Annotated in this window: 53 protein-coding genes and 1 pseudogene (2 of these 54 only partly in view); 20 read left to right on the top strand and 34 right to left on the bottom strand. The window is 71.2% G+C overall.

The features are described from left to right. The 10 genes from AB9M23_RS09910 to AB9M23_RS09865 all read left to right on the top strand — a co-directional run. Positions 1–226, top strand: the 3' end of a protein-coding gene (locus AB9M23_RS09910; RefSeq protein ID WP_372424369.1) for a cytochrome P450. The gene continues 1,253 nt to the left of window position 1, outside the view; only the last 226 of its 1,479 coding nucleotides appear in the window; its start codon lies beyond the left edge, outside the window; the stop codon is at positions 224–226. Further along, on the top strand, positions 223–1,188 hold the full coding sequence (locus tag AB9M23_RS09905; protein ID WP_372424368.1) for a 2OG-Fe(II) oxygenase family protein: 966 nt from the start codon (positions 223–225) through the stop codon (positions 1,186–1,188). The genes AB9M23_RS09910 and AB9M23_RS09905 overlap by 4 nt, the downstream gene beginning before the upstream one ends. Positions 1,189–1,190: 2 nt before the next feature. After that, positions 1,191–2,078 (top strand): 2OG-Fe(II) oxygenase family protein, encoded by an 888-nt coding sequence (locus tag AB9M23_RS09900; protein WP_372424367.1) that lies wholly within the window; start codon positions 1,191–1,193, stop codon positions 2,076–2,078. A 52-nt stretch (positions 2,079–2,130) separates the two neighbouring features. Then, positions 2,131–3,072 carry a 2OG-Fe(II) oxygenase family protein gene (locus tag AB9M23_RS09895; RefSeq protein ID WP_372424366.1) on the top strand — a complete coding sequence of 314 codons (942 nt, stop codon included), beginning with the start codon at positions 2,131–2,133 and terminating at the stop codon, positions 3,070–3,072. Positions 3,073–3,086: 14 nt separating this feature from the next. Next, positions 3,087–3,989 (top strand): 2OG-Fe(II) oxygenase family protein, encoded by a 903-nt coding sequence (locus tag AB9M23_RS09890; RefSeq protein ID WP_372424365.1) that lies wholly within the window; start codon positions 3,087–3,089, stop codon positions 3,987–3,989. 40 nt (positions 3,990–4,029) lie between these two features. Then, positions 4,030–4,617: an AAA family ATPase gene (locus AB9M23_RS09885; protein WP_372424364.1), complete on the top strand. Its 588-nt coding sequence runs from the start codon at positions 4,030–4,032 to the stop codon at positions 4,615–4,617. Further along, positions 4,611–5,606 (top strand): ABC transporter ATP-binding protein, encoded by a 996-nt coding sequence (locus AB9M23_RS09880; RefSeq protein ID WP_372424363.1) that lies wholly within the window; start codon positions 4,611–4,613, stop codon positions 5,604–5,606. Before AB9M23_RS09885 ends, AB9M23_RS09880 begins: the two co-directional genes overlap by 7 nt. Beyond that, positions 5,603–6,400: an ABC-2 family transporter protein gene (locus AB9M23_RS09875; protein ID WP_372424362.1), complete on the top strand. Its 798-nt coding sequence runs from the start codon at positions 5,603–5,605 to the stop codon at positions 6,398–6,400. Before AB9M23_RS09880 ends, AB9M23_RS09875 begins: the two co-directional genes overlap by 4 nt. A 1-nt stretch (position 6,401) precedes the next feature. Then, positions 6,402–7,202, top strand: a complete 801-nt coding sequence (locus AB9M23_RS09870; RefSeq protein WP_372424361.1) for an ABC transporter permease — start codon at positions 6,402–6,404, stop codon at positions 7,200–7,202. Between the two features lie 183 nt (positions 7,203–7,385). Beyond that, positions 7,386–8,309 (top strand): LysR family transcriptional regulator, encoded by a 924-nt coding sequence (locus AB9M23_RS09865; protein WP_372424360.1) that lies wholly within the window; start codon positions 7,386–7,388, stop codon positions 8,307–8,309. On the opposite strand, the gene AB9M23_RS09860 is transcribed toward AB9M23_RS09865, so the two are convergent. From AB9M23_RS09860 to AB9M23_RS09835, 6 genes are all read right to left on the bottom strand, one after another. After that, positions 8,303–9,934, bottom strand: a complete 1,632-nt coding sequence (locus AB9M23_RS09860; RefSeq protein ID WP_372424359.1) for an amidase — start codon at positions 9,932–9,934, stop codon at positions 8,303–8,305. The two genes, AB9M23_RS09865 and AB9M23_RS09860, sit on opposite strands and share 7 nt — an antisense overlap. Continuing rightward, positions 9,931–10,977, bottom strand: a complete 1,047-nt coding sequence (locus tag AB9M23_RS09855; RefSeq protein ID WP_372424358.1) for an ABC transporter ATP-binding protein — start codon at positions 10,975–10,977, stop codon at positions 9,931–9,933. Before AB9M23_RS09855 ends, AB9M23_RS09860 begins: the two co-directional genes overlap by 4 nt. Then, positions 10,974–12,020, bottom strand: coding sequence for an ABC transporter ATP-binding protein (locus AB9M23_RS09850; RefSeq protein ID WP_372424494.1), 1,047 nt, complete (start codon positions 12,018–12,020; stop codon positions 10,974–10,976). The genes AB9M23_RS09855 and AB9M23_RS09850 overlap by 4 nt, the downstream gene beginning before the upstream one ends. A 67-nt stretch (positions 12,021–12,087) precedes the next feature. Next, positions 12,088–12,975 (bottom strand): ABC transporter permease, encoded by an 888-nt coding sequence (locus AB9M23_RS09845; RefSeq protein WP_372424357.1) that lies wholly within the window; start codon positions 12,973–12,975, stop codon positions 12,088–12,090. 3 nt (positions 12,976–12,978) lie between these two features. Continuing rightward, on the bottom strand, positions 12,979–13,935 hold the full coding sequence (locus AB9M23_RS09840; RefSeq protein ID WP_372424356.1) for an ABC transporter permease: 957 nt from the start codon (positions 13,933–13,935) through the stop codon (positions 12,979–12,981). Positions 13,936–13,939: 4 nt separating this feature from the next. Next, the gene (locus AB9M23_RS09835) at positions 13,940–15,550 is read right to left on the bottom strand and encodes an ABC transporter substrate-binding protein (RefSeq protein ID WP_372424355.1); all 1,611 of its coding nucleotides are present in this window, start codon (positions 15,548–15,550) and stop codon (positions 13,940–13,942) included. A 412-nt stretch (positions 15,551–15,962) separates the two neighbouring features. Between AB9M23_RS09835 and AB9M23_RS09830 the strand changes: the two genes are divergently transcribed. Then, the gene (locus AB9M23_RS09830; protein ID WP_372424354.1) at positions 15,963–16,781 is read left to right on the top strand and encodes an alpha/beta fold hydrolase; all 819 of its coding nucleotides are present in this window, start codon (positions 15,963–15,965) and stop codon (positions 16,779–16,781) included. 10 nt (positions 16,782–16,791) lie between these two features. Here the strand turns inward: AB9M23_RS09830 and AB9M23_RS09825 are convergent, their stop codons facing one another. From AB9M23_RS09825 to AB9M23_RS09760, 14 genes are all read right to left on the bottom strand, one after another. After that, entirely contained in the window at positions 16,792–18,027 is a 1,236-nt protein-coding gene (locus tag AB9M23_RS09825) for an MFS transporter (protein ID WP_372424353.1), read from the bottom strand. Between the two features lie 98 nt (positions 18,028–18,125). Continuing rightward, positions 18,126–18,638 carry a hypothetical protein gene (locus tag AB9M23_RS09820; RefSeq protein ID WP_372424352.1) on the bottom strand — a complete coding sequence of 171 codons (513 nt, stop codon included), beginning with the start codon at positions 18,636–18,638 and terminating at the stop codon, positions 18,126–18,128. Continuing rightward, the gene (locus AB9M23_RS09815; RefSeq protein WP_372424351.1) at positions 18,635–19,210 is read right to left on the bottom strand and encodes a permease; all 576 of its coding nucleotides are present in this window, start codon (positions 19,208–19,210) and stop codon (positions 18,635–18,637) included. The genes AB9M23_RS09820 and AB9M23_RS09815 overlap by 4 nt, the downstream gene beginning before the upstream one ends. 181 nt (positions 19,211–19,391) lie before the next feature. Next, positions 19,392–19,754: a DUF5368 domain-containing protein gene (locus AB9M23_RS09810; protein WP_372424350.1), complete on the bottom strand. Its 363-nt coding sequence runs from the start codon at positions 19,752–19,754 to the stop codon at positions 19,392–19,394. 10 nt (positions 19,755–19,764) lie between these two features. Beyond that, entirely contained in the window at positions 19,765–21,060 is a 1,296-nt protein-coding gene (locus AB9M23_RS09805) for an NAD(P)/FAD-dependent oxidoreductase (RefSeq protein WP_372424349.1), read from the bottom strand. An 18-nt stretch (positions 21,061–21,078) separates the two neighbouring features. Next, positions 21,079–21,522: a DsrE family protein gene (locus tag AB9M23_RS09800; RefSeq protein WP_372424348.1), complete on the bottom strand. Its 444-nt coding sequence runs from the start codon at positions 21,520–21,522 to the stop codon at positions 21,079–21,081. Positions 21,523–22,001: 479 nt separating this feature from the next. Further along, positions 22,002–23,087: an alcohol dehydrogenase catalytic domain-containing protein gene (locus tag AB9M23_RS09795; protein WP_372424347.1), complete on the bottom strand. Its 1,086-nt coding sequence runs from the start codon at positions 23,085–23,087 to the stop codon at positions 22,002–22,004. Continuing rightward, positions 23,087–24,172 carry an ROK family protein gene (locus tag AB9M23_RS09790; protein ID WP_372424493.1) on the bottom strand — a complete coding sequence of 362 codons (1,086 nt, stop codon included), beginning with the start codon at positions 24,170–24,172 and terminating at the stop codon, positions 23,087–23,089. The genes AB9M23_RS09795 and AB9M23_RS09790 overlap by 1 nt, the downstream gene beginning before the upstream one ends. Positions 24,173–24,174: 2 nt before the next feature. Next, entirely contained in the window at positions 24,175–24,888 is a 714-nt protein-coding gene (locus AB9M23_RS09785; protein ID WP_372424346.1) for a ribulose-phosphate 3-epimerase, read from the bottom strand. Beyond that, a complete protein-coding gene (locus tag AB9M23_RS09780) occupies positions 24,885–26,000 on the bottom strand; it encodes a hypothetical protein (RefSeq protein ID WP_372424345.1) in 1,116 nt (371 codons plus the stop codon). The genes AB9M23_RS09785 and AB9M23_RS09780 overlap by 4 nt, the downstream gene beginning before the upstream one ends. Then, positions 25,984–27,105 (bottom strand): DegT/DnrJ/EryC1/StrS family aminotransferase, encoded by a 1,122-nt coding sequence (locus AB9M23_RS09775; RefSeq protein WP_372424344.1) that lies wholly within the window; start codon positions 27,103–27,105, stop codon positions 25,984–25,986. The genes AB9M23_RS09780 and AB9M23_RS09775 overlap by 17 nt, the downstream gene beginning before the upstream one ends. Further along, positions 27,102–27,758, bottom strand: a complete 657-nt coding sequence (locus AB9M23_RS09770) for a 6-phosphogluconolactonase (protein ID WP_372424343.1) — start codon at positions 27,756–27,758, stop codon at positions 27,102–27,104. The genes AB9M23_RS09775 and AB9M23_RS09770 overlap by 4 nt, the downstream gene beginning before the upstream one ends. A 26-nt stretch (positions 27,759–27,784) precedes the next feature. After that, positions 27,785–29,002 carry an MFS transporter gene (locus AB9M23_RS09765; RefSeq protein WP_372424342.1) on the bottom strand — a complete coding sequence of 406 codons (1,218 nt, stop codon included), beginning with the start codon at positions 29,000–29,002 and terminating at the stop codon, positions 27,785–27,787. Between the two features lie 33 nt (positions 29,003–29,035). Further along, positions 29,036–30,172: a 3-dehydroquinate synthase family protein gene (locus tag AB9M23_RS09760; RefSeq protein ID WP_372424341.1), complete on the bottom strand. Its 1,137-nt coding sequence runs from the start codon at positions 30,170–30,172 to the stop codon at positions 29,036–29,038. Positions 30,173–30,527: 355 nt separating this feature from the next. Between AB9M23_RS09760 and AB9M23_RS09755 the strand changes: the two are divergent. Beyond that, positions 30,528–30,698, top strand: a pseudogene (locus AB9M23_RS09755) (transposase); the annotation flags it as partial. Between the two features lie 179 nt (positions 30,699–30,877). On the opposite strand, the gene AB9M23_RS09750 reads toward AB9M23_RS09755, so the two are convergent. From AB9M23_RS09750 to AB9M23_RS09720, 7 genes are read right to left on the bottom strand one after another with little or no spacing between them, the layout of a single operon-like run. Then, on the bottom strand, positions 30,878–32,116 hold the full coding sequence (locus tag AB9M23_RS09750) for an MFS transporter (protein ID WP_372424340.1): 1,239 nt from the start codon (positions 32,114–32,116) through the stop codon (positions 30,878–30,880). 41 nt (positions 32,117–32,157) lie between these two features. Beyond that, on the bottom strand, positions 32,158–32,403 hold the full coding sequence (locus AB9M23_RS09745; protein ID WP_372424339.1) for a hypothetical protein: 246 nt from the start codon (positions 32,401–32,403) through the stop codon (positions 32,158–32,160). After that, positions 32,400–33,566, bottom strand: coding sequence for an NAD/NADP octopine/nopaline dehydrogenase family protein (locus AB9M23_RS09740; RefSeq protein WP_372424338.1), 1,167 nt, complete (start codon positions 33,564–33,566; stop codon positions 32,400–32,402). Before AB9M23_RS09740 ends, AB9M23_RS09745 begins: the two co-directional genes overlap by 4 nt. Then, entirely contained in the window at positions 33,500–34,354 is an 855-nt protein-coding gene (gene epsC, locus AB9M23_RS09735) for a serine O-acetyltransferase EpsC (protein WP_372424337.1), read from the bottom strand. Before epsC ends, AB9M23_RS09740 begins: the two co-directional genes overlap by 67 nt. 13 nt (positions 34,355–34,367) lie before the next feature. Further along, on the bottom strand, positions 34,368–35,645 hold the full coding sequence (gene ectB, locus AB9M23_RS09730; protein WP_372424336.1) for a diaminobutyrate--2-oxoglutarate transaminase: 1,278 nt from the start codon (positions 35,643–35,645) through the stop codon (positions 34,368–34,370). A 26-nt stretch (positions 35,646–35,671) separates the two neighbouring features. After that, positions 35,672–37,021 (bottom strand): alanine racemase, encoded by a 1,350-nt coding sequence (locus tag AB9M23_RS09725; RefSeq protein ID WP_372424335.1) that lies wholly within the window; start codon positions 37,019–37,021, stop codon positions 35,672–35,674. Positions 37,022–37,049: 28 nt separating this feature from the next. Then, positions 37,050–38,099, bottom strand: a complete 1,050-nt coding sequence (locus AB9M23_RS09720) for a pyridoxal-phosphate dependent enzyme (protein ID WP_372424334.1) — start codon at positions 38,097–38,099, stop codon at positions 37,050–37,052. A gap of 162 nt (positions 38,100–38,261) precedes the next feature. Here AB9M23_RS09720 and AB9M23_RS09715 point away from each other — a divergent pair, with 162 nt between their 5' ends. The 4 genes from AB9M23_RS09715 to aepY all read left to right on the top strand — a co-directional run bounded on the left by AB9M23_RS09715 (position 38,262) and on the right by aepY (position 43,315). Then, positions 38,262–39,251 (top strand): LysR substrate-binding domain-containing protein, encoded by a 990-nt coding sequence (locus AB9M23_RS09715; RefSeq protein WP_372424333.1) that lies wholly within the window; start codon positions 38,262–38,264, stop codon positions 39,249–39,251. Between the two features lie 95 nt (positions 39,252–39,346). Next, a complete protein-coding gene (aroA, locus tag AB9M23_RS09710; protein ID WP_372424332.1) occupies positions 39,347–40,642 on the top strand; it encodes a 3-phosphoshikimate 1-carboxyvinyltransferase in 1,296 nt (431 codons plus the stop codon). A 22-nt stretch (positions 40,643–40,664) separates the two neighbouring features. Then, the gene (locus tag AB9M23_RS09705) at positions 40,665–42,122 is read left to right on the top strand and encodes an alkaline phosphatase family protein (protein ID WP_372424331.1); all 1,458 of its coding nucleotides are present in this window, start codon (positions 40,665–40,667) and stop codon (positions 42,120–42,122) included. Positions 42,123–42,148: 26 nt separating this feature from the next. Continuing rightward, a complete protein-coding gene (gene aepY, locus AB9M23_RS09700; protein ID WP_372424330.1) occupies positions 42,149–43,315 on the top strand; it encodes a phosphonopyruvate decarboxylase in 1,167 nt (388 codons plus the stop codon). Here the strand turns inward: aepY and AB9M23_RS09695 are convergent. Beyond that, complete coding sequence (locus AB9M23_RS09695) at positions 43,305–43,691, bottom strand: ArsR/SmtB family transcription factor (RefSeq protein WP_372424329.1); 387 nt, start codon at positions 43,689–43,691, stop codon at positions 43,305–43,307. The genes aepY and AB9M23_RS09695 overlap by 11 nt on opposite strands. 570 nt (positions 43,692–44,261) lie before the next feature. Here AB9M23_RS09695 and AB9M23_RS09690 point away from each other — a divergent pair. Further along, positions 44,262–45,812 (top strand): amidase, encoded by a 1,551-nt coding sequence (locus tag AB9M23_RS09690; protein ID WP_372424328.1) that lies wholly within the window; start codon positions 44,262–44,264, stop codon positions 45,810–45,812. A 282-nt stretch (positions 45,813–46,094) separates the two neighbouring features. Here the strand turns inward: AB9M23_RS09690 and AB9M23_RS09685 are convergent, their stop codons facing one another. From AB9M23_RS09685 to AB9M23_RS09660, 6 genes are all read right to left on the bottom strand, one after another. Continuing rightward, positions 46,095–47,405, bottom strand: a complete 1,311-nt coding sequence (locus tag AB9M23_RS09685; RefSeq protein ID WP_372424327.1) for a TRAP transporter large permease — start codon at positions 47,403–47,405, stop codon at positions 46,095–46,097. Further along, positions 47,402–47,908: a TRAP transporter small permease gene (locus AB9M23_RS09680; RefSeq protein ID WP_372424326.1), complete on the bottom strand. Its 507-nt coding sequence runs from the start codon at positions 47,906–47,908 to the stop codon at positions 47,402–47,404. The genes AB9M23_RS09685 and AB9M23_RS09680 overlap by 4 nt, the downstream gene beginning before the upstream one ends. Positions 47,909–47,978: 70 nt before the next feature. Then, complete coding sequence (dctP, locus tag AB9M23_RS09675; protein ID WP_372424325.1) at positions 47,979–48,998, bottom strand: TRAP transporter substrate-binding protein DctP; 1,020 nt, start codon at positions 48,996–48,998, stop codon at positions 47,979–47,981. Between the two features lie 91 nt (positions 48,999–49,089). Next, positions 49,090–49,689, bottom strand: a complete 600-nt coding sequence (gene leuD, locus AB9M23_RS09670) for a 3-isopropylmalate dehydratase small subunit (protein WP_372424324.1) — start codon at positions 49,687–49,689, stop codon at positions 49,090–49,092. Then, positions 49,686–51,101 carry a 3-isopropylmalate dehydratase large subunit gene (gene leuC / locus AB9M23_RS09665; protein WP_372424323.1) on the bottom strand — a complete coding sequence of 472 codons (1,416 nt, stop codon included), beginning with the start codon at positions 51,099–51,101 and terminating at the stop codon, positions 49,686–49,688. Before leuC ends, leuD begins: the two co-directional genes overlap by 4 nt. Further along, complete coding sequence (locus tag AB9M23_RS09660) at positions 51,098–51,901, bottom strand: GntR family transcriptional regulator (protein ID WP_372424322.1); 804 nt, start codon at positions 51,899–51,901, stop codon at positions 51,098–51,100. The genes leuC and AB9M23_RS09660 overlap by 4 nt, the downstream gene beginning before the upstream one ends. Before the next feature lie 148 nt (positions 51,902–52,049). On the opposite strand from AB9M23_RS09660, the gene AB9M23_RS09655 reads away from it, so the two are divergent. The 3 genes in view from AB9M23_RS09655 to AB9M23_RS09645 are tightly spaced (each overlapping or abutting the next) and all read left to right on the top strand, a layout consistent with a single transcriptional unit that may run on beyond the window. Continuing rightward, positions 52,050–52,634 carry a tautomerase family protein gene (locus tag AB9M23_RS09655; RefSeq protein WP_372424321.1) on the top strand — a complete coding sequence of 195 codons (585 nt, stop codon included), beginning with the start codon at positions 52,050–52,052 and terminating at the stop codon, positions 52,632–52,634. After that, entirely contained in the window at positions 52,631–54,331 is a 1,701-nt protein-coding gene (locus AB9M23_RS09650) for a hydantoinase B/oxoprolinase family protein (protein ID WP_372424320.1), read from the top strand. Before AB9M23_RS09655 ends, AB9M23_RS09650 begins: the two co-directional genes overlap by 4 nt. Next, a protein-coding gene (locus AB9M23_RS09645) for a hydantoinase/oxoprolinase family protein (protein WP_372424319.1) crosses the window boundary here: on the top strand, positions 54,328–56,299 show its 5' portion. Its footprint extends 95 nt past the window's final position; the window shows 1,972 of its 2,067 coding nt (coding positions 1–1,972); it begins with the start codon at positions 54,328–54,330; its stop codon lies beyond the right edge, outside the window. The genes AB9M23_RS09650 and AB9M23_RS09645 overlap by 4 nt, the downstream gene beginning before the upstream one ends.

Genomic DNA, 56,299 nt, shown 5'->3' with positions numbered 1-56,299 from the left:
ACGCGTCTTCTCCGTCGCCGTGCAGGCGCTCGTGCTGCGCGAGATGTTCGGGAGCTACCGCGTCACGCTCTCGGGCGCGGACACGCGCCTGGCGGGGCGTTCGGCGATGCCCCGGCCGCGGTCCGCCGGAACGCTCCTCCTCTCGGCCCGCACGGCGACGGACGCGCGCGCGACCTCGACGAGCGCGGTCTTCGACGATCGCTCACATCAGGGAGATACGGCATGAGCACGACGCTTGGGATGGAGCCGCTCACGGACCCGGCGACGGTCCGGCTGGAGCATGCGACGCTCGACGGGGAGACCCTCGTCTTCGAGCATCCGGGAGGGCTCGAGCGCGCCCTGCGGATGGGCTTCCTTCTCGTCCGTGCGCCGGACGATCTGGCGCTCGAGCCCGCGCTCACGCTCGCACGCCACTTCAACGAGCCGCGCGGCCGATTCCGGGACGGGCGCGACGCCTATCGCGGCTTCCGGGAAGCCGGGCCGTTCTGCTTCGATCGGAGCGAGTACCAGGTGGAGCAGCTCATCATCGGCCGCGAAGAGCGCGAGCGCCTCCTGCCTCCGGACGCCCTGGCCGTGACCACGCGCATGAGCGAGATGGCGGTCTCCATCCTGCGTGGACTGCTGCGCTGGTACGGCATCGACGAGGCACTCTGGGACCAGGTCAGCGGCGGGTGCGCCTCCGGACGCGGAACGCACTGGTTCGTCGCCAACCGCTACGACCCCGAAGCGAGCGGCCTGGGCTGCGCGCCCCACACCGACACCGGCTTCGTGACCGTGCTCTACGCCGACCGTCCGGGGCTCGAGGTGGGCATCGACGGCCACTGGACGCCGCTGGAGTGCCGCCCGCGCAGCTTCGTGGTCAATTTCGGGGTCGCGCTGGAGACGCTCTCGCGGCACATGTCCACGCCCGCGTGCGCCGCTCTGCACCGGGTGGCGACCACCACGCCGACCCTCGACGGACCCCCGCGGGTCTCGATCGCCGCCTTCGCCAGCGCGCCGACGCACGGCGTGCTCTACGAGATCGCCCCCGACGGATCGGCCGCGGCCGTCCACGACGTCGACACCCTGCTTCAGGCGCACGATGCCGGAACCTGGAAGACCGGGCGCGGACCGGACCAGGCGCGCAGCGCCGAGAGCGCCCGGGAAACGACGCGCACCGCCCTCGAGACCTCCAGACTGGGAGCATGACCATGATCGCAGAGCTACCCCGAACCCGCATCGTCGATGGTGCCCTCCAGATTCCCGAGGGGCCGGCCTTCGACATCCTGTGCGACTACGGCGTCTTCTATCTGGAAACGCCCCGCGACCTCGACCTCGCCGCGGGCATCCGCTTCGCGCAGGCCTTCTACATGGAACGGGACGGTGGCCCGGACGACGCGTTCCGCGGCTTCCGCGATCGCGACTACGGGTGCTCGATGCTCGGCTATTCGGACACGGGAGCCGACCAGTCGGAACTGCTACAGATCGAATCGTGGCTCTGGAGCGAGCTGCTCCCGCCGGAGGTCGCCGCCATGCTGCGGGGCTTCGATGCGATCGGCCGCAGCGTCGTGCGCGGCGTGATGCGGCGCGTCGGGGTGGATCCCGCCGACATCGACCGCATCACGGGCGGGATGGATCGAGATGCGGCTCTCCAGTATTGCATCTTCAATCATTATCGGTCTAGGGTGGCGCAGCCCCACGGGCTGACGCCCCACAAGGACAGCGGCTTCGTCACGGTCCTCCATTCGTCCGAGGGCGGGCTCGAGACGTTGCGCGGGGACGACTGGGTCCGTGTCGACCCGCAGCCGGGCCACCTCACCGTCGTGCTCGGCCACTCGCTCGAGATCCTGACGGAGAAGCTCCCCCGTCCGGTCGCGGCCAGCCATCACCGTGTGAGGGCCACCGGGCCGCGCGCGAGCACGCGCCACGAGCGCTACAGCTTCGGCAGCTACGTCGGCCCGCGCTGGGATCAGGACCTCCTCCAATACGACGACGCCGGTCGGCTGACCGTCTTCCAGTCGTTCCTGGCCTTCCAGAAGGCCAAGGCGGCGGAGATGAACTACGAATTCCACCCGAAGGTCGAGGCATCCCACACCTGAGCGTGCGCCCGCCGCACCTCCTGGCCCACCCGCTCACCGATGGAGACGAACGATGACGATTGCGTCCCCCACGGCCCGTGCGCCGGTCACGCTGCCGCCCATGCCGAGCGAACGCGAGGCGGCGGCGGTGCACGAGCCCATCCGCATGGCGCGCGCCGCGCTCGACGGCGAGCGCCTGGTCTTCTCCGAGCCGCACGGGTTCGCCCGCGCGATCTCCGAGGGCTTCTTCCTGCTCGCCGTGCCGGAGGGTTTCGATCCCGGACCGGGCGACCGTTTCGCGCGACACTTCTTCGAGGAGCCCCGCGGCGACGCAAACGACGTCTACCGCGGCTATCGCTCCGTGGCGGTTCCGGGCGACTATCAGGGCTATTTCGACCGCCCGCACGATCAATGGGAGAACTTCTACATCGAGCGGGGCAATTGGAACGTCCTGCCGCCGGACGTCGCGCGCATGGGCGCGGCCATGAGCGCGATCGGCATCCGTGTCCTGCGCGCCGTCCTGAGCGAACTCGCCATTCCCCAGGATTGTTGGCCCGCGGTGACGGGCGGGCTGAGCGACTTCGCCGGTCATCAGATGCTGGCCTTCAATCATTTCCGCTCCGACCGTCCGGTGCGTGGTTCGAAATTCCATCGCGATTCGGGCTGGGTCACCGTCCTGCGGTCCACGGACCGCGGCCTCCTCGCCTACATCGACGGGCGCCTGCGCGCCGTCGACCCGCAGCCGGGCTTCCTCATCGTCAACTTCGGCAGCTCGATCGAGGTGTTCACCGAGCGCTCGCCGCAGCCGGTGCGGGCCAACGTGCACGGCGTCGTGCGCACGGAGCGCGACGAGGACGCCGAGGACCGCGTGTCGTTCGTGACCTTCCTGGACAGCGCGCTCGACGGCACCATCCATCGTTGGGAGGATGGCCGGCCCGTTCCTCTCCAGAGCGTCGTCGACTTCGCCGTCCAGGAGGTGCAGCGCACCTACGACGGCGACGATGCGACTTTGTGAGGGAGCGAGCGGCGATGAGCACGAACGCTCCCTACCAATGGGCGCACGCGCGCCTCGAGGGCGCCGAGCTGGTCTTCCGCGGGACCGGCGACCTCGACCGCGCGCTGACCGACGGCTTCTTCTTCGTGGACGCCCCGCCCGACCTCGATACGGCGGCGGGCGACCTGTTCGCGCAGCGCTTCTTCCTGGAGCCGGACGGCGGGGCCGAGGACGCCTATCGTGGCTTCTCGCGCTTCACCGCCGACCGGCTCGGCGAGCACGAGGGCTATTTCCGTCGCGCGGACGATCAGGTCGAGCAGTTCTTCCTCGAGCGTCGCTGGTGGGACGACGTCTACCCGCCGGCGCTCGCGCGCCAGGCCCGGGCGATGCAGGACTTCGCCCTCGCCGTCCTGCGATCGGTGCTGGCCCGCCTGGCGATACCGCCGGAGCTCTGGGACGAGGCCTGCGGGCGCTGCCTCTCGGGGCGAGGCACCTATCATCTGACCTTCAACCACTTCCGACCGGAGGTCCGAGCGCGTGGGCTCAACGTGCACAAGGATTCGGGCTGGGTGACCGTGCTTCGATCGCTGGAGCCCGGGCTCGAGGCCCATTCGGGCGGCGAATGGCGCCCGGTCGACCCACGCCCCGGGTCCTTCATCGTGAATTTCGGATGCGCCATGGAGATACTGACCCGCGATACGGAGATCTCCGTCGCCGCGGTCGCCCACCGCGTGCGCGAGCAAACCGCGCGCCCCGCCTCGGGGCGCGACCGCTTCTCCTACGCGCTGTTCGTCGACAGCAGCCTCGACGAGAGCATCTGCCCGGGATTGTTCCGCTACGAGCCGGGGCGAGGACTGGTGTTGCAGTCCCGCTTCTCGGAGTTCCTCGAGCGGATCCTGCACGACACCTACCAGCCCGACACCGAAGGATTGTACTGACGCGATCCCGAGGGACGCGTCCCGCAGCACGAGGCCACTCATGATCATCGAACGAGACGACTTCTTCGTCCTGACCGGTGGACCCGGCGCAGGCAAGACCACCCTGATCGAGGCGCTGCGGGGACGTGGCCTCGCATGCGTGCCGGAGGCGGGCCGACGGATCATCCAGACGCAGCGGCGGGTCGGCGGTCGTGCCCTGCCGTCGGCGGACCCCTCTCGCTTCGCGGAGATGGAGCTCGGTATCGGACTCGTCTCCTTCTGCGAGGCGGACGCGTCCCGCACGACGATCTTCGACCGCGGCCTCGTCGATCCCATCGGGTACCTCACGGTCTGTGGCCTCGAGGTGCCCGCGCATTTCCACGAGGCGGCACGCACCTACCGGTACAACACGACGGTGTTCATCGCTCCGCCCTGGGAGGAGATCTACGCGCGCGACGCGGAACGCCAGCAGAGCTTCGACCTGGCCGGGGCGACCCACGACGCGATGGTGCGCGTCTACGGGCAAGCCGGATATCGGCTGGTGCCGCTTCCGCTGGCCGGCGTCGAGGAGCGCGCGGCCTTCGTGCTCGACGCGATCGGCGCGGCGCTGCGGCGTACGGAACGAGATCGGGCGAGGCGTGTATGCTGAACGCGCGCGATCTCGTGAAGGAGTTCCGTGTCGCGCGACGCGAGCCGGGGCTGGCCGGTGCTCTGCGCGGACTCCTCCGGCCGCGCGAGACGACGCTGCGCGCCGTCGACGGCGTGAGCCTCGCGCTGTCGGGGAGCGAGATCGTCGGCCTGCTCGGCCCCAACGGCGCGGGCAAGTCGACCACCCTCAAGATGCTCACGGGAGTGCTCGATCCGACGTCGGGACGTGTCGATTTCGAGGGACGTTCCCCGCGTGCCGACCGCCGCTGGTTCACCCGACGCATCGGTGCGGTCTTCGGGCAGCGTACGCAGCTCTGGTGGGAACTGCCGCTGCGGGATTCGCTCGCGGCCGCGAAGGCGCTCTACGAGATTCCGGACGCGACCTTCGCGCGGACGCGCGCGGCGCTCGTCGCGGAACTGGAGATCGGGTCCTTTCTCCATGTGCCGGTGCGCCAGCTGAGCCTGGGGCAGAAGATGCGGGCGGAGCTGTGCGCGGCGATGCTCCACCGGCCGCGGCTGCTCTTCCTCGACGAGCCGACGCTGGGGCTCGACCTCGAAGCGCGCGCCGCGTTCCATCGCGTCCTGCGCACGGCGAGCCGGGGTTGGGGCACCGGCGTGCTGCTGACGACGCACGACGTCGCCGACATCGACGCTCTCTGCGAGCGCATCGTCGTGATTTGCGGCGGGCGCGTCGCCTATTCGGGGTCGGTCGGCGCGGCGAAGGCGAGTCACGCGCGGCGCACGCGGCTCGTGTGCACGGTGCGGCGAAGCGCCGACACGCCCCCGCCGCGGACCGCTCCCCCCGGCATCGAGATGGTGCGCGAGGGCGTACGCGTCGTGCTCACGATAGACCGCGCGCGCGCGACTCGGGAGGACGCGCTGGCCTGGCTCGGCGCGGGTTGCGAGATCCTGGCGGAGGCGCCGGGGGAGGTGTCCACCGGTGATCTCCTGCTCGATCTCTACGGCGCGGCGCGGGCGGTGGCGGCGTGAGGAGCCTTCTCGCGCTCCTCCGGATCGAGGCGGCGGCGTCCCTCGCCGACCGCAGGCTCGCGGTTCTCGGGGCGATGCACAAGCTGCTCCTCGCGGGGGCGCAGGTCCTGCTCTGGTCGTCCCTCGTCGGGCCCGAAGGAACGACGATCGACGGCGGCCACCTGTCGCATGCGGACGTGGTCACGTACGTCCTCCTGGCGACGGCCCTCGCGAGCCTCGCCGAGTTTCCGGTGGTGGACACGATCAACGATCGGGTGGCGCGTGGGCAGGCGGCCGTCGACGTGCTGCGCCCCCCGGGGTTCCCGATGCTGGTCCTCGCCGGTGAGCTCGCCCGGTTCGTGGTCGGGCTCGTCACGCAGGCTCTGCCCGCGCTCGTCGTCCTGGGCGCGGTGCTCGGGTTCGTCACGCCCGGCCCCGACCGCGTCGCGGCGGCGCTCCTCCTCGTCGTAGGCGGCTGGCTGCTCGCGACGCTCGTCGGCTGGTGCATCGCCATCGCCGCGTTGCGGCTCCTGGACACGACGCAGGTGAAGTACGCCTTCCAAGGCGTGACGGCCCTGTTCTCCGGGGCGCTCGTGCCGCTGTGGTTCTTCCCGGAACCGCTGCGAGCCATCGCGGAAGCGCTGCCGTTCCACCTTCTCTTCCACGCACCGCTCTCGGTCTGGCTGGGGCTCGCCGGGTGGGCGGAGATCGTGCGATTCTTCGCCGTGCTTGCGCTCTGGCTGTGCGTCCTCGTCCCGGTGGCGGTGGCCGCCTGGCATTGGTCGCGCGCCGAGATGGTCGTGCACGGGGGCTGACATGGGCGGCCTGCGTTTCCTCCTCGCTCAGACCGGCCTCGCCCTGCAGGCCAGGATGCACGACCGCTTCAACTTCGTCATCGAGCAGGTGAGCAATGTCGTGTTCTATCTCTGCGCCACCGTCGCCCTGGCGATCATCGTCATGCGGTTCGGGCGGATCGGCGGCTTCGGGCTCGCGGAAATGATGCTCGTCTACGGCTTGAATCTCGTGAGCTACTTCATCGCCGGGACCTATCTCTGGGGTGTCGCCCGGACGCTCGAGGGCTCCATCCGCTCGGGCGCGTTCGACCTCGTCCTGCTGAAGCCGGTGGGTCCGCTCGTCTTCCTCATGGCGCGCAGCTTCGAGCCGTCGATGCCGGTCAAGGCGGCGGGCGCCTTCGCGCTCTGCCTCTACGCCCTGACGCTGCACGACATCGGCGCGAGCCCGGCGACCTCGATCTGGCTCCTCGCGACGATCGTCGGCGGGACTCTGATCCAAGGCGGCATCATGCTCGCCTTCTCGAGCATCGGCTTCTGGGTCTCGGGCTCGCGGGACCTCGTAGAGCTGCTGATCTACGGCGTGCGCCGCACGGTCGACGTGCCGATCTCGATCTATCCCGCGCCCGTCCAGCTCGTCCTGACGGTGGTCGTCCCGTACGCGTTCGTGAACTACTATCCGGTGCTCGGCCTCGCCGGCTCGACGGAGAGCGCCGGCATGGCGGCTCTCGCGGCGAGCGCCCTCGCGGTGGGGCTCCCGTGCGCGGCCGCGGGCTCCGCGCTCTGGCGCCTCGGCCTGCGGCGCTACCGAGCGGCCGGGGGCTAGGTCACCCTTACGGAGTCTCCACGTCGCCCCGGCGACGCGTGCGGCCGGGAGCCGGGCCGCGGCCTGCCCCTCTCCGCCCCGCGCTCCCGGCACGCGGCTTGCATGGCGAGCTTCCTCTCTTCGTGGAGCACGAGCATGGGGATCGATTGCGCCCAGGCGGGCAAGAGGAACCTTGATCTGCGCTTGCTTCATCAATACGTCGCCATCTGCCGCCAGCCGACCCTCGCGGCGGCGGCGGCGGCGCTCGGCGTGAGCAAGCCGGCGGTGTCGCAGATCATCACCCGGCTGGAGGGCGAGCTCGGCGTCGCCCTCTTCGAGCGCGGCCGCACGGGCATGCGGCTCCTGCCCGCGGGACGGCGGCTCCTGGACCTCGCGCAGACGATGCTCGCCGACGAGCGGGACACGCTCGCGGAGATGCGCCGTTTCCGCGAGCACGCGATCCCCCGGCTTCGCATCTACGTCATGGAGAGCGTGTCGCCGCTCGTCATCACCGCCCTCTACGCGGCGCTCGCCGACAAGGTCGGAGCGATCTCGGTCGAATCCGGGCGCGGCGAGACGTGCGTGCCCGAGTTCCTGCGAGGGGAGATCGATCTCCTCGTCTCCACGGAGCTGTTCGCGGACATGCCGGGCACCGTCGACGTGCACCCTCTGTGCAGCCAGGACCTCTGCCTCGCCGCGCCGCCGTCGGGCGCGGCGCATGCGCTGAGCGAGCTCGCCGCGACGCTTCCCCTGGTGCGTGCGCCGGACAATACGCGCATGCACGCGGCGATCGCGACCTATCTCGCCGTCGAGGGCGTCTCGCCGCTCCGCGAGTTCAGCTGCCGATCGCTCTCGGCGACGCTCGAGATCGTCTGCGCCGGGCGCGGCTGGGCGCTGCTTCCGCCGCTCGTCGTGGCGGCGCTGCGCGACCGCCTGGACCTCGTCTCGATCCGGACTCTGCCGGGTCGGCCGCCGGTGCAGACGGTGGCGCTCGCGGCCGACCGCGATCGCTACCTCGAGGTCCCCAGGCTGGTCGCCGACGCCTGCCGCCGGGCTCTGCGCGAGCATAACGAGCGCCTCCGGGCGGCCCGAGCGGATGCGGCGCTCGCCGCCGTTCGCGTCTACTGACGCCGCAGCGGCGCGCGGAACGTGGCGATCGCGCCCTCGAACCGCGTCGCCGGACGCGGCACGGCGGCGCCCGCGGCGGCGCTGCGCCGCAGGCCGCGCGCCCAGGCGGGCGCGTCGACGGCGTCCAGCGGCAGACCGTGGAGCCCCGCGAACCCCGCGGCGAGCGCCTCGTCGTCGGCGCTCGGCGGCTCCGGGTCGAGGACGATGGGCGGATAGAGCGCGGGATCGCCGCCGGCCGCGATCGTCGGTCGACGTCGGGTCCGCGCCACCGCGACCTCGTAGGCCTGGGCGATCCGGAGCACGAGCGCCTCGCCGAAGTAGGGACCCACGATCTGCGCGCTCGTCGGGAGCCCCGCCGCGTCGAACCCCGTCGGCAACGCGTGTGCCGGGTGACCGGAGAGGCTGAACACCGCGGTGGTGGAGCCCGCCATGTAGGCGCGCACGGACGGCGCGTCCCGGTAGCTCGGCGCCGTGCCGAACGTGGACGGGAGGACGAGCGCGTCGCAGGTCTCGAAGAGCGCGTCGATGCCGCGGGCGAGCTCCGCCCGGCGCCGCAGGGCGGCGACGTAGTCGACCGCCCGGATCGTCATGCCCATCGTCAGAGCCTCTCGCACCTCGCGGCCGATCGTGGCCGCGCCGGCGTGGAAGTCGGCCTCGTGGGCGCAGGCCCGCTCCGAGCCGCTGATGAGGACCGTCGCTTCGCGATAGCTGTGCAGGGGCTCGGGCAGTGCGGCGTCGACGACGCGCGCACCGGCGTCGGCGAGCGCGGACACGAGCTCCTCGAGCCCGGCGGCGACGGCGGGCGCGAGGACGGCGCCGGGGATCTCCCGCACGACGCCGATCCGCAGGCCCGCGACGCCCTCGGACAGGGCTCCGTCGTAGTCCGGCGTGGGGATGTCCATGGTCGCCGGGTCGCGTGCGTCCGCGCCGACGAGCGCCTGCAGCACCAGGGCGCAGTCCCGCGCCGAGCGGGCGAGGGGGCCGATCACGTCCAGCGACCAGCTGTTGGGCAGGACGCCGTGCCGGCTCACGAGGCCATAGGTCGGCTTGAGGCCGTGCAGCCCGCAGGCGGCGGCGGGGACCCGGATCGAGCCGCCGGTGTCCGAGCCGAGCGCATAGGTGGCGAGGCCCGCCGCGACCGCCGCCGCGGAGCCGGTGGAGGAGCCCCCGGGGAAGTGGTCGGGTGCCCACGGATTGCGGGCGTGCGGCCGTGCGGAATCGTGGAACTGGACGCCGAGCCCGGTGCCGTATTCCCAGGTGTTCAGCTTGCCCGTCAGAACGCCGCCGGCGGCGCGCAGGCGCGCGACGGCCGCCGCGTCGAAGCCCGTCACGTGGTCCGCGAGGAGGCGCGCGTTGGCGGTCGTCGGGAGGTCCGCGGTGGCGTAGTTGTCCTTCACGGCGAAGGGGATGCCGGCGAGCGGCGCCGCGCCGGCCCGCTTGGACGACGCCCGCGCCGCCTCTCGGGCGCCGTCGCCGTCGACGTGGAGATAGGCGCCGATCAGGGGATCCACCGCCTCGATCCGCGCGAGCGTCGCCTCGACCAGGTCCACCGGCGTGAGCCGGCCGTCGGCGAAGGCCCGGCGGGCCTCGGCGACACCGAGATAGCAGATGTCCTCTTCGGTCATGACGTGACCTCCTGCGCGTGATCGGGGATCGGTTCCAGCTCGCCGCTGCGCACGCAGCGGACGAGGTGCGTGGGGGACAGCGGCGCGAGCCCGGGCGTGGCGACCGCGCAGCGCTCGAGCGCGTGCCCGCAGCGCGGGGCGAAGCTGCAGCCGGGCGGCAGCGCCGAGAGGTCGGGCGGGCTTCCCTTGATGGGCTCGAGCCGGGTTCCGACGAGCTCCGAGGTCACCACCGAGCGCAGGAGCCCGCGGGCGTAGGGGTGGCCGGGGCGGCCGAGCACCTCCTCCGTCGTGCCGTGCTCGACGATGCGTCCCGCGTACATGACGGCGACCTCGTCGGCGATCTCGCAGGCGACGCCGACGTCGTGGGTGACGAACAGCGTCGCCATGCCGAGCTCGCGCTGGAGTTCGCGCAGCAGGAGCAGGACCTGGATCTGCACCGTGGCGTCGAGCGCCGTCGTCGGCTCGTCGGCGATGAGCACCTTCGGCCGGCAGGACAGGGCGAGTGCGATCATCGCGCGCTGCCGCAGCCCGCCCGACAGCTCGTGCGGATAGGCCTGCAGCCGACGCGCGGCGGAGGGCACCTGCACCAGCTCGAGCAGATCCAGCGCCCTGCGCCGCGCGTCCGCCCAGCTCGCACCGTCGTGGGCGCGCACGGTCTCGGCGATCTGATGCCCGATCGTGAAGGTCGGGTCGAGCGCGGTGGCGGGTTCCTGGAAGATCATCGAGACGAGCGAACCGCGGATGTCCGTCAGCGCGCGCTCGGGGAGCGTGAGCACGTCGACGCCGTCGATCACGACACGTCCTTCGATCGTCGCGCTTCGGGGCACGAGCCGCATCAGCGCGCGCATGGTCATGCTCTTGCCCGAACCCGATTCCCCGAGCACGCACAGCACCCGCCCCGCGTGGAGGGAGAAATCGATGCCGTGCAGGATCGTGACGGGACCGTCCGCGCCGCGCACGACGACGCGCAGGTCGGAGACCTGCACGAGGGGCTGGTCGCCGGCCTGGACGCCGGCGTGGAGGTGGGGAGAGGCTTCGCTCACGGCGCGGCTCCGGCGAGGGCGGTCGGGGCCGCCGGCCCGCCGGCGAGGCGGTGCCCCGAGCCCGGATCGGCGGCATGGCAGGCGACGGGGTGCGGTCCCGCGCCGAGCACGGGCTCGACGCGCGCGCAGACCTCGTCGGCGATGGCGCAGCGGGTGCGGAAGCGGCAGCCGCTGGGCGGGTCGATCGGGCTCGGCGGATCGCCCGACAAGGGCGCGCGCTCGCGTCGCCGCTTCGGGTCCATGCTCGGCCGCGACGCCAGCAGCGCCTGCGTGTAAGGGTGGCGCGGCGTCTCGTAGATGTCCCGCACCGGCCCGATCTCGACGACCTTGCCGAGATACATCACCAGCACCCGGTCACTGACGTAGCGCACCACGTTGAGATCGTGCGAGATGAACACGTAGGTCAGCGCCAGCCGCTCGCGCAGGTCCTGGAGGAGATTGAGGATCTGCGCCTCGATCGACTTGTCGAGCGCGGAGACGGACTCGTCGAGGATCAGGAGGCGCGGGGACATGGCGAGCGCGCGTGCGATGTTGACCCGCTGGCGTTGCCCGCCCGAGAGCTCGTGCGGATAGCGGCCCGCGAAGCCGAGCGGCGCCAGCCCGACGAGGCCGAGCGTCTCGTGCGCGAGCTCGCGCGCCGTGGCGCGGCCGGCGCCCGCCGCCCTCGGGCCGAAGGCGATCGTCTGCTCGAGCGTCAGGCGCGGGTTGAGCGAGGCGTGGCTGTCCTGGAACACCATCTGCGCGGCGCGCTGGAGCTCGCGCACGCTCATGCCGCCGCGCGTGCCGACCTCGAGCCCGTCGAAGACCAGCGTGCCCGCGTCCTGGCGCGCCAGCTGCATGAGCAGGCGTGCCATCGTGGACTTGCCGCAGCCGGATTCGCCGACCACGCCGAGCGTCTCGCCCTTGGCGACGGCGAACCCGACGCCGTCGACGGCGCGCACCACCGCGCGCGCCCCCGACGCGGCGCGGCCCTGGAGCGCGAAGTGCTTGACGAGCCCCTCGACGATGAGGAGCGGTTGGCGCGGCCCGCCGACGTCCGGCATCGGCGCGAGCAGCGCCTCCTCGGCGGGCGTGCGGCTACGCGCGGAGAGCGTTCTCTGGAGCACGGGCTCACTCCTTCACGTTCAACGCGTGCCGCAACCCGTCCGTCATGGTGTTGAAGCACAGCGAGGTGAGGAAGATCATCGCCCCGGGGATCACGGCGTTGAGCGGCGCGACGTACACGCTCTGGCGCAGGCTCGAGAGCATGAGCCCCCATTCCGCGTCGGGCGGGCTGACGCCGAGCCCGAGGAAGCTCAGGCCGGAGGCGATGACGATGGAGATGCTGATCAGGCTCGAGGCGTAGACCAGGATCGGGCCGGCCACGTTCTTGAGCACGTGGCCCGTGACGATCCGGGTCGCCGACGCGCCGGTCGCCGCGGCCGCCTCGACATAGGGCTGCGTGCGCACCTGGAGCGCGACGCTCTCCGCCACCCGCGCGATGGGCGGGATGAAGACGAGGGTGAGGGCGAGGAGGCCGTTCATCAGGCCGCCGCCGAGAGCCCCCGAGATCGCCACCGCGAGGAGCACCGACGGGAAGGCGTAGAACACGTCCATGGTGCGCATGATCGCCGAGTTCACCCAGCCCCCGGCATAGCCCGCGAGGATGCCGAGGAAGCCGCCGACCAGCGTCGCCACGACGACCGGCGTGAAGCCCATGAACAGGGTCAGGCGCCCGCCCCAGATCACGCGGCTCAAGAGGTCGCGGCCGAGCTCGTCGGTGCCGAGCGGGTGCCCGGGCGTGCCCGGCGGGCGCAGCCGGTTCACGATGCTCGTCTGGTTCGGATCGGCGGGAGCGATCCACGGCGCGAGCAGCGCCGCGACCGCGATCGCGACGAGGACGGCGCCCGCGACGAGGGTGATCGGGTCGCGCGCGAGCCGCCGCCCCATGTCGCCGAGGAGGCCGCGGGAGACGGTGGGCGCGCCGGCCGCCGCGAGGGTCTTCTGGTCGTGGATCATGTCTCAACCGCTCCCGCGCCGGGCGCTGTTCATGCGCGGGTCGAGCGCCATCTGGAGGAGATCGACCGCGAGGTTGGTGAGGACGAAGAAGAGGGCGAGCACGAGCACCGTCCCCTGCATCAGGGGCAGGTCGCGCAGGAAGATCGCCGAGTTGAGCAGGTAGCCCGAGCCGGGCCACGCGAAGATCGTCTCGACGAGGATCGAGCCGCCGAGCAGGTTGGCGAATTGCAGGCCCATGATGGCCAGGAGCGCCGGAGCCGCGTTCTTGGCGACGTGCGCGACGATCCAGGACGGCGGCAGGCCCTTGGCCTCGAGCGCCTGCACGTATTCCTGCTGGAGCACCTCGGAGACCGCCGAGCGCACCGAGCGCGCGATCACGCCCGCCGGGACGGTCGCGAGCGTGATCGTCGGCAGGAGCATGTGGGGCCACTGCCCGGCGATGCCGGCGTCGGGGTCGCCCATCCCGGTCGCGGGGAGGAGCCCGAGCTCGACCGAGAAGACGATGACGAGGACGATGCCGAGCCAGTATTGCGGCACCGACATCCCCGAGATCCCCACCGCGCTGATCGCGCGGTCGGAAAGGCGGCCGGCCCGGTAGGCCGCGAGCGTGCCGAGCAGCACGCCCGCGACGCAGGCGAGCACGATGGCGCCGAACGCGAGGCGAAGCGTGTTCGCCACCGCGGGAAGCACCTCCTCGATCACGGGCCGGCGCGTGGAGAGCGCGAGCCCGAGATCGCCTGTGGCCACGTTGCCGAGCCAGGTCAGGTACTGGATCGGCAGGGGGCGGTCGAAGCCGTAGGCGGCCCGGATCTGCGCGGCGATCTCCGGCGGGGTGTCGTCCGGGATCAGCGCGCCGGCCGGATCTCCCGGTGCGAGGTGCACCAGGAGAAAGCAGATCAGCGAGACGCCGATGACGATCGGCACCGCGTAGGCGAGCCGCTGGAGGACGAAGCGCAGCATCGGCTCAGGCCTCGACCGAGACCGAGGTCAGGTCGATGTACCAGTTCTGCGGCGCCACGAACCCCTTCACGTTCGCCGCGAGCGCTCGCGGGTTCATGTCGTGGACGACCATGATCCACACCGACTGGTCGACGAGATACGCGTGCAGGCGTGCGAGCGCGGCATCGCGCTCCGCCGGTTCGAAAGCCATCTGCGCCGCCTTGCCGAGCGCGTCCGCCTCGGGATCGGAATACAGGCCCCAATTGTTGCCGTTGGGAGGTGCCCGCTCGCTCATGAAGGCGCTCATGAAACCGAAATCCGGGTCCTGGAATGACCAGGAGTTGTTGAGACCGAACGTGCCCTCGTTCGCGGCGCCGTCGGCGCGCGCCGCGCGTCGGGCCCGCAGGGCCTCCCAGTCGACGACCTCCACCTCGACGTCGAACCAGACCTGCTCGAGATTCTCCTGGCAGATCTCGGACATCGGCATCGGCTGCATCTGACCCGATCCCGCCTGCGAGGTCAGCAGCTTGATGCGGCACCGGTTCTCCGGCCCGTAGCCCGCCTCCGCCATCAGCCGCTTCGCCTCCTCGGGGTCGTAGCGCACGTCGAAGCTCGGGCTGCCGAACCAGGGGCTCGTATCGGCGACGAGGCCCTTCGCCGGGCGCGCGACGCCGCCGAGGAACTGCGCGATGCCCTCGCGGTCGATGGCGAGGTTGGCCGCGCGGCGCACGTCGAGGTCCCGGAAGGGCGAGGTCTCGTGGAAGCTCAGCCAGTAGGGCCAGACGTGCGGGTAGACGTTCATGACGATCCGGGCACCGGACTGCTCGATGCGCGGGATCGTGTCCGGCGGCGGTGCCTCGACCCAGTCGACCTGGCCGGACAGGAGCGCGGCGACGCGGGTCGTCGGGTCGGGCATGGCGAACAGCGTGAGCCGGTCGACCTTGGGCACGCGGTTCGGGTCCCAGTAGTCCGCGTTCTTGACGAGCTCGGCGCGCTCGCGCGGGACGAGCTCGACGAGCTGGAACGGCCCCGTGCCCGACGGCTGCGCTGCGAACTTCGCCCAGTCTCCGCCGAGCGCCTCCCAATGCGCCCGCGACGAGATGCCGATCCGGTCGACCTTGTAGAAGAACATCGAGTCCGGCGCCTTGGTGGTGATCGCGACCGTGAAGTCGTCGATCTTCTCGTAGCCGGCGACCGTCGCGAGCGCGCTGCCCGCCTGGTTCGCCTGGGCCTGGTCGAACTGCGGCGCGTCGCGGTTCATCAGCTTCTCGAGGTTCCAGATCACGTCGTCGGCGCCGAAGGCGGCGCCGTCGTGGAAGCTGACGCCGCGGCGCAGGCGGAAGGTCCAGACCGTGCCGCTCTCGTCGACCTCGTAGCTCTCCGCGAGCGAGGGAACCATCTCGGCGGTCGTCTCGCCCTGCGAGAGGTCCCAGCGCAGGAGACCGTCGTAGATCGTGTTGGTTATGAAGCGGATGCCCTCGGCGCCCTGCGTGGCCATGCCGGTCGTCTGCGGGATGTCGCTCAGCGTCATCGCGAGCCGCAGGACCGTCTCGCCCTGCGCCCGGGCGGGCGCCGGCCGAACGCCGGCGAGGACGCCGGCGGCAACGCCGGTCTTGAGGAAGGTGCGTCTGTCCATATCGGATCTCCCCGCTCGTTCGCCGCGCCGCCCAGCCGGGCGACGCCTCGAACCGCGGCCGCAAGCCGCGTGCCACATGCTGACGCAGAGGGAGGTCAGAAGAATCCGACGGCTCGGTCACCATGGCCGCGTGAGTGGCTGACAACGGACTTGCAGCACGGTGCACAAAGCGTCACGACGAGGTTAAGCGAGTGCTTAACCCGGCCGAACACCACGCTTCCACAGTCTCGGCGTTCCACCACGCCGTGCGAGTAGCCGAGCATGCCGCACCGAAGGCTTATGCGGGCAGCGCCGAATACGTCCGCCTTTGGCCGATCTCGACGGCTGCTGGCATGTGCCTTGCTGCATCGGTCGCCGTCGGCGGCGCTCTCCGGCGCGGTGTGCGCCCGGCCGGCGAACAGGGGAGATCCAGATGGCTCGCAACGTGAACGGACCGCTCTACTACGAGCGCATGGGGCGATCGGGCCCCGTCATCGCCTTCGTGCACCCGAACCCGATGGACCAGTCCTGCTGGATCTTCCAGACGACGCACCTCTCGACCTGGTTCCGCTGCATCGCGATCGACATTCCCGGCTACGGACGCTCGCCGACGGCCGAGCGCGGCCTCACCATGGACGACATGGCGCAGGCGTGCTGGGAGGCGATCGACGACGCGTTCCCGGGAGAGGAGGACGCGATCCTCGTCGGCTGCTCGGTCGGCTCCTCGATCGTGCCCTACATGCACCACCTGGAGCCCGAGCGGACGAAGGCGCTCGTGGTCTGCGGCACGGGCTACAATCCCGGCAAGGAGTTCGCCGCTCGGCGGATCAAGCAATACTCCAAGTATGGCATCGACTTCCGCTGGGACTACACGTTCCAGGACTTCAGCCCGGCCTTCCGCCAGACGCCCATGGCGCACTATTTCGCCAACCTCTTCGCCGAGCGCAACGCCTTCGCCGACGTGACGACGATCCTGCATCAGTTCGAGGCCCTGGCGCAGCCGGATGCGGAGGACCACCACGAGCGGATCGCCTGCCCCATGATCGTCCTCACCGGGAGCGAGGACAACTCGCATCAGCGCGCCTTCGATCTGCAGGATCGGGTGCCGGGATGCGAACTGCGCGTCCTCCACGGTGCCGGTCACGCCTGCCAAATCGAGCAGCCCTGGCTGTTCAACCGCTTCATGATCGAGTTCCTGATGCGCCACGGCCTGTTCCCGGACGGCCCGCGGCCGCTTTCCCCCGCCTTCTGAGGCGCCCGGCTCAGGCCTTCGGCGCCGGCTCCGGCCGAGCGCCGAAGGCGAAGAGGGCGGCGGCGGCACCCATCAGGATCGCGTTGATCCACACCGCGCCCTCGTTGCCGAGCGTCGTCGCGTCGTAGACGAGGCCCACGAAGAGCGGCGCGACGACGAAGCCGGCGTCCCCGACGACCCTCTGGACGCCCATCGCCGGCCCCTGCAGGCCCCGCGGCATCCGGTCCGCCAGCGCGGCGGCGACGGACGGCCCGCTGAAGGCTCCCGCGATCCCCATCAGCACCATCGCCGCCCAGAACACCCAGACGTGCCCGGCGAAGGCGATCATGACGAGCGAGACGGCGGTCGCGACGGTCGACCAGATCGTCACCGGGCGCGAACCCACGCGATCGATCACCGCCCCGACCATCGGCAGCATCACGAAGTTGGAGGCGGCGATCAGCGTCAGCGCGCCGCCGATCACCGCCACCGGCATCGCGAAGGTGTCGGCGGCGATGAGGGGGATCGTCACCCATTGCGAGGCGGTGCGGGTGAAGAAGACCCCGAAGTTGATCAGGCTGAGGTACAGGAACGTCGGTTCCGTGAGGAGGCCCCGCAGGCTCGGGGCCGGCGCGGCGACCCGGTTTCCGGTCGCCTCGGGCGCGCTGCCCGCGGGCTCGGCCGCCGGCTCCTCGAAGGCGACGAGCGCCACGACGAGCGCGGCGAGCGCCACCACGCCGAAGGCCCAGAACGGGGCGGCGAAACCCATCCAGGCCACCAGCAGGCCGCCGATGCCCGGTCCGATCCCCGCGCCGAAGAGCAGGCCGCCCTGGTAGAGCGCCATGATCCGGCCGCGTTCGCCGACCCGCGAGATCTGCACCAGCACGGTCGCGGAAACCGTCATGTAGACGCCCGAGCCCACCCCCTGGACGAAGCGCCAGAACAGCAGCGGCTCGAACGTCTCGGCGAGCGCCGCGCCGAAGGCGCCGACGGCGATGATCGCGGGGCCCAGGCACAGGAACGGCCGTCGTCCGAACCGCTCGGAGGCGATGCCCGCCGGGATGTTCGCGACGAGGCGTCCCACGCCGAAGAGCGTGATCATCATCCCGACGAGGGTTCCGCTGACGTTGAACTGCTGCGCGTAGAGCGACATCATCGGGACGACCATGCCGTTGCCGGCCATGACGAGGACGATGAGCACGAGGATCGGCCCGATCTGCGCGCGGCGCAGGGGCGATCGGGGCGTCTCGGGGGCGACCTGGAGCAAAGGGGGGTCTCGCTTAACGAGCGGAGGGACGGGCCCTTCCCTTGCGCAATGGCCGTGCCAGCCGCGCGATGGCCGTGCCGTCCCGCCGCGGTCGCCCCTCAGCGCGCGATCGAGACGCCCGTCAGCGTAATGGCCGCGCCGGCCAGGACTCCCGCGAGCGCCGGCAGCGCGACCGACGCGAGCAGCCTGATCGCCGTGAACCGCCAGCCCATGATCGGCAGCTCGAACGCCATCAGCCTGTGGAACGCGAAGACCGACCACGCCGTGAGGAGCGCCACCATCTGCGGCGCGCCCGCGCCGGCGGTCCAGAACACCAGCGCCAGCGGGAAGGTCACCGTGGGCCCTCCGGGCAGGAAGCAGCCGACGAGGGACGCGAGGAGAATGCCGCGCAGGCCCGTCTCAGCCCCGAGGCTTCCGGCGACGAGCGCCTGCGGGACGAGGAGCCCGAGGAAACCCGCCGCCACGAGCGCGACCGGGAGCCGCAGGGCCAGCGCCGAGCCCTGCTCCACGACGAACCGGGTGGCGGGCCGGACGCTGCCGGGACGCGTCCAGCCGGTCACGAGCGCCGTGAGCGCGGCCAGGGAGAGGAGGGCGAGGACGCCGGCGATCACGACGGTGTCCTCGGCAGGGCGATCGCGGGATGGCGCCCGATCCCGCGGGCGATGAGGCCGGCGAGGATCGGAAGCGGCAGGCTGGCGAGGAAGCGCAGGGCGGCGAGGTCGGGCCCGAGAAACGGCAGCTCGAACACGAGCACGCGATGGACGCCCACCAGCGACCAGGCGGTGACGTAGGCGACGAGCGCCCCGATGTCGGCGCCGGCTACGTAGAGGGCGTAGACCAGCGGAAAGGACGTGAACGGTCCGCCGGGCGTGACGAGACCGAGCCCGCACGCCAGCGCGAGGCCGCGCATGCCGGATTCGCCGCCGAGCCGCCGCGCCACCTTCTCCCTGGGCACCAACTGCTGCACGAAGCCGCCGATCACCAGCCCGGCCAGGACCTGGGGCGCGAGATACGCCAGGAGCGCGAGGGACGAGCCCATCGTCTCCAGCACGACGTCGGGGCCGTCGCGCAGCCACACGGCGATGCCGGCGGCGACGGCGATCGCGACGAAGACGAGGGTGATCCGGTCGACGCGGGGTTTCCTCCCGCCGCTCGCATCTCTCGCGGCGTTCTTTTCGGTCACGATGGGGCGCTCCGTGTTAAGCCGCACACCGGCGGCTGCTTCGACGAGAGCGTATGGAGCAAGTCACGGGCCAGAGCGCCGCGAGGGAGGGCGCCCACCGGTTCGCGCGCGCGGCGCAACGCCTCCTCCGCGATCCGGCATCGTCGAGCGTCACGCGCGCGCGACGACGTCTCGCGTGGGATTACTTCGAGGTCGCGGTGCGTCGAGTTCCGATCAGCGCCTCCGCGGTGTAGACCAGGATCGCGATCCCGATCGCGCCCATGGCGGCGACGCCGAGGAGGACGACGACGTCGATCGGCCCGCCGATGTCGGCGAGGCGCGAATTCGTCACGGCCATCACGAGCCAGACCGCCGCCACGGCGCCGATCGGCATCGCGAGCTGGGCGAGGAGGAACTTCCTCCAGCTCACCGAGCGGTCGCGCACGAGGACGTAGACATAGGCCGCCGTGACGACGAGCGCCGCCAAGACCAGCGCCCAGAACGGGCCGCGTCCGAAGATCTCCTCGAAGACGGCGATCAGGGTCTCGAGCGTGAGTTCCTTCATGGTCCTCTCCTCAGGCTTCGCCGCGCAGCATGGCGTTGTAGGTCGCCTTCAAGGCGATCTCCTTCATCAGCCAGCTGATCCAGAGCTCTTCCAGGGGCGCGATCAGCCCGGGGAAGCTCGGCACGAGATTGTTGCGGTAGTCGAACTCGACGAGCATCGCCCGCCCGATCCGGGTGATCAGCGGGCAGGAGGTGTAGCCGTCGTAGGCCTGCGTGCCCTCGCGGCCTTCGATCGCGGAAACGAGGTGGTCCTCGACGACCGGCACCTGCCACTTCACGCTCGCCGCCGTCTTGCCCTTGGGCACGCCGGCGACGTCGCCGAGCGCGAAGATCTCGGGGAAGCGCAGGTGGCGCAGGGTCTTCTGGTCGACCTCGACCCAGCCCTGATCGGTCCACTTGTCGGCCCAGGAGAGACCGGAGCGGCGCACGAAGTCCGGCGCGCGCTGGGGCGGGACGACGTGGAGATAGTCGTAGTCGAGCACGACGTCGCCGTTCGGCGTCGTGAAGGTGGCGCGCTTGGCACCCGCGTCGACGGTGCGCAGGACGTGGGAATAGACCGTCTCGATGCCGCGGTCCTGGAAGAGCATGCGCACCTTCTCCGAGACGATCGGCACGCCGAACAGCGTGTCGTTCTGCGCGGCGTAGACGATCTCGCTGCGCCCGCGATTGCCCGCGCGCCGCGCCAGATCGTCCACGAGGAAGGTGTGCTTCAGGGGCGCGCCGGCGCACTTCATCTCGGTGGCGGGGCGCGTGAACAGGCCCCGACCACCCGATCGCGTGAAGCGCTCGACCGCGGCCCAGGTCTTCGCCGCGTAGTCCGGCCCGGCATAGAGCGCGCCGATGCCGTTCTCGCCGACCATCTCGAGGCTGAAGCCCTCGATGGCGTCGTGGTCGAGGACGAGGCCCGGCGCCACGACGAGCCAATCGTAGGCGAGCGTCTCGCCGCCGCGGGTCGTCACCGTCTTCGCCTGCGCATCCACCGCCTCGACGGCGTCGGACATCCACTCGACCCCCGACGGCAGCCAGTGCGCGGTCTGCGACACGACGTAGCTCGCCGGCTTCAGGCCCGCGGCGACGAGGGAGAGGCCGGGCTGGTAGACGTGCTCCCGGCGCGGGTCGACGAGGGTGATGCGCGCACCGTCGAGCCGCTCGACGAGGCGGTTGGCGAGCGCCGTCCCCGCAGCGCCGGCGCCGATGATCACGATGCGGGCGGCGGTCGCGACCCGCGCGGCGCGGGCGGGTGCGGTCCCGAGAGCGGCGGCGCCCGCGCCGAGGCCGGCGAGGGCGAGGAATTGGCGGCGATCCATGGCGTGTCTCCCGACGGCTCAGAAGGACCAGACGACGGCGTCGGGCCGCAGCATGAGCGCCGCCTGCTCCGGCGGGCTCGCGACGCCGACACCCTCGACGAGTGCGTCGGGGCCGAGCTGCGCGCCGGGAAGGTAGATCGCGCAGACCCGCACCGCGGCGCCCGCATCCATGGCCGCACGCATCAGCCCCTGCGGGCTCGCACCGCGCGGCGGCTGCCCGGCCGTCGCGCTCTCGGGCGCGTCGACGCGCGCGATGTCGCCCGCGGGCCCGCAGAGCAGGACGTCGACCGCATGGCCCTGCTGCAGGGCCTGCGTCGTGAGGACCATCGCCATCAGCTGCGTCTGCGGGTTCTCCGCCGTCACGACGGTGACGAGCGGGGCCTTCGCGTCCTGAGCCAGCGCCGGAATCGCGAGTCCGAGTGCGGTGGCGGCGAGGAGGCCCTTCATGGCGTTCGCGATCATGACTTCTCTCCTTTGTGTTCGAATATATGAACGTTCTGATATACGAGATTCGAAGGCGACGTGATCCGGATCTCTGCGCATGGGATCGAAAGGCGCATGCGCCCCGAATTCGCGAGCCGCCGAGCAGGGCGAGCCCCGCGCCTCGTCGGTCGGGGAGCGACGCCGAGGCGGTGCGAGAGGCGACGCGCCTCGTCGCCGGCATGCGCGACGCGCCGGCGTTCGCAGTGGCGCTCGTCGTGGCGGGGGCGCTCGGCACTGGGCTCGTCACGGTCGTCGTGGCACTCGCCGCCGGTGTGCGCGTCGCCGTGGACGGGCGTGGTCGCTGCAGGACAACGTCTTCATCGAGCGCCATTGGAGGTCGCCGAAGCACGAGTGCACGCACCAACCGGCGATCGAGAGAGGCTCTGGCTGCGCTGTGCGAGCATCTCGACAACCGGCGCCGGCTCCGCGTCGCCCAGGTCCGGCACAGGCGCACGCGACTATCGAGCGAACGAAATGACCGCTTTCGCCACGCGGCGTCCGTCGACCCGCGTCGCGCGATCGCGGGCGAGCGCTTCGACGAGGTCTGCCGCTTCCTCGAACGGGACGACGTGCGACACGAGCTGGCGAAAGCGCGGGCGGCGCTCCTCGATCAGCCTCATGGCGGTCGCGAGATGACCCGTCGAGGCTCCGCGCTGGCCGACGGCGACATAGACCCCGTTCGGTCCCCGGCCCGGAAGCCGATGCCCCTCGGGTGGCGAGCCGCGGCAATTGCGCCAGCGCACCTGCGCGAGATCGTCGAAGCTCGTGAGCGCGCATGCCCGCATCGACCCGGGCTTCACGGCGGAGACGAGATCCAGGACGCCTCCGGGCTCCAGCGTCTGCAGCGCGAGCCCGATCGCCTCACGGCAGCTGCCGCGTGAGACGGCGACAGCGGCGGCCGCGAAGCGCTGGTCCGCGCCCGCGATCGCAGCGCGCGGCGCGATTCGCAATCCGGGCAGGTTCGAGAACCGCTCGGCGAGCTCCTCGGCATGAGAGACGTCGCCGGCCGCCACCGTGACCGAATGGTCGCTTTCGATCAGCACCAGCGCCAAGGTCAGCGCGATCGCGCCCGATCCCACGATCAGGACGTCGCGTACGGGTGTCCGGTCCAGGTGCATCAGGGCGGCGGCGTAGACGGCGGCGGCCACGGGCTCGGCGAGGGCGTGCTCCGGGCCGATCTCGTCCGAGGACCAGGGGACGACGTGCCCGTCGTCCAGCTCTCGCCTGGTCACGATCCTCTGCGTCGTCCAGACACCGGGAATGGAATGGCCGAAATTCCTGGTCGGGTCGGCACCGGAGACCGGGTTGACCGCGACGTGGCGCCCGCGCAGGCCGGTGTCGGCGGTCTCGACGACGCGAGCGACGACCTCGTGCCCCAGCACGCTCGGCACGTCGTCGCGCATCCGGCGGACGATGTCGAGATCGGTTCCGCAAACGCCCGCGAACACCGGCGCTACGCGCATCGCGCCCGGCGGCAGCGGCATGACCGGATCGGACGCATAAGCTATTCGATTGCGGTGCGACAGGACCATCGAGCGGCGCATCAGATGGCCTCCAACGGAACGAGGTTGGCCGGCGCGGCGCGCAGGGCGACGAGGCCCGCGCCGACGAGGCCGAGATCGGTTGCGTCGACGACGTCGATCAGGTCGTGAAAGAAGCCGGGCTTGCGGCTGGAGATCTGGTACGCGCCGTACCGATCGAGCTCTGTCACCAGCGCGTCCTTCCAGCGCGCCTTTCCCAACCCCGCCGTCACGCCACCGCCGAAGTGAATCTTCGTCACGGCGGGATTGCAGGCGATCATCGAGAGCACACAGGTCGCCAGGGGACGCAGGCACGTCGACAGGACGTCGCGCGCGAAGGGTGCGTCGCGCTCCAGTGCCCGCGTGAAGGCCTCGACCGGATCCGCGCCCGGGACGATCCCGAGCGCGGCCGCGACGACGGGGTACTCGTTGGCGATGTGCGCGAGCACGGTCGCGATGCCCCGTCCGGAAGACACGGAGTTCAGGTGCTGCGCGCCGCCGCAGTCGCAGACCGTCGGCAGCACGCGGCCGAGGAACTCCGCCATGACCGGCAGGTGCCCGATCTCGCCCTGGAGGCCAGAAATTTCGTCCACGACGATGCCCCCGGCGCGATGGGACCAGATCCGGGCGGCGATGCCGGTGGAGACCGTGATGTAGCACACGTCGTGGGTCGGCGGCTCGGCCGCACCCAGGACGAGTGCCAGGAGAGCGGCGCTGACGTCGTTCACGACGTGCCAGACGAGGTCCGGCGCGCGCTGCCGCAGTTTTGTCGGAAGGTCGAACGGTGTCGCATCGTCGCCCCAGAGTGGGCCGGAATTCCAGATGACGCCCGTGTGTTGGTGCAGCGCGGCTCCCATGGAGATCCCGACGCGCGCGAGCCCCGGCTCGGTGGCGGCGCGCGCGCGGGCCTCGGCGACGAGATGATCGACCAGCCGTTCCTTCAATTCGGCCGGCGTCGCGCCTGGATGATTGCGCCGGCTGATCGCGGGCACGGCGCGACGGTCCCGGATGCATCGTTGCGGGCCGACGAGGGCGGAGCGGAACCAGGTCCCGCCGATGTCCAAGGCGAGGACGGGCCCGGAGGCGGGCCGGGGAAGCCCAGTGGGCACGATCACGGCCGCGCCTCCGCCGCGCGCGCGCGCAGCGCCGCGATGTTGCCTGCGACGTCGCCATCGGCGAAGACGGCGGAGGCGGCGACGAGCCAATCGGCTCCGTGCCCCGCGATCGTCCCGGCCGTCTCTCTCTTCACCCCGCCGTCGGCGCAGATCCGAACCGCACGACGGGAGCGGGCGACCATCTCCCGCAGTCGCGCCAGCTTGCCCAGCATCGGCTCCAGGAGGCGGCTCTCCCCCGGATGCACCGTCATGACGATGACGAGATCGAGCAGGGGCAGCATCTCTTCGATGGCCGAGAGCGGCGTCGCCGGCAGGAGCGCGACCCCGGCGCGACGTCCCTGTGCACGGATCTTCTCGAGCGATCTGAACGGATTGCGGGAGGTCTCCAGTGGAAAGCTCAAGACGTCGGCCCCCGCTTCGATGAAGCGCTCGATCTGTCGGTCCGCCTCGATGCAGAGCAGATGCACGTCGAGGATTGCTGTCTGCGGCAGCCGGTCGCGCAGCTCCGCGATCAGCTTGGCGCCGAAGGTGATCTCGGGGACGAAGTGCCCGTCCATGACATCGAGATGCAGCACGTCCGCCCCCGCCGAGAGGCAGGCCTCGGCGGTGGCGCGGATGTCCGTGAACGGTGCCCCCAGCAGGGCCGGCGCCAACGTTGTCGGCGGGGTCGCGCCGGGCGCGAAATCGAAGAGCGCTTCCCTCGTGTTCATCCGTGAGCGTCCTCCGTCGGCGCGCCGGCGACGCCACCGCGCGTGTCGTCGCTTCCGTCCGCGCGGGTCTCGACCAGGGTCTTCGACCAACTCGCGATCTCGCCGTGATGCAGGCCCAGCAGCAGCGCCGGCAGCTCCTCGACGCGAACGATCCGATCGACGAGCGCGGTGAAGAAGGAGCCGGCGTCCGGCAGGGCGAGGAGGCGCAGCGCTTCCGTGAAGTCCTCCCTCCGCGCACCGTGCGTGCCCGCCACCACGGCCCGCTTGCCCCCGCGCGCGATCGCCGCGCGAGCTTGATTCCGGCGCAAGGCATCCGTCGGGAGGCCGAGCACGGCCGAGTATTCGCCCGACTTGGTGCCGCCGAAGAGCAGGAGGACCCCGTCGGGACGGACCATGCGCCAGGCTCGCTCGATGGAGACCTCGTCGGAAAACGCGCCGGAGACCACGACGATGTCGTAGGCGCTCTCCGGCTCCGCTTCACGGAGGGAGATGCCCGTGCGCGCGAGCGCCGCACGGGATCGCAGGACGGCGAGCCGCTCCGGCGAACGGTTGAAGATCTCGCACGCGATGCCGCTCCGCGCGAGCACGAACGCCTGCAGGAGGGACGCGAGACCGGCGGCGGTGAACGCCACACGGCGGGGCGGCGTCTCGTTTCCCGTCTCGCGATAGTGACCCAGCGCTTGCCGCACGGAATGGACCGCGCAGGCCAGCGGCTCGGCGAAGACGGCGATCCGGTCGGGCATCTCGTCCGAAACGGGCAGGAACGCCCGGGCGAGCGTGGCAGGCTCCGCGTACGCGTGCATCACGCGAGCGAAACCCGTGCTGCGACGGATCTCCACGTGCGGATCGAGCACGACCCGCTGCCCGGGTGCGAGGCCGCTCTCCAACGGGACGCCGACGATCTCCGCGACGAGCTCGTGACCGAAGTCTCGTCGGACGTCGCGATTGCCGAAGGCCTCCTTCAGATCGGAACGGCAGAGGCCGGCGATGCGCACACGCGCGGTGAGATTCGGCGCGGGGCCCCGCCACGTCGTCCACGTCCAAGACGGGCGGCCGCCGTTCGGCTCGACGACGCGGAAGGCGGTCGGCGTGGTCTCAGTCTCGAGCGACATGGGACCGCCCCTCATGGAAATGTCGGCGCACGGCATCGATCACGCAGTCGACCTCGACATCGCTCATGTCCGGGCGAATCGGCAGGCAGAGCAGCGTCCGCGCCAGACGCTCCGCCACCGGGAAGTCGCCCGGCGCATGGCCCAGGTCGGCGAAGGCCGGCTGCAGGTGGATCGGCGTCGGATAACGCACGGTCGCGTCGACGCCGCGTGCCGTCAGGCTGTCGACCAAGGCATCCCGCTCGGACGTTTCCAGCTGGAAGAGATGGTAGACGTGCGCGCCGGTCGAGCCCGGCGACTGGAATCCGATCGGCAGGTCGGACAGCTCCCGCCTGTAGATCTCGGCGATCGCGGCCCGGCGGCGATTCCAGGCCTCGAGAGCCGGCAGCTTCGCGCGCAGGACGATGGACTGCAGCACGTCGAGGCGCGAGTTGCTCGCCACCACATTGTGGGTGTTCTGTTCCGATTGGCCCAGATGCCGCAAGAGGCGCAGGCGCTCGTCGATCGCCGGGTCGTCGGTCACGCAGCCGCCTGCGTCTCCGGCCGCGGCGAGGTTCTTGCTCGGATGGAAGCTGAAGCAGCCCACCCGCCCGAAACCGCCCACGGGGCGGGCGCCGTGCCGGGCGCCGTGGGCCTGCGCGCAATCCTCGATGACGATCGCTTCGTGCGATCGGGCGATTGCGTTCAGCCGATCCATGTCCGTCGCGAGGCCGTAGAGATGCACGGGCAGGATCGCGTCGACCGGTCCGGACGCGGCGAGGCGCTCGAGATCGATCAGGTACGTCTGCGGACAGGCGTCGACGAGCACCGGCGTGGCCCCGACGAGGCTTATGGCCGCCACGGTCGCGAAGAACGTGTTCGCCTGCACGGCGACGCGGTCGCCGGGACCAATGCCGCAGGCCCGGAGCGCCAGGATGAGCGCGTCGGTGCCTGAATTCACACCGACGCAGTGACGAACGCCGCAGAAGTCGGCGAAAGCGCCCTCGAACGTCGCGACCTCGGGGCCGAGGATGTAGTTTCCTCCGAGCAGCGCCGCCTCGAGCGCGACACGCACCGCGGGACCGATGCCGGCGAACTGCGCGGCGTAATCGTATCGTTGGACGTTCATCGCGGGCTCCGAAGACTGCGCGCGGCGTCTGCATCCGCGTGGATTTCGGTCTGGGGCGAGCGGGCGAGCACGCCCGCCGAGGCGGGGCTTCCCCTGAAGATGCCGGCGACCGCGTCCGCCTTGGCCGCCCCCGTGGCGAGAATGACGATGTGCCGCGCGCGGGCGATCACGGGCAACCCGAGCGACCGACGCGGGGTGCCTGCCGGGCAGGTGGTCGCCAGGAGCGGGCGTTGATCGGCGATGTCTTCGGGCGTGAAGATCGCTGCGGTGTGCGCGTCGGTCCCCAGTCCGAGCACGACGTGATCGAGCCCGGCGTCTCCCGCCCCGTCGATGAGCGTTTCGACCTCCTGCGTGTGCTGGAGGGTCACCGCGTGGAGGCCGGCGAAAGCCTCGCGCAACATCGCGTGGTTCGAGCCGTGCGCCGGATCGACGAAATCGTCGCTCACGACGACCCGGAGGCGGCGGGCACCGCCCGGGGGCGAGACGCCTACGTCCTCGGCCAGTGCGCGCGCGAGCGCCCGGGCCACGGGTGCGAGGGTCGAACCGCCGCCGAGCGCGATCCGTGCCTCCCGCTCGGCGGATGCGAGCGTCCTGCGCAGGTCGGCCACGACCCGCGACACGGCGGCCTCGACAGTCTCGTGAACGATCAGCATCGTGTCGTCTCCGCGGCCGGCCCGCTTCACGGCCGTGTCTCTTCCGCGGGTAGGTCGGCGTCCCTTCGTGCCGCGGGCATGGCGGCCAGGACGAGCGTGCCTGCCGCGCCGACCACGAGGAACACGAACCAGAGATACTGCACCTGCAGGAACGCGCTGAGGTATCCGAGGGACGCGGTGAGGCAGATCGAGACGAACGTGGCCGCGAACTCGACCGTGGCGTTGGCGCGTCCCTGGGCCTCCTGTGCGAATGACCCCATGATGTAGGTCGAGCGGCTCATCCGGACATAGGCGGCGATCATCGCGAAGCCCGCGATGGCGACGTACGTCGCCTCGAGCCGCGGCAGCGTCGCGATCAGGACGACGCTTGCAAGGAATGCGATCATCGACAGCTGCAGACCGGCGCGCAGATCCACCACGCCTCGCCGGCTATCGGTCCAGAGCACCGCCATGGCGAGCGCCGCCGCCGCGTAGACGCTGTCGTGGAGATAGTACGCCTCCGATCCCGAGCCGAGGAAGCTGAGGAAGTGATCCGGGTAGATCACGTTCATGGCCACCACGGAACTCGTCGGGATCGTGCTCAAGACGAGAAGGGCCGCCGCACGCGGCCGCGAGCTCATCAGCGCGACGGTGTCGCGGGCCAGCTCCTGCAGCCGCGTTCGCCCCGCGAGCGGCGTCGTCTTCGACGCGCGCGGAAGCGTGGCGAGACACAGCGCGGCGAACAAGAAGGTGAATGCGTCGAACACCAGCACCAGGACAACGCCGCCGTAATGGTAGAGCGGAATCGCGAGAATGCCGCTGAGGAACGTCACTCCCTGGCGAACGAACTCGATCTTCCGATTCGCCGAGCGGTGCTGCGCCTTTTCGACGAGCGCCTGCGCGATGCTCTGACGCACGACCTGATCCAGCCCGCGCAGGACGAGTATCGTCGTCGCGGACACGAGCAGTACCCAGTATGATGCCCACACGAAGTAGGCGTAGGCCGCGAGGAGCTGCACCGCGAGGCCCAGGCTCTGCAGCAAGATCGCCGTCGTCTTCCGATCGATGCTGTCCACGATCGGCCCGAAGACGGGGAGCAGCAGAAGCAGGCAGACCTGCGATACGAGAAAGTAGCCGGCAATCAGGCTGGAGGCGCCCGTGGTATCGACGATGACCCACGGGATCGCCAGCAGCGCGATCGCCGATCCGGCGCCGGAGAAGAGGTTCGCGACCTGGAGGGTCGCGAACGGAGCGAGCTTGAACATGTGAATCCTTGGGGACCGATGTTCGGGGAGGGGTCAGACGACGACCAGCCGGTCGGCGTCGGCGAGCAGGTCCGCGCTCGCGGCGAGCCGCGCCAGCGTACGGGTGACGATCCCCTCCGGCAGCTCGTCGCGGCGGCGCACGAAGCCGCAGGTTCCGATCCCCGTTGGGACGGGGAGATTGAGCGTCCCGCCGCGATGCCGCTCCGTGGCCGTGAATGCGGTGAGCGCCAGCTCTTCGTCGAGGAACTCGTGGTCGGTCGGCAGGCCCAGCCTGCGCAGCAGAGCCAGGACGCGCAGCAGTCCCGTGTCGTCGAGGTGGCCGATGTCGTTGGCGATGCAGCTCGTGTAGGCGAGGTCGACGGCGACGGCCTCGCCGTGATGGAGCTGGTAGTTGCTGCGTACCTCGAGCAATGGAGAGATCATGTGGCCGAGATCGACATGGCGTTCGAGCGTGGCGTCCTCGTAGGGATTCGACGACAGCTCGGCGACCATTCCGTCGATCGCTCGCACCACGACTTCTTCGGCGATGCCCGCGGGCTGCCCGAACCTGGTTCCGATCAGCGTCTCGCCGTGCTGCTCCAGCAGCTCGAACAGGCGCACGTCACGAATCATCGCGATCTTGACGATCTCCGCCATGCCCTGGCGGATCGCGTCGACCGGCAGGCTCCGCAGCAGGTTGGGATCGACGAGCACGGCCTCGGGCGGGTGGAAGCAGCCGAGGAAGTTCTTGTGACGATTGAAGTTGACGCCCCCCTTGATCCCGATCGCGGCATCGATCTGCGCCATCAGCGTGGTGGGGATACGCACATGACCGATGCCCCTGCGGATCATGGACGCCGCGAAGCTCACGACGTCGCCGACGACGCCGCCGCCGAGCGCCACGACGATGCCGCGACGATCGAGCCCGACGCGCTGCGCGCGCTCCGCGACTTCCAGAACCGCCGGCATGAACTTGCGCCCTTCACCCATCTCGAGGATCAGGACGTCGAGGAGGCAATCCCTCTCCGCCAGGTGCCGCCGCACCGTCTCGCCATACAATCTGTACACGCTGGGGGTCGATACGAGGAGGCACTTCCGCCCCTCGAAATCGAGAATCCGGCAGGCGCTATCACCCTTCAGAGCGCCGCGCTCCACGATGATGTCGAACACCGACGCCTTGACCGAACGCATTCTGAGGTTTCGCACACCACACCCCCTTCGCAGAAGAATCGTTCATCCGCAGAAGGTGAGAACGACCTGAAGTCGTTTGCCCACTCCATGACGGCTCTGTGACTAATGCACGTGCGTCGGTCTGGGGTCAAGATCTGTCATTGCACATTTTTGATCTGTTGAATTGCAGTCGGAGGTTATGGCCGCGTTCGGCTACGCGAGGTCTGCGCGTCCGAGCGGAAAGCACGAGCGGCGAAATCAGCCGCAGCGCGTCACGACGTTCGAAACGCGCGGCGTGTCTGTCCCGCGGCCTCTGCAGCGTGGCCAGCGAGGATGCGGCGAAGCGTCACCGTCGATCACCGAGCGCGTCGCGTAGCGCAACGACTACCGCGAGCGAGACCGGGAAACGCGGGCGGGCACCGTCGAGCTGCGCATTCCGACGCTGCGCAACGGCAACTCCTTCCCCGGCTTCCTGGAGCCGCGCCGCTTGGCCGAGAAGGCGCTGACCTGGGTGATCCAGGAGGACCAGGGCGTCTCAGTGTCTTCCACCCATCCGAGCAACTCGCCGCCGATTCCTCGGCGTTGGAGGCCTCCGGCAGAGAATGCGCGAAAGCCCTGTAGCGCATGGTTTGTATTCCATCCTCGTCGAGGACGGCCCAGTCGGTCGGCCTGTCCAGGCCGACGGCCTGGTTGGGGGGGCCGACAGCCACGAACACCGCGCCGGAGTCAGGCCGGCCTGGCCGACGGCCTCGGGATCGCGGCGAGCGTGCCCAGTGCCGTCAGGGCGAGGAACGCGACCGTCGCGAACGCGGCCGCGGGTCCGAAGGAGGAGACGATCAAGGCGAAGGCGAAAGGCGCCCCGGCCGTCACCACGAGCCGGATCGCGGTGATCCGGCCGAGCCGGGCGCCGTATCCGGCACGTCCGAACAAGGCGAGCGGCACCGTGCCGCGGACGATCGAGGTGAGGCCCTGCGAGAGCCCGAAGAGGATCGCGAAGGCCGCGACCCCGGCGTAGGTCGTGCCCGCCGCGAGCAGGAGCGCCATCGCCCCGACCAGGAAGCACACGGCGAGACCGGCGGTGACGACCGGGTCGAGGCGCCGTCCGAAGACGAGATCCAGCACCCGTACGCCCACCTGCGCGGGTCCCATGAGCGCGCCGGCCGCGACGGCCAGAGCCGCCGGCAACCCCAGCTCCGACAGCGCGCCGACCCAATGCACGTTGACGGCGGAGAAGGCGAAGCCGGTGAGGCAGAAGGAGACGACGACGAGGACCATGCCGCGCACCCGGTGCTCGGGCGCCAGCACGCCCTCCTCGTGCGGGACGGCGCGGCCGGCCGACTCGGTCGCGCTCGTCGCGACGGGCCGTGCGGCGCGCAGGACGAGCAGATGGAGGGGCAGGCAGAGGACGAGGTGCACAGCCGCGAACGCGAGATAGATCTCCCGCCAGGTGAGCTCCATCGTGAGCCAGTGCGTGAGCGGCCAGAACACGGTCGAGGCGAATCCGCCGAAGATCGTCACCTGCGTGATCGCGGCGCGCGCCTCCTTCGCGCCGCGCGTCTGCGAGATCGCGGCGAAGGCCGCGTCGTACTGCGTCAGGGTCGAGGCGACCTCGACCGCCACGAGCGCGAGCAGGAAGCCCGCGAGGCCCGCCGATTGCGAGAGCGCGGCCAGGGACGCCGCGCTGGCGATCGAGCCGAGCGCCAGCGCGAGCCGCGCGCCGCGACGGTCTATCAGTCGCCCGGAGAACGGTCCGGCGAGGCCGCCGACGAGCAGTGCGAGCGAGAAGCAGCCGAAGCTCCATGCCGACGACCAGCCGAACTCGCTGGAGATCAGCGGCTCGAGCACGGCGAACGCGTAGTAGAGCGTGCCGTACGCGACGATCTGCGTGACGCCCAGGCCCACGACCGGGGCGAAATGGGCGAGACGGTCCGATACCGACGATGCGGGAGGCGTGGCACGGGGCATGAGTGGCTTTCCTATCGGACTCACAATGGCGGCGCACGTCGTTATCGCTCGATCCGCAACAGCTTCGTGACGGTTCCCGGCGGCTCGGACCCGAGGGCCCGAATGTGCTCCGCCAGCGTCCGGCACGAGGCTCGCACGTCGGTGAACCCCTCGCGCGCCGCGGCGGCCGGTGCCCCCGCCTCGTCTTCGAGCGTCCACCACCAGAGGCCGAGGCGGTCGCGGACGAGCCGCAGGCGGACTTCGACCTGCGGCGATCCAAAGCCCGGCGAGCGGTCGGGCCCGCTCATGCGACACTCGCCCGAGCGGACCGCGCGAGCACGCGGGAGGGCCAGTCCGCCGGCATGTAGTCGACGGCCGACGCCTGCGGGCCGCCGAGGAAGCCGACGGCCCAGCCGTGGATCTCGCTCATCATCGGCATGCTCACCCCCATGCGGCGCCCCATCTCGACGAGGAAGGCCATGCCGTAGAAGACGTCCTCGACGAGGATCGGGTGGTCCGTCTTGAAGACGAGCCCACCCTCCGGGGCCTCCACCATCGGGATGAAGCTGCGATACGCCTTGCACGTCCGAAGAACGGTGTAGAGCGTGCTGTGATCGCCGATCTGGTCCCCGTAGGCGGAGATCAGGTTGTCGTAGAGCGGCTCGGCCATGGGCAGGGAGACGCCGAATGCGCTCTCGATGGCCCGGGTGAGGCGGACCTGTTCCTCGTCGCAGCGCTTGATGAAGTAGCCGCCGAGTTCCGTGAGATCCGTGAACCAGCGGCGGCTCTCGCGCACCGGGCGCCCGTCCCACTGCGAGTAGGGTCCGAAGAGGGCGTAGAGGACCGTCGGATGCATGTATCCGAGCGGGGTCAGCGTCACCTCGAGATAGTGACCCAGCGGCTCGACGGGCATCGGCAGCAGGCGGCGCAGGAGCGCGGTCGTCTGCGCCTTCAGCACGGCCGAGGTGGCCTCGTGGAAGCCGACGTGCGCCTTCGCCTTGATGCCGCCGAGTTCCACCCGCACGCCCGGCTCCGCCCGCGCGGCGACGTGCGGCACGTCGAGGAATCCGAAGATCGCCAGGTTGTCGCGCAGCCCCAGCGCGCGCTCGGCGAGCCAGTCGAAGCAGGCGCAGCCCGGCATGCCGCCGATCGCGACGGGCTTGTCGGTCGAAAGATGCGGGGCCGCCGCCGCGAGCACGTCGGGCCGACCGTTCGCCGTCTGCGCGACGAGCACGAGGTCCGCGCCCGCGACGACCTCGCCGACGTCGGGCGAGATCAGCGCGGGGCGCCCGACGACGGTCGCGCCGTCGGGGTAGACGGCGGTGATCCCCTCGGTCGGCATCGCCGCGGCCATCGCCTCGGCCTTGCGGGAGTGGAAGCGCACACGCACCCCCGGCAGGCTGCTCAGATGAGCGGCGTAGAAATGGCCGATGCGACCGCCTCCGGTGACGGCGATCTCGAGACTGGACATGACGCGTTCCTTTCGCTGGTGCCGATGGCGCGGGGGGCGTCGCCCTCCCGCCGGGTGTCGGATGACGGCGGCGCGGCGGCGCAGCCGATGACGGTGGCGAAGGGCGCGACGTCGCGCACGACGACCGCGCCGGCGCCCACCAGCGCGCGCTCGCCGACGACGATCCGGCCGATGATGGTGGCGCGGGCCCCGACGAAGACGCCTCGCTCGAGGATCGGGTGGCGCGGGCCGCGCTCGCGGCCGGTGGCGCCGAGCGTCACGCCGTGCAGCAGCACGCAGTCGTCCCCGATGCGAGCCGTCTCTCCGACGACGAGCCCGTCCGCGTGGTCGAGAACGATGCGCCGGCCGAGGTCGGCGGCGGGGTGGATGTCGACGCCCAGCGCCGTCGCGCTCGCGCCCTGCAGCGTCAGCGCCGCGATCTCCTCGCCAGCGCGCCAGAGGCGTCCGGCGAGGCGCGCGGCCTGGAGCGCGGCGTAGCCCTTGAAGAAGAGGAATGCGTCCGACAGCCGCCGGCATGCGGGATCGGCGCGGCGCACCGACGCGAGATCCTCCGCCGCCGCGGCCAGCAGGGCCGGGTCGCGCGCGAGCATCTCGGCGGCGACCTGCGCGATCTCGGGGTCACCGAGGGCGCCGCCGATCCGCGCCGCTAGGGCGTCGCCGAACGACGCCCGCCGGCCGATCGCCTCCACCAAGCGACCGGCGAAAGGTCGATCGGCGCACGCCAGCGCATCCGTCTCCTCGCAGAGCGCCGCCCAGATCGCGTGCGGGGTGTCGCCCGCGCGGTTCATGATCGTTCCTTCGTCAGGCGGCGCGGAGGTGACCGGAGGCGGCGGGCGCCTTCCGGACGGCCCTCGCCAGGATGTCGAGACCCTCCTCCAGCACGGCGGCCTCGGCGTCGATCTGCGGCATGAGCTTCACGACCTCGCCGTGCCCCCCGCAGGTCTCGACGACGAGGCCGCACGCGAAGGCCTCGCGCGACACGGCCTCGGCGTCGTCGGGTCCCTCGAAGGCGAGGCCGCGCAGCAGCCCGCGTCCGCGCGCATGGCAGGCGCCCGGCGGCAACGCGGCCACGATCGCAGGAAGCCGGGCGTCGAGCGTGGCGGCGTTGGCCGCGACGCGCGCGAGGAACGCGGCATCCGCCCAGTAGTCGAGCGCCGCCGCCGCGGTGACGAAGGCGGGGGTCGACCCGCGGAATGTGCCGTTGTGCTCGCCCGGCTTCCAGCCGTCGAATTCCGGGGCGACCAGGACCACCGACATGGGAAGCCCGTAGCCGCTCAGGGACTTCGAGAGGCAGATCACGTCCGGCGCCACGTCGAGCCCGTCGAAGCCGAAGAACCGGCCGGATCGACCGCAGCCGCTCTGGATGTCGTCCACGATCAGCAGGGCACCGACCTCGCGGGCGAGCGCCGCGATCGCGCGCAGCCACGACCCGCTCGCGACGTTGACGCCCCCCTCGCCCTGGATCGGCTCGACCAGGAAGGCCGCCGGCGCGTCGACGCCGCTCGCGGGATCGAGGATCATCTCCCGGGCCAGCGCCGCCGTGTCGATCCCGGGGCCGAAATAGCCGTCGTAGGGGAGGCGAACGACGTCGCCGAGCGGGACGCCGGCCCCGCGCCGCTTCATGGCGTTGCCGGTCGCGGCCAATGCGCCGAGCGACATGCCGTGATAGCCGCCGGTGAAGGCCGCGATCGTCGTCCGGCCGGTCGCCTTGCGCGCGATCTTGAGCGCCGCCTCGACCGCGTTGGCGCCCGTGGGCCCCGTGAACTGGACGCGATGCGGCAGGCCCCGCGGGGCGAGGACCTCCGCCTCGAAGCGCTCGAGGAAGCGCCGCTTCTCGACCGTGTGGAGATCGAGCGCCTGGACGAGACCGTCCCCCGCGAGATGCCCGATCAGGCGCTCCTTCAATCGCGGCGGGTTGTGGCCGTAGTTCACCGCTCCTGCGCCGCAGAGGAAGTCGACGTATCGTCGGCCGTCCTCGTCGACGAGATACGAACCCTTGGCGGCCGAGAACACGGCCGGATACTTGCGGCAATAGGAGCGTACGCTGGATTCGCGGCGCTCGAAGATCGACGTGTCCATCTGGGTCTCCTGACGTTTCGTCGGCGTCAGCGCAGGCGAAACCCGCAGCAATCGGCCTTGCTGGCGGCGGTGAGCTTGAGCGGCGGCGGCATGCGATGGATCGCGCTCTCCGCGAAATCCATCTGGTAGGGGCCGGTGTTGACGAAGACGACGAGGTCGCCGGGCTCCGGCCGCGCGGGCAGCGAGACGATCCGATCCGTGAAGACGTCGTCCTCGAGGCAGCTGTTGCCGGCGAGCCGCACGGGGAATCGCGTTCGCCGACGGGATACCGACGCCTTCACCAGGAGCGGGTCGTACCAGACCTCGCAATCGAACACGCGTTCGCTCAGGCTCAGGCAGTTGGCTCCGAGATAGACCGTCGCCGGCTCTTGCCCCCGATCGCGCACGCCGATGACGCGGAAGCCCGAGATCGCAGCCTGGTCGAGCGCGGCGCGCCCCGGCTCCAGCAGGAGACGCACGTCCTGGGCCACGGCGCGCGCGGCGAGCGTCCCGCCCCGTGCGGACGGAGCGTCGAGGATTGCGCCGAGACAGGCGTCGCCGGTGATCGGCGACCAGGCCGGATAGGCGCCCTTCGTCGCCGCCAGGGCGATCTCCTCCCGGGCCAGCGCCCAGGTCTCCTCGGAGACGTAGCGGATCGGGAAGCCGCCGCCGATGTTGACCGTGTCGACCTCCGGTCGGCCGATCCCGGCGAGAATGTCGAGGGCGCCGTCGAGGCTGCGCGCGCGCTCCGCGAGATCGTAGCCGCGCAGGTGGAAGGCGAGGCCACGCAGGCGCAGCGCCGCGCCCTCCCGGGACAGCAGCGTGACGGCGGCCTCGAGCTCGGCCGTCGAGAAGCCGAAGCGGCTCGGTCGCGCGCCGCGCCCCTCCCAGCGCAGCAGCACGTCGACGCGCCTCCCGCCGCCGGACAGGGCCGCTGCGATGGCGGAGAGCTCCTCGGGCGCGTCGATCGTCACGAGCGCGCCGGTGCGGGCGGCGAGCTCGACGAAGTCGGGCCGCTTGAAGGGACCCGAGAGGCAGATGCGCGGGCCGGGCACCCCGCAGGCCAGCGCTTCGCGCATCTCCTCGCGGCTCGCCACGTCGACGCCGAAGCCTTCCGCACCGCAAGCGTCGAGGAAGCTGTCGGCGCGGCAGACCTTGGTCGCATAGAGAACCTCGTGCCGCACGCCCCGGTGCGCCAAGCGGTGCGCGAAGCGCTGCATCGTCGCCGTGAAGATCTCCGGAAAGGTCACGTGGACGGACCGTTCCTCGCGGTCCGAGACCGCGAGGAGGCATTCGCGCGCATCGTCGAGGAAGCGCATGACGGTCGGATGCACGAGCGGCGGGAACACCAGGCCGGCGGCCAGGGGCGACGCGGGGTGCGGATCGTGGAGGTTCATGGAGCGGCTCCCCTCGCCTCGCGGGCGATCAGGCGGCGAGGGCGGCGAGGGTGCGCTTCTCGGCGCGCGCCCAGGGGAAAGAGCACCAGCCCGGCCCGATCTCGGCGATGTCGCCGATCACGCGCGGCCGGCCCTCGGCATGGGCCGGGGTGATCCCGAGCCGCTCGACGAAGCCGGGCTCGTACACGCTGCCGACGTAGCGCAGGCCGGTGTCCGGCAGCATCGCGAGAACGCGCGCCTCCGGGCGCTGGGCGGCGATCGCGCGCGCGACGAGGTAAGCCGCGCCGCCGGTCGGGCCGATGAGGAGACCCGTGCGCATGTGCAGGTCGTGAGCCGCCGCGACCATCGCCCGGAACGGCACCCAATGGACCTCGTCGAACTCGGTGTGGTCCATGACCGGTATGTCGACCCGGCTGCCGAGCCCGAGCATGTTGTCCATGTAGAACTTGCAGGCCGGATCGGCGGCCTCGCCGCAGCCGACGAAGGTCACGCTGTAGGGGCTGTCGACGCCGACCGTGGTGAGCGCGGGCAGGTGCGGTCGCAGGGCCGCCGACGTCCCGGAGACGGAGCCGCCGGTCCCCACGGTCCCGACGAGCACGTCGATACGGCCGAGCCGCGCGCGCAGGTCGTCCGCGAGGCCGCGGTAGGAGCGCGGATTGTCCGGGTTGCGGTACTGGGCGCACCAATAGGCGCCCGGCGTCTCCTCCTGGAGACGCTGCAGGATCGCGAGCTGCGTCTTCTGGATGGAGCCGCTCGCGTCCGGCTCGCGCACCACGTGCACCTCGGCGCCCAGGCTCCGCAGGCGCCAGAGCAGGCAGGCGTCGATGTCGATCGTCACGAGCTTCAAGCGCAGGCCGCGGCTCCGTGTGACCAGGGCGAGCGCCAGCGCGAAGGTTCCGGAGCTGACCTCGAGCACCGTTCCGCCCGGCTGAAGCTCTCCGCGCTCCAGGGCGCGGTCGATGATGTATTCGGCCGGGATCAGCTTCATGACCTCGAACTGGGCCAGGACGAGGTTCGGCGCCGCTTCGATCAGGTGCGGGTACCGGATCGTATCCGTATATCTGCTTAGGTGGCTCACGGCCGCCTCCCTCTTCGCGATGGCTGGGAACACTCGGCGTCGCTGACGATGGTCGTTGCCGACGCCTTTCGACGTAAGGGGCGGTCGCGATGCTGTCACGTGAGCATGCTACCGAGGGTCGCCCAAAAAACTCATGTGTCGGCTCAGGTCCGGAGGAAGGCCATGTCCCGCGAAGCGCACGTCCCCTCCAGACGGCTGCCGTCCCTGAACGCGTTGCGCACCTTCGAGGTCGCCGCGCGGTTGCGCAGCTTCAAGCGCGCCGCGCTGGAGCTGTGCGTGACCGAGAGCGCCGTGAGCCGGCAGATCCGGAGCCTGGAGGACGACATCGGGCGGCTGCTCTTCACGCGCAACCACCGCGCCGTCGCGCTCACGGAGGCGGGGGAACTGCTCGCGGACGAGTTGCGTGAGAGCTTCGAGCGGCTCCAGCATGTCCTCGCCGAGCTGGGACGTGACGTCGCCACGCTGCGCGTGAAGACCCTCCCGACGTTCGGGCTGCGCTGGCTGCTGCCACGGATCGGCGGCTTCGAGGCCCAGAACCCGAAGTGCAAGATCCATCTCGCCATCGAATCCAGCCCGGTCGATTTCCGGGGCGAGAATTTCGACGTCGGGATCGTCTACGGATTTTCGCCGCCGCCGCAGTCGGAGGGCGATTTCCTGATGACGGAGCGGGTCGCTCCCTATTGCGCACCGGACCTCCTGGCGGATGCCGCATGCGAGGTCGGCGGCGGGCGCGTGCGGCTTCTGCTCAACACGCCCGAGGCCCGCGAGTGGCGGCAATGGTTCGGCGTCCAGGGTCGCGAAATGCCGGAAGCCCCGCTCGCGAGCGTGTTCGACACCGACGAGCTGGCGATCCAGGCGGCGATCGCCGGCTTCGGCACAGGCCTGTTCGACGGCCGCCTGATCGGGAGCGAGCTGGCCGGCGGGCGCCTCGTGCGGGTGGGATCCGAGCCGCCCGTCACGCTCGGGCGCTACTTCCTCGTCTACCCTGCGAGCCGGCTACGGCATTCCTGCGTCCGGACCTTCCGCAAGTGGATCCTCGCCGCCGCCGAGCAGACCGAGGCCGCCGTCGATACCCCTCGGCTCGCCTGCGCGACGCGCTCGTATGCCGGCGAAGGAATTTCGCTCACGTCCCTGGGCGGCGAAGTCGTTTGAGCGGGGTCGTCGTCTCGGCCAGCGTGCCGGGGACTTCGACCGCCGGTTTCAACACGTGTTGATTGCGGAGATCGGAGGCTCCCGAGGAGGCCGCCATGGCTCAGATCGTTCCGCCGAGCGCGAACCACGCTCCTTTCGTCGCCCGCGTTCCCGGGTCGAAGTCCTACACCAATCGTGCGCTCGTGATCGCCGCGCAGAAGCCCGGCGAGACCACGATCGAGAACGCGCTTCACGCCGTCGACACGGATCGGCTCGCCGCGTGCCTCGACGCCTTCGACGGCCTCTCCGTGACGCGCACCGAGAAGGGCTACCGGGTGGTGCGCGAGGACCGCCGCCTCGGCGCCCCGTCGGAGCCGGTCTACATCGCGGGCGCCGGCACCCCGGCGCGCTTTCTGCTCGCCTTCGCGGCCATGGCCGACGGCGCCACCACCGTGACCGGCAATGCGCGGCTCAGCGAGCGGCCGATGGCCGACATCCTGCGCGCCTTCGACGGGATGGGCGTGCGCTACGAGGCGCTCGAGAAGCCGGATCTCCTGCCGCTGCGCATCCACGGCGGGCCGATCTCCGCCGATGCCTGGACGGTCTCGGGGGAGGTGTCCTCGCAATTCCTCAGCGCGCTCGTCCTGCTCGCCGCGCAGCAGCCGCAGGGCCCGGTGACCGTGCGCGTGCCCGGCCACCTCGTCTCGCGCCCCTACGTGATGATGACGTTGGAGATGCTGCGCGGCGTCGGCGTCGCGGTGACCTGCCCGGATGCGCAGACCTTCGTCGTCCAGCCGGGCGTCCCGTCCGCGGACACGCTGACGATCGAGCCGGACGCATCGGCGATGTCGTACTTCCTCGGGCTCGCCGCGATCTCGGGCGTGCCGGTGACCGTTCCCGGAATCGGCCCGGGCTCGGCCCAGGGCGACGTCGGCTTCGCGCGCCTGCTCGAGCGGATGGGCTGCGGCCTCGCGGTCGACGCGCGCGGGTTGACGATCACGCGCGGCGCCCGGCTCGTGGGCATCGAGGCGGACATGGAGACGATGCCGGACACGGTCCTGACGCTCGCGGCCGTCGCGGCGTACGCCGAGGGCGAGACCCGGATCACCAACATCGCGAACCTGCGCGTGAAGGAATGCGATCGGATCCACGCCGCCGCCGCCGAACTCGGGCGGGTCGGCGTATGCGTCGAGGAGGGGCCCGACTGGCTCGTGATCCGGCCCGGCGGACGGATCGCGCCGGCGACGATCGAGACCTACGACGACCATCGCGTGGCTATGGCCTTCAGCCTCCTCACGCTCGCCGAGCCCGGCATCGGCTTCGCCGATCCCGCCTGCGTCGCGAAGTCGTTCCCGGGCTACTGGGACGAGCTCGGTCGCTTCCTCGCCCATCGCGTCTCCCGCGCGGCGTGATCCTCGAGAGCGGAGCGCCGCCATGCCCACCGTCCTGGTCGTGGTCGACGGGATCGGCCTCGCCGATCCCGCCGCCGCCGGCAACGCCGTGACGCCGCAGACCCTGCCGATCCTGTTCGGGGCCATGTCCGAACGGGGCTTCGCGACGCTGGAGGCGTCCGGGCCGGCGGTCGGTCTCGATCCCGGCCAGGCGGGCAACTCCGAGGTCGGTCATGTCACGATCGGCGCCGGCTTCGTCACCCCGTCCGCCCTGGCGCGGATCGACGCGGCGTTCGAGGCCGGCGCGCTCGCGGCGAACCCGGTCTTCGCGCGTATAGGGGCCGCGCCGCGGCTGCATCTCGTCGGGCTCGTCTCCGGCGCCGGCACGCACGGGCACGTGCGCACGATCGAGCGGGCGGCCGTCGCGGCGCTCGAGAACGGCGTCGGGGAGGTCGTCCTGCATCTCGGACTGGACGGCGTCGATTCCCCGGCGGGATCGGCACCGGACCTGCTCCGCGCGCTCTTCGACCCGCTGTCGTCGGCCGGTCGCGTTCGGGTGGGCAGCGTGATCGGTCGCCGCTGGATGTGCGATCGATCGGGAGATCTCGCGATCACCCGCGTCGTGGTCGATGCCGTGGAGGGACGAGGCGCGGTGCCGGCCTGGTCGGACGCCGCCTTGGCGGCTCATCTCTCGCGAGACGGCGAGGCGTCGTTCCCGGCCCATCGCGGAGAGGCGATGCCTCGGGGACCCGGCGAGCCGGTACTCCTCACGGCGAACAGAGCGGATCGCGCGGTCCAGGTCGCCCGGCTGCTCGCGGCGGGCGGACCCGTCTACGCCTTCGTCGCGCTCGGAGACGTCGTGCCCGAGCCACACGTGCTGTTTCCGACGCGTCCCCTGGACCGCGGACTGGCGTTCGCCCTCGGCGAGCGCGGCCTCGTCACGGCGCGCGTCGCCGAGACCTGCAAGTATCCGCACGTGACGTACTTTCTCGACGGGCGCAACGAGTTCACGGACGGCACGCGCGTGTGCCTCCCGTCCCTGCCGGAGGCGGCGCTCGCCACGACGCCGCAGATGCGCGCGGCCGAGATCGCGGACGCCGTGGTCGGTCTCGTGCATGCGGGTCGCCACGACCTCGTGGTCGGCAACATCGCGAACATGGACCAGATCGGCCACCTCGGTCGCCTGGACGTGGCCCGCGACGCCGCGGTCCACGTCGACCGCGCCTTGGCGCGCATCGCCGACGCATGCCGGGCCTGCGGCTGGACGCTTCTCGTCACGTCCGACCACGGGAACGCGGACCGGCTGGTCGACGATGCGGGCCGTCCGTTCGGCTCCCATACGACGGCGCCCACCCCCCTGGCCGTTCTTCCCGCCGACGGTGGCGTCGTTCGCTGGCGGGCGCGCGAGGGCAGCCTGGCGAACCTCGCGGCGACCGTGCTCGCCACGCTCGGCGTGCCCGCGCCGTCCTACATGGCGAGCTCGCTCGTCGAGATCGCCTGACCCCTCTCGATACTGGAGCCGATGCCTTGGACGAATTGCTCGCCACCACGCCCCGGGTTCTCGCTCCGGGCCACGTCCGCGACGCTCTCGTGCGTGCGGGGATCGACGCGATGTCGGGCGTGCCCTGCTCGCTCCTGACGCCGCTCATCGACCTCGCGATCGCCGATCCCGATCTACGCTACCTGCCGGCGACGAGCGAGGGAGAGGCCGTCGGCATCGCGGCCGGCGCCTGGCTCGCGGGGCGGCGCCCCGCGGTGATCCTGCAGAATTCCGGCCTCGGCAATACGGTGAACCCGATCACCTCGCTCAACGACCCGTTCCGCATACCGCTCCTGCTGCTCGTCACCTGGCGCGGCGAGCCGGGCAAGAAGGACGAGCCGCAGCACCGCCTGATGGGGGCGATCACGCCCGATCTCCTCGAGCTGATGCACGTTCCGCAGCGGCGTCTGGAGCCTGTCGCCGCGACCCTCGACGCGACGGTCGCCGAGGCGGTCGCGGAAGCCGAGCGCCGCGGGTCGCCGTCGGCGCTCGTCATCCGCAAGGGCGTCGTCGACGGCGCCGGGACGGCGACGGCGAGCCCGACGAAGCCGGGGCTCGGACGAACGGTCGACCGTCGGCGGCATGCCGGTCCGCAGGCACGGATCGCGGCGCTGCACACGCTCCTCGACGCCCTGCCGGACGACGCGGGTGTCGTCGCCACGACGGGAAAGACCGGCCGGGAGCTGTTCACGCTCCGGGACCGCGAGCAGCATCTGTATCTCGTCGGCGCGATGGGGCTCGCCTCCGCGGTCGGTCTCGGCGCCGCGCATTTCGGGCGCCGCAGGATCGTCGTCGTCGATGGCGACGGTGCCGCGCTGATGAAGCTCGGCAACATGGCGACGATCGGCGCGATGCGGCCCGAGCGCCTCGTGCACGTCTTGCTCGACAACGGCGTTCACGACTCGACCGGGGGTCAGGCGACGGTCTCGGGGGCGGTCGACTTCCCTCGGATCGCGACGGGCTGCGGCTATGCGACGGCTCAGTCCTGCGACGATCCGCAGGGGCTCGCGGACGCGATGGGCGATGCGATCGCCTCGCCGGGTCCCCACTTCCTGCACATGCGGATCGCCCCCGGCTCGATCGCGGACCTCGCACGTCCGACCATCGCACCGGCGGACGTGGCGCGGCGTTTCCGCCGGTTCCTCACGTCCTGAGGATCGGCGCCTGGGCTACGGCGGGATCGACGCCGCCGATCTCCGCGTCGCGGCACGGGAGGCCGGCGTCGATGCAGCCGGCGCTGCCGCGGGCGCCCGCGCAGCAATCGTCGAGAAGGTAGTGCACCAACGCCTCCATAGACTCGAGGCGGGCCGTGTAGACGATGTTGCGCGCACTGCGGCGGGAACGAACGAGCGACGCCTCCTCCAGCCGGCGCAGATGGAAGGACAACGAGGAGGAGCCGGTCCCCACCGCGGTCCCGAGTTCACCGGCGGGCATCCCGGCCTCGCCGGCGATCACGAGGCGGCGAACGATGCGCAACCGCGTCTCCTGGGACAGGGCGGCGAGCGCTTTGCAGGCCTTTTCCTCGGTCATCGTCGGGGCGCTCCGCAGGCTATTTCTGCTTGTGTAAAGCAACGCACGTGAAGCTTGTGTGACGGACCTCGTCGCAGGGCACCCTTGTCCGAGGCGAGCGAGCATCCCCGATCGCGTCCCCTGGCGTGATGCCGCCCGGGCGGCCCCATCGAGAGGGCGCCACGGTCGCCACCGACTCATGCATCCGTTCGGCCGTCACCCCATCTCCGCTGTGCTCGTGGTGCGGCGACGTGCAGCGCGGCTGCTCACGCCCACCCGACCCGGCACCGGAACCCCGAGGGTGCCCCGCGCCGGGATGGCCATCCGTGCGACCTCGTGTGCCGGACCGGAATCCGAGGAAGCCTTCCCGCGCTGGGCGCGCGTGTCGTATCCGCGAAGACCCTCGAGCCGGGGGAGCGCCGGCTGGCTCCCCGGGGCTCGCAGGCGGCGTCCGGCGCGCGTCCGCCTCGCCCGCGGGCCACCCGCCCATCGGGTTCGGGCACGATGCGTCCGCGCCCCGGCTTGGCCGGCGGCGCGATCCGCGCGACGATCCGCCGGGATCTCCGCCGCCGAGGGACGCCGAGGGACATCATGCCGACATCTTCGCTCACCGCGCTTTCCGCCGTCGCGCTGCGGCGTCTGATCGGGCGCAAGGAGATCTCTCCCGTCGCGCTGCTCGAGGACGTGATCGCGCGCATCGAGGCGGTGAACCCGGCAGTCAACGCCATCGCGGCCCGGGGCTACGAGCGCGCCCGCGCCGAGGCGCGTGCCGCGGAGGCGGCGGTCCTGAGGGGCGAGCCGCTGGGCCCGTTGCACGGGCTGCCCGTCGGCATCAAGGACCTGGAGGAGACGGCCGGCCTGCTGACGACCCACGGCTCGCCGCTCCACCGCGACCGTATCCCCGAGGCGGACGACGGCAGCGTCGCCAACGTGCGCGCCGCCGGCGGCATCGTCGTCGCCAAGACGAACACACCCGAGTTCGGAGCCGGCGCCAACACTCGCAACGCCGTGTTCGGCGCGACCGGCAACCCGTTCGATCCGAGCCTCAACGCCGGCGGCTCCTCCGGCGGCTCGGCGGCGGCGCTGGCGACCGACATGCTGCCCCTGTGCACGGGCTCGGACATGGGTGGCTCCCTGCGCATCCCCGCGGCCCTGTGCGGCGTCGTCGGCTTCAGGCCCTCGCCGGGCCTCGTGTCGATGGAGACGCGCCAGCTCGGCTGGTCGCCGCTCTCCGTGGTCGGGCCGATGGCCCGCACGGTGGAGGACACGCGGCTCCTCCTCGCCGCGCAGGTCGGTGTCGACCCGCGCGATCCGCTTGCCTTCCCGCTCGATGCCGACGCGGCGCGGCGCGCCCGCCCCGTCGACCTCGCGCGCCTGCGCGTCGCCTGGACGACCGATTTCGGCGGGGCGGCCGATGCCGGGCGCGTTCCCGATGCCGGCCGGGTTCCCATGAGCCGGGAGATCGCCGAGACGCTGCGCGCGCGCATGGCGCGGCTCGCGCCGCTCTTCGCCGCCTGCGACGAGATCGCGCTCGATTTCTCCGGCGCCGACGCGGTCTTCGACGTGATGCGCGCGCTTTCCTTCGTCGCCCGTCACGCGGAGGCCCATCGCGCCGATCCCGACAGCCTCGGCCCCAACGTACGCGCGAACTACGAGATGGGCGCCGGGCTCGGCCTCGCCGACGTCGCGCGCGCCCACGCCGACCAGACGCGGCTGTTCCGCCGCTTCCAGGAGGTCTATCGCGACTACGACCTCCTGATCGCCCCGGTCACGCCGGTCTCGCCCTTCCCGTGGACGCGGCTCTACCTCGAGGAGCTCGAGGGCACGCGCCTGCGAAATTACTACCACTGGCTTGCGCCGACCTACTATGTCACGCTCGTCACCAATCCCGCCGTCGCGATCCCCTGCGGTCGCGACCCTCGCGGCATGCCCTTCGGCCTCCAGCTCGTCGGCCGCGTGCGCGGGGACCTGGCACTCCTCGACGCGGCGCAGGCGCTGGAGGAGACGCTCGCCACGATGGAGGACCTCGGGCGCCCGCGGCCGGACCCCGCCGTGCTCGCGATCCCGCGCCCGGACCTGACCGCGATCGTCACGGCGCCCCCGCCTCCAGGGGCGATCGCCGGGCGCGCCGGAGGACCGTGACGGACGCGGCGACCGCGCGAGGCCTCGCGACGCGCGCGGGCCGACAGGCTCGCCGTCATGTCCGGCAACGACTCGGAGTGGGGCGGGCGATCGGATCGCACCGACGACATTCGGCTCGAGCCGATAGCCTTCGCTAGGCGTCGAGCCGTCGAGCATCCCGAGCTTCCGGGGTGGGCCTGTCCCGCCCCGCCACGGCGCCGCCACCGTCCGGCGTTTCGCCTTCCGGGGCGAGAGCCCATCGATCGGCGCGGCGCGCGCGGAAGTTGTAGCGCGCGTGGCGCCTCACGAGCCCGGAAGCCACAGCGCGAGAGGTGGAAACATCACCAGCAGCGCGACGAGCAGGAGGGAGCAGAGGATGAACGGGATCGCCGCGAGATAGATGTCGCGCATCGTGGTCCCGGGCGGCGCGACGCCCTTCATCACGAAGAGCAGCAGCCCGAAAGGTGGTGTCGTGAAGCTGATCTCGAGCGACAAGAGCACGATCAGCGCGAACCAGACGAGGTCGAAGCCGAGCTCCTGGGCGAGGGGGAAGAACACCGGCACGGTGAGCAGGATGATCGAGATCTGCTCCATGAACATGCCCAGGACGAGCAGCACGCCGAACATCACGAGCAGCATGACGATCGGCTCGAGCTCGAAGCCCGTCGCCCAGCGGATCAGCCCGCTGGAGGCGCCCGAGAAGGCGAGGAGCTGGCTGAAGGTCGCGGAGCCGAAGACGATCAGATAAGCCATCAGCGTCACCTTCAGCGCACCGGTGACGGACTTGATCATCGCGCGGATCGACAGCGAGCGGAAGATCGCGGCGAGGACGAGCACGCCGAGCGCGCCGAACGCCGCGGCCTCGGAGGGCGTGGCGATGCCGCCGAGCATCATCATGATGATGACCGCCATGAGCCCGACCATGGGCACGACGTCGCGGACCAGAAGCTTCAACTTCTTCGGGAATGGGATCTCCTCGACCGAATAGGCGGGGGCGGCCGTGGGGTCGATGCGGGTCTGCAGCCAGATCGTCGCCAGATAGAACGCCGCCAGGATCAGCCCGGGGATGATCCCCGCGATGAGGAGCGCCGTGATATCGACCTTGGCGAGCGTCGCCAGCAGAACGGCGAGCGCCGAGGGCGGGATGATGATGGCGAGGCCGCCGGTGCCGAGGATCGGCCCGAGCGACATGTGCTTCTTGTAGCCCCGCTCGTTCATCTCCGGGACCATCAGCGAGCCGAGGAGCGCCGTCGATCCCATCGAGGAGCCCGACAGCGTCGCGAAGCCGGTGCCGCCGAGGACGGTGACGTAGGACAAGCGGCCCGGCAGGCGGCCGAGCAGGCGGTCGATCGCGTTGAACATGCGCGCGCCGAGCCCGGTATGGAAGAAGATCTCGCCCATCAGGAGGAAGAGCGGGATCGGTACCAGCGCGTAGCTCGTGAGCGCGCCGAGCCCGTTGTTGAGAAGCTGCGTCACGCCGCGCTCGCCGCCCATGAAGACGAAGGCGCCCAGGATGTTCGCCGCCAGGAAGGCGATCGCGACCGGCATGCCGAGCGCCATCAGCACCATGATGGTGCCGAGCAGGAGCGCCAGCGCCTCGTACCATTCGCTCATTCGTGGATCCCCGCCTCGCCCGAATGCATCAATTCGCGCCCGAAGACGAAGCGCGAGAACTCGATCGCCATCAGCCCGAAGCCGACGGGGAAGGCGATCGTCAGGAGCCAGCGGGGGAAGAAATAGGCGCGCACGTCGAAATCGTTGCGCGCGAGGTTGGTCTGGACGAGCTCGAACCCCTTCAGCGCCAGGTAGGCGCAAATCGCGACGCAGGCGGCGGCGATGCCGCGGCTGACGATGCGGCGCACGCCCTCGGGAAGCGCGGCGGTGAGGAGCTCGATGTGGACGTGGCCGCGCCGGCGCACCAGCCAGGGCGCGCCCAGCATCGTCATGTAGAGGAGCGCGTATTCGGTCGAGGTGAACAGCCAGGCGAAGGGCTGAATGCCGGCATTGCGCATGCCGACCGAGACGACGATCGCCACCATCAGCCAGACGAGCATGATCGCGGCGACGAGCGCCATCAGGTCGACGATGCCGTCGTAGAGGCGGATGAGGAGGCGCATCGAGGTCCCTCGGGCGGGCGCGGCGAGCGGGTGCCCCCACGCCGGCTCGCGGCGCGGGGGCGGGGAGGCGTCACTGCGCGGCGGCCTTCTCGAGATCGTAGAACAGGCCGATCAGCGCGTCGTAGTGCTGGAGGCCCATCGGGTGCCCTTCCATCTGGGTGCGCATGCGCCCCCAGGTCTCCTCGCGCGCCGCCTCCAGGTACTCGGCCGCGGCCTCGCCTTCGAGCGAGACTTCCGTCATGCCGCGCTCGGCGAGCGTCGCGAACTCCTCGTCGCGGCGCTGGCGCAGCGCCTCGACGGACGCGCGCTCGTGCTCGATCGCCACTTCCTGGAGGAGCGCCTTGGACTCCTCCGAGAGAGCGTTCCAGGATTCGAGGTTCACGATCACGCCGAGGTCGGTCGAGAAGAACGAGGGCGCGACGCGATACTTCACGAACTCGTCCCACTTGAGGTCGACGAGGCCGATCTGCGTCCAACCGGACGCATTGACGACGCCGCGCTCGAGCGCGGAATAGACTTCCGTCGTCGGCAGGTCGATGACCTGCGCGCCGAGGTAGTTGGTGAAGAAGGCGTTGTAGACGGCATTGCCGCGCAGGCGCACGTCGGTGAGGTCGAGCTTGCCGTCGGCGGTGAACTCGGGCTCGTCGACCATCCAGAGATTATAGCTCACGCCCGAGTCGAACCAGCCGAGATAGTAGACGCCCATCTTCTCCTGGTGGATCTCGTTGATGAGATCGATGCCGCCGTTCTCGCGCGCCTCGATGGCCGTGATGTTGGAGGCCACCAGCGCGTCCTTCTCCGGCAGCGCGCCGCCGTAGAACGAGCCCGGCGTGTAGGCCATGTCGACGATGCCGTCGCGCACGGCGTCGGCCTGCTGGAACATGCCGATCGCCTCGGGACCGCCGCGGACGTCGATGTGGATCACGCCTTCGCCGCGCTCGTTCACCTTCTCCACGAACTCGAGGAAGCTCTGGGTGTAGATCAGCGTGGTCGGGAAGGCGTGGACGGCGGTGAGCCGGTCCTCGGCCTGCGCCGCGAGGGTCGATGCGGCCAGCGCCGCGATGGAGACGGTGGCGAGAATGGACTTCATGGCGGGTTCCCCTCTTCTTTCGGTGCGGGACGTCGAGCGCCCCCGTCGTGCCCGAGCGGTGCGGCTCCCGCCGCCCGGGAATGCGTAGGCCTCACGTACGCCACAGCCAGGGCGCCCGCGCGCGACGCTCGGCGGTGAAAGCCGCGATGCGCTCGCCCCAGGAGGCGGTGAGGTCGATGTCGTCCCAGCCGTTCGACAGCTTCACGCGGAAGACCGGGTCGATCTCGAAGCCGAAACGCCGCCCCCCGGCCTCCACCGTCGTCGCGTCGAGATCGACGACGACGGGGCAGGGGGCCATGGCGAGGAGCGCCTCGATCGCATCCGGGTCGAGCCGCGCAGGCAGGAGGCCGTTGGCGACGGCGTTGCCGCAGAAGATGTCGCCGAAGCTCGGCGCCAGCACCGCGCGGATACCGGCGTCGACGAGCGCGTAGACCGCCGCCTCGCGCGAGGAGCCGCCGCCGAAATTGCGCCGCGCGACGAGCACGCTCGCGCCCGCGGCATCCGCGCGGTTCAGCGGGAAGTCGGGGCGCGCCGCGCCGGCCTCGTCGTGGCGCAGGTCGTGCAGCAGGAAGCGGCCGTAGCCTTCCGAGCGCGGCGTCGCCATGAAGCGCGCGGGAATGATCTGGTCGGTGTCGACGTTTTCGAACGGCAGGCCGACGGCCGTGCCCTCGTGGCGCGTGAAGGGCGTCACGGCACGGGCCTCCCGTCGAGCATCGGGCGCACGTCGGCGAGGGTGCCCGCGACCGCGGCTGCGGCGACCATGGCCGGCGACATCAGATGGGTGCGCGCGCCGGGCCCCTGGCGTCCGCGGAAATTCCGGTTCGTTGTCGAGGCGCAGCGCTCGCCCGGGGCGACGATGTCGCCGTTCATGCCGACGCACATCGAGCAGCCCGACGCCACCCAGTCGAGCCCGGCCTCGACGAAGATCCGGTCGAGACCCTCCTCTTCGGCCTGCACTTTCACGAGGCTCGAACCCGGCGAGACCATGCCCGGCACCTTCGCTCTGCGCCCGGCGAGAACCGCGGCGGCGGCGCGCAGATCCTCGATGCGGGAATTGGTGCACGAGCCGATGAAGACCCGGTCGACCGGCGTCCCCTCCAGAGGACGGCCGGGCGCGAGGCCCATGTAGTCGAGTGCCGCGCGGATGCGCTCGGCTCGCGCGGGATCGTCGGCCAGCGAGGGATCCGGAATCCTAGCGGTGATCGGCAGCGCGTCTTCCGGGCTCGTTCCCCAGGTCACGATCGGGGCGATGGCGTCGGCCGACAACGTGATGTCGCGGTCGAACGCGGCGTCCGGATCGCTCGCGAGGGCGAGCCATTCCTCGCAGGCCCGATCGAACGCGCTCCCCGTCGGAGCCTCGGGACGGCCGGCGAGCCAGGCGAGGGTCGTCCCGTCGGGCGCCACCATGCCGAGGCGCCCGCCGCCTTCGATCGAGAGGTTGCAGAGCGTGAGCCGCCCCTCGACCGAGAGGTCGCGCACCACCGAGCCCGCATATTCGATCGCGTGCCCGCGCGCCCCGTCCGCACCGAGTTCGCCGATCCAGGCGAGCGCCACGTCCTTCGCGCCGACGCCCGGTCCGAGCCGCCCGTCCACCACGATCCGCATCCGCGCGGGTTTCTTCTGCCAGATCGTCTGCGTCGCGAGCACGTGCGCGACTTCCGTCGCGCCGATGCCGAAGGCGATGGCGCCGAGCGCGCCGTGGGTCGAGGTGTGGCTGTCGCCGCAGACGATCGTCGTGCCCGGCAGGGTCAGGCCCTGCTCGGGTCCCACCACGTGGACGATGCCCTGGCGCGAATCGTCGAGGCCGTATAGCCGGAAGCCGTGGCGCGCGGCGTTCTCGTCGAGCGTGCGCACCATGCGCGCGATGCTCGCATCCGCGATCGGCGCGCCGCGACCGCGGGTCGGGACGTAGTGGTCCGCGACGCCGAAGGTGAGGCCCGGTTCGGCCAGGGACATCCCACGCTCGGCGAGCTTGCGGAAGGCGTGGTGCGAGCCCTCGTGCACGAAGTGGCGGTCGATGAAGAGGAGCGACGTTCCGTCGTCGCGAACGGCGATCTCGTGCGCGGCCCAGACCTTGTCGAGGAGGGTGCGCGGGGTGGTCATTGCGCCGCCTCCGCGACGCGCGGACCGGTCGTCGGCGCCCAGAGACGCGCGCCGTCGCGCTCGATGCGCTCGAGCGTCATCTCCAGGCGGAAGCGGTCGGGCCGATAGAGCGCGGTCAGGTGCTCGACGCCGTGTCCGTCGCGGTCGTAGACGACGCGCACCAGCGTCACCAGCGCCGCCCCGACGGCGACGTCGAGCGCGTCCGCGATCTCCGGCGTTGCGAGCGTGGCCGAGATCGCCTGCGTCGCGCGCTCTATGGCGACGCCGGAGCGCTCGAGAAGCCGCAGGAGCGGCGTCGTCGCGAGGTCGGCCTCGGAATAGGACCGGGCGATCGCCTCCGGCACGTGGGTCGTCAGATGGGAGAAGGGCGCGCCCTCGAGCAGGCGCACGCGCACCGCACGCTGCACCCGCGCGTCCGGCGCGAGCCGCAGCGCTTCCGCGACGGCGGGCCCGGCCGGGCCGTAGCCGTAATCGACGAGCCGCGCGGTGGTGGAGAGGCCCATCGAGACGAGTTGCGGCATCAGCGTCGCGAGGTCGGCGGAGATCGCCTGCAACGGTCCGTCCGCCCGGCGGACCACGGTGCCCGAGCCGGCGCGGCGGGCGACGAGCCCGTCGGACTCGAGCGCGTCGAGCGCGCGGCGGACGGTGACGCGGGAGACGTCGTGGAGCTCGGCGAGGCGGTGCTCGCCGGGCAGGAGCGAGCCGACGGCGAGGTCGCCGCGGAGGATCTCGTCGCGCAGGAGCAAATAGACGCGCTGCGCCTTTCCCCCTTCCGGCCGTTTGCGAGACGCGTCGCTCACCCCGTCCCCTCACGATGCGAAACCCCGGGATCGTAGCCGCCCGATGACCGGATGCAAGCGAATTGTCTGGACGAAACGCAAGAAAATGTCTTTTCCCGTGCCGCGCTATCTGTATTACTGATGAGACAGATCGCAGGCGGGAGTCGTCATGCCCATCGTCACCGTGCAGCTCCTCGAAGGCTACGACGAGAGCGCGAAAGGCCGCCTCGGCCGTGCGTTCACCGACGCCGTGCGCAGCGTGATCGACGCTCCGCCCGAGGTGGTCACGGTCATCGTGCAGGATCTCCCGCGTGACGGCTACATGCGCGGCCGCACCCGTCGGCAGCCCGGCCCGGTCCTGCCGGACGCCGCCGAGACCGTGCGCGCCTTCCTCGGAGAGATGGAAGCGCGCGAACTCGACGCCGCCCGCGCGCGCCTGGCCGAGGGCTTCGAGATGACCTTTCCCGGCGGCGTGCGCATGCGCACGCTCGACGAGCTCGTCGCCTGGGCCCGCCCGCGCTACCGCTTCGTGCGCAAGACCTACGAGCGCTTCGACACGGCGCCCGCCGAGACCGAGACGCTGGTCTATTGCTTCGGGACGCTCGCCGGCGAATGGCCGGACGGTACGGCCTTCTCCGGCATCCGCTTCATCGACCGCTTCGCGCTCTCGGGCGGCAAGATCGTGCGCCAGGACGTGTGGAACGACATCGCCGAGGTGAAGGCGACGGTATCGACGACTGGGGCGTCGGCATGAGCATCGACCCGATCACGCTCGCGGTCCTCGCGGGCCGGCTCGAGCAGATCGCCGACGAGATGGACGCGACGCTGTTCCGCTCGGCCTTCAATCCGATCATCGCGGAGGCCCACGACGCGAGCCACGGCATCTACCACGCCACCACCGGCGAGACGATGGTGCAGGGCAAGTCCGGCCTGCCGATCTTCGTCGGCGTCATGGCGGTCGCTGCCCGCGCCGTGATCGACAAGGCGGCGCGCGACGGCGATCTCGTCGAGGGCGACGTCTACGTCTTCAACGACGCCCATATCGGCGGCACGCACCTGTCCGACATGCGCCTCGTGCGGCCCTACTTCCACGACGGCGCCGTGTTCTGCCATCTCGCATCGGTGGGCCATTGGCACGACGTCGGCGGCGCCGTGCCGGGGAACTACAATCCGCGTGCGACGGAGGTCTTCCAGGAGGCCTTCGTGCTGCCGCCCGTGAAGCTGGTGCGTGCCGGCGTGCTCCAGACCGACATCGTCGACATCGTCATGCGCAACACGCGCCTGCCGCAATCGGCCAAGGGCGATCTCGCGGCGCAGATGAACGCGCTCGACCTCGGCGTGAAGCGCATGGACGCGCTCCTCGCCGAATACGGCGCCGACACCGTCCGCGCCGCCCTCGACGCCCTCGGGGACCGCGCGGAAGCGCTCGCGCGCGCCGAGATCGCGGCACTCCCCGACGGGCGCTGGGAGGCCGAGGACTTCCTCGACAACGACGGCATCGACGACGTGCCGCTGCCGATCAGGGTCGCGCTCGAAATTAGCGGCGATCGGCTGAGCCTCGACTTCACCGGCACCGCCGGGCCGGCGAAGGGGCCCGTCAACATCTCGAAGGGCACCGCGATCGCCTGCGTCTACGTCGCGATCAAGCACGTCTTCCCGGCGCTGCCCGCCAATGCCGGCGTGATGCGCCCGATCGACGTGGTGGTGCCGGAGCCCTCGTTGCTCGCCGCGCAATTCCCCGCGCCGACCGGCGGCTACACCGAGACCATCCTGCGCATGATCGACGTGATCTTCTCCGCCGCCGCGCAGGCCGCGCCCGAGCGGGTCGTCGCCAACGCCTACGGCACCATCAACGCGCTCTCGATCGCGGGGACGCGCGGCGACGGACGTCGCTGGGTGATGTTCTCCTTCTACGGCGGCGGCCACGGCGGCTCGCCCGAGAGCGACGGGCTCAACCACGGCAACGCCCCGATCTCGACGGCGACGATCCCGCCCGTCGAGATCCTGGAGGCGGCCTATCCGATCGCCTTCCGGCAATGGGCGCTGCGGCCCGACAGTGCGGGCGCGGGCGCGCATCGCGGCGGGCTCGGCGCGGTCTACGAGATCGAGCTTCTGGAGGAGAGCGCGGAGGCCTTCCTGTTCGGCGAGCGCGGGCGCTTCGCGCCCAAGGGTGTCGCCGGCGGCGGCGACGCGGCGCTCAACGCCTTCGCCTATCAGCAGGGTAACGCGATGGAGACGCCGGCCCTCGCGTCGAAGGCACTCGGGATCCGCCTCGCCCGCGGGGAGCGGGTCCGGCTCGAGACGCCCGGGGGAGGCGGCTGGGGCGATCCGGCGCGGCGCGATCCGTCGGACGTCGCCCGCGACGTCGCGCTCGGCTACCAGAGCGCGGCCGAGGCGGACGCCGCCTACGGCACCGCCTGGCGGGCGACCGCGGTGGAGGGCGGGCGATGACGCGCTCCAGCATCGTCGGTGTCGACGTCGGCGGCACCTTCACGGACGTGTTCGTCCTCGACGAGGAAACGGGCGAGGCCCGCGTCGCCAAGGTCCCGACGACACGCCCGGATCAGTCCGGCGGGTTCTTGGCCGGGGTGCGCGAGGCCGCGGACCCGACGCGCCTTACCACCGTCGTCCACGGCACCACCGCGGGCACCAACGCGCTCCTCGAGCGCAAGGGCGCCCGCATCGGCGTGATCACGACCGCGGGCTTCCGCGACGTGCTCGAGATGCGCCGACGCGACCGCCCCCGCACCTGGGGCCTGCGCGGCGACTTCGAGCCGGTCGTCCCCCGCGACCTGCGTCTCGAAGTGCCGGAGCGCACGCTCGCGGACGGCACCATCGAGACGCCCGTCGATCTCGACGCGGTGCGCGACGCGGCCACCCGGCTGCGGGCGGCGGGCGCGCAGGCGGTCGCGATCCTCTTCGTCAACGCCTACGCCAACGCCGCCAACGAGGCCGCGGCGGCCGAGGCGGTGCGTGCCGTCTGGCCGAACCCGCACGTCTGCGCGTCGTCCGAGATCCTCCCCGAGATCCGCGAGTTCGAGCGCTTCTCGACGACGGCGCTCAACGCCTATCTCCAGCCGGAAGTCTCGGGCTATCTCGCCCGGCTAGAGACGGCTCTGCGCGAGGGCGGCTTCCCGGGCGAGTTCCTGATCGTGCAGTCGAACGGCGGCGTCATGACCGTCGACACCGCCTGCGCGCGCCCGGTGCGCACGGCGCTCTCCGGCCCCGCGGCGGGCGTCATCGCCGCCGCCTGGATCGCCGAGAGCGCGGGCTTCCCGAACGTGATCACGGGCGATGTCGGCGGCACCTCCTTCGACGTCGCGCTCATCGAAGGCGGGCGCTCGCGGCTCACCGCGCAGACCAGCATCGATTTCGGCATGGTGGTGCGCACGCCGATGATCGAGATCACCACGATCGGTGCCGGCGGCGGCTCGATCGCGCGGGTCGATGCGGGCGGTCTGCTCGAGATCGGCCCCGAGAGCGCCGGCTCCGACCCCGGCCCCGTCGCCTACGGTCGCGGCAACGATCGACCGACGGTGACCGACGCCAACATCGTGCTCGGCCGCATCGACGCCGAGCGCCCGATCGGCGGCTCGCTGGCGCGCCTCGACGTCGGGGCCGCCCGCGCGGCCGTCGCCCGCCACGTCGGCGAGCCGCTCGGGCTCGACGTGGAAGATGCGGCGGAGGCGATCCTGCGGGTCGCGAATTCCCGCATGGCGGGTGCGATCCGCCTCGTCTCTATCGAGCGCGGGCACGATCCGAAGCATTTCGCCTACATGCCCTTCGGTGGCGGCGGGGCGCTGCACGCGGGCGCACTCGTGGCGGAAGTCGGCCTCGGCTCGGCGCTGGTGCCGCGCTATCCCGGCGTCACCTCCGCCATGGGCTGCGTCATCGCCGACATGCGCCAGGACTTCGTCCAGACGTTCAACGCCGCGACGGACGCGCTCGACGTCGCCGCGCTCGGCGAGCTGATGCAGGCGCACCGCGACGAGGGCCACCGGCTCCTCGACGTCGCCGGCGTCGCCTTCGCCGGGCGCGAGACGTCGTTCGAGCTCGACATGGCCTATATCGGCCAGACCCATACGGTGGCCGTGCCGCTCTCGGTGCGCATCACCGACGGCCGCGTCGAGGCGCCGAGCCGGGAGGACGTCGCCGCCGCCTTCGCGGAGGCGTATCGCAAGGCCTACGGGCGGCTTCTCGACGGCGCGCCGACGCGGGTGTTGAACCTGCGCTCGGCCGTCGTCGGCATCCGCCCGAAATTCGACCTCGCCACCCTCGCCCCCGCCGCGGACGCCTCGCTCGCCGCGGCGCGGCGCGGGTCACGGCTGGTGCGCTTCGCCGGCGAATGGCGCGAGACGGCGCTCTACGATCGCCTCGCGCTGCCCGTCGGCGCCGAGATCGCCGGGCCCGCGATCCTGT

The sequence above is a fragment of the Salinarimonas chemoclinalis genome, from assembly GCF_041514305.1.
GTDB lineage: Bacteria > Pseudomonadota > Alphaproteobacteria > Rhizobiales > Beijerinckiaceae > Salinarimonas > Salinarimonas chemoclinalis.
Note: the sequence above shows the minus strand (reverse complement) of the source record. Positions and strands in the feature narration are given on the sequence as shown.

Coding starts and splice junctions, on each gene's coding strand:
- AB9M23_RS09905 (WP_372424368.1), top strand. CDS start 223: ATGAGCACGACGCTTGGGATGGAGCCGCTCACGGACCCGGCGACGGTC.
- AB9M23_RS09900 (WP_372424367.1), top strand. CDS start 1,191: ATGATCGCAGAGCTACCCCGAACCCGCATCGTCGATGGTGCCCTCCAG.
- AB9M23_RS09895 (WP_372424366.1), top strand. CDS start 2,131: ATGACGATTGCGTCCCCCACGGCCCGTGCGCCGGTCACGCTGCCGCCC.
- AB9M23_RS09890 (WP_372424365.1), top strand. CDS start 3,087: ATGAGCACGAACGCTCCCTACCAATGGGCGCACGCGCGCCTCGAGGGC.
- AB9M23_RS09885 (WP_372424364.1), top strand. CDS start 4,030: ATGATCATCGAACGAGACGACTTCTTCGTCCTGACCGGTGGACCCGGC.
- AB9M23_RS09880 (WP_372424363.1), top strand. CDS start 4,611: ATGCTGAACGCGCGCGATCTCGTGAAGGAGTTCCGTGTCGCGCGACGC.
- AB9M23_RS09870 (WP_372424361.1), top strand. CDS start 6,402: ATGGGCGGCCTGCGTTTCCTCCTCGCTCAGACCGGCCTCGCCCTGCAG.
- AB9M23_RS09860 (WP_372424359.1), bottom strand. CDS start 9,934: ATGACCGAAGAGGACATCTGCTATCTCGGTGTCGCCGAGGCCCGCCGG.
- AB9M23_RS09850 (WP_372424494.1), bottom strand. CDS start 12,020: ATGCCGGACGTCGGCGGGCCGCGCCAACCGCTCCTCATCGTCGAGGGG.
- AB9M23_RS09845 (WP_372424357.1), bottom strand. CDS start 12,975: ATGATCCACGACCAGAAGACCCTCGCGGCGGCCGGCGCGCCCACCGTC.
- AB9M23_RS09840 (WP_372424356.1), bottom strand. CDS start 13,935: ATGCTGCGCTTCGTCCTCCAGCGGCTCGCCTACGCGGTGCCGATCGTC.
- AB9M23_RS09835 (WP_372424355.1), bottom strand. CDS start 15,550: ATGGACAGACGCACCTTCCTCAAGACCGGCGTTGCCGCCGGCGTCCTC.
- AB9M23_RS09830 (WP_372424354.1), top strand. CDS start 15,963: ATGGCTCGCAACGTGAACGGACCGCTCTACTACGAGCGCATGGGGCGA.
- AB9M23_RS09810 (WP_372424350.1), bottom strand. CDS start 19,754: ATGAAGGAACTCACGCTCGAGACCCTGATCGCCGTCTTCGAGGAGATC.
- AB9M23_RS09805 (WP_372424349.1), bottom strand. CDS start 21,060: ATGGATCGCCGCCAATTCCTCGCCCTCGCCGGCCTCGGCGCGGGCGCC.
- AB9M23_RS09800 (WP_372424348.1), bottom strand. CDS start 21,522: ATGATCGCGAACGCCATGAAGGGCCTCCTCGCCGCCACCGCACTCGGA.
- AB9M23_RS09795 (WP_372424347.1), bottom strand. CDS start 23,087: ATGCGCCGCTCGATGGTCCTGTCGCACCGCAATCGAATAGCTTATGCG.
- AB9M23_RS09785 (WP_372424346.1), bottom strand. CDS start 24,888: ATGAACACGAGGGAAGCGCTCTTCGATTTCGCGCCCGGCGCGACCCCG.
- AB9M23_RS09780 (WP_372424345.1), bottom strand. CDS start 26,000: ATGTCGCTCGAGACTGAGACCACGCCGACCGCCTTCCGCGTCGTCGAG.
- AB9M23_RS09775 (WP_372424344.1), bottom strand. CDS start 27,105: ATGAACGTCCAACGATACGATTACGCCGCGCAGTTCGCCGGCATCGGT.
- AB9M23_RS09770 (WP_372424343.1), bottom strand. CDS start 27,758: ATGCTGATCGTTCACGAGACTGTCGAGGCCGCCGTGTCGCGGGTCGTG.
- AB9M23_RS09765 (WP_372424342.1), bottom strand. CDS start 29,002: ATGTTCAAGCTCGCTCCGTTCGCGACCCTCCAGGTCGCGAACCTCTTC.
- AB9M23_RS09760 (WP_372424341.1), bottom strand. CDS start 30,172: ATGCGTTCGGTCAAGGCGTCGGTGTTCGACATCATCGTGGAGCGCGGC.
- AB9M23_RS09750 (WP_372424340.1), bottom strand. CDS start 32,116: ATGCCCCGTGCCACGCCTCCCGCATCGTCGGTATCGGACCGTCTCGCC.
- AB9M23_RS09745 (WP_372424339.1), bottom strand. CDS start 32,403: ATGAGCGGGCCCGACCGCTCGCCGGGCTTTGGATCGCCGCAGGTCGAA.
- AB9M23_RS09740 (WP_372424338.1), bottom strand. CDS start 33,566: ATGTCCAGTCTCGAGATCGCCGTCACCGGAGGCGGTCGCATCGGCCAT.
- epsC (WP_372424337.1), bottom strand. CDS start 34,354: ATGAACCGCGCGGGCGACACCCCGCACGCGATCTGGGCGGCGCTCTGC.
- ectB (WP_372424336.1), bottom strand. CDS start 35,645: ATGGACACGTCGATCTTCGAGCGCCGCGAATCCAGCGTACGCTCCTAT.
- AB9M23_RS09725 (WP_372424335.1), bottom strand. CDS start 37,021: ATGAACCTCCACGATCCGCACCCCGCGTCGCCCCTGGCCGCCGGCCTG.
- AB9M23_RS09715 (WP_372424333.1), top strand. CDS start 38,262: ATGTCCCGCGAAGCGCACGTCCCCTCCAGACGGCTGCCGTCCCTGAAC.
- aroA (WP_372424332.1), top strand. CDS start 39,347: ATGGCTCAGATCGTTCCGCCGAGCGCGAACCACGCTCCTTTCGTCGCC.
- AB9M23_RS09705 (WP_372424331.1), top strand. CDS start 40,665: ATGCCCACCGTCCTGGTCGTGGTCGACGGGATCGGCCTCGCCGATCCC.
- AB9M23_RS09695 (WP_372424329.1), bottom strand. CDS start 43,691: ATGACCGAGGAAAAGGCCTGCAAAGCGCTCGCCGCCCTGTCCCAGGAG.
- AB9M23_RS09690 (WP_372424328.1), top strand. CDS start 44,262: ATGCCGACATCTTCGCTCACCGCGCTTTCCGCCGTCGCGCTGCGGCGT.
- AB9M23_RS09685 (WP_372424327.1), bottom strand. CDS start 47,405: ATGAGCGAATGGTACGAGGCGCTGGCGCTCCTGCTCGGCACCATCATG.
- AB9M23_RS09680 (WP_372424326.1), bottom strand. CDS start 47,908: ATGCGCCTCCTCATCCGCCTCTACGACGGCATCGTCGACCTGATGGCG.
- dctP (WP_372424325.1), bottom strand. CDS start 48,998: ATGAAGTCCATTCTCGCCACCGTCTCCATCGCGGCGCTGGCCGCATCG.
- leuC (WP_372424323.1), bottom strand. CDS start 51,101: ATGACCACCCCGCGCACCCTCCTCGACAAGGTCTGGGCCGCGCACGAG.
- AB9M23_RS09655 (WP_372424321.1), top strand. CDS start 52,050: ATGCCCATCGTCACCGTGCAGCTCCTCGAAGGCTACGACGAGAGCGCG.
- AB9M23_RS09650 (WP_372424320.1), top strand. CDS start 52,631: ATGAGCATCGACCCGATCACGCTCGCGGTCCTCGCGGGCCGGCTCGAG.